At 48.7% G+C, this 42,231-nt stretch carries 42 protein-coding genes and 1 pseudogene; 14 read left to right on the top strand and 29 right to left on the bottom strand.

All coding sequences use genetic code 11. The annotated features are described in order from the left end of the window. The 3 genes from J4G07_17375 to waaF form a co-directional block, all read right to left on the bottom strand. Window positions 1-1,206, bottom strand: a 1,206-nt coding sequence (locus J4G07_17375; protein ID MCE2415758.1) for a DUF4159 domain-containing protein, incomplete at its 3' end; no start/stop codon positions are given. A 213-nt stretch (window positions 1,207-1,419) separates the two neighbouring features. Next, window positions 1,420-2,091, bottom strand: coding sequence for a hypothetical protein (locus J4G07_17380; protein ID MCE2415759.1), 672 nt, complete (start codon window positions 2,089-2,091; stop codon window positions 1,420-1,422). A gap of 195 nt (window positions 2,092-2,286) precedes the next feature. Then, entirely contained in the window at window positions 2,287-3,453 is a 1,167-nt protein-coding gene (gene waaF, locus J4G07_17385) for a lipopolysaccharide heptosyltransferase II (GenBank protein MCE2415760.1), read from the bottom strand. A gap of 483 nt (window positions 3,454-3,936) precedes the next feature. On the opposite strand from waaF, the gene J4G07_17390 reads away from it, so the two are divergent. From J4G07_17390 to J4G07_17415, 6 genes are all read left to right on the top strand, one after another. Further along, window positions 3,937-5,370 carry a hypothetical protein gene (locus tag J4G07_17390; protein MCE2415761.1) on the top strand — a complete coding sequence of 478 codons (1,434 nt, stop codon included), beginning with the start codon at window positions 3,937-3,939 and terminating at the stop codon, window positions 5,368-5,370. Between the two features lie 185 nt (window positions 5,371-5,555). Beyond that, window positions 5,556-8,114: a hypothetical protein gene (locus J4G07_17395; GenBank protein ID MCE2415762.1), complete on the top strand. Its 2,559-nt coding sequence runs from the start codon at window positions 5,556-5,558 to the stop codon at window positions 8,112-8,114. A gap of 26 nt (window positions 8,115-8,140) precedes the next feature. Continuing rightward, on the top strand, window positions 8,141-9,223 hold the full coding sequence (locus J4G07_17400) for a VWA domain-containing protein (GenBank protein ID MCE2415763.1): 1,083 nt from the start codon (window positions 8,141-8,143) through the stop codon (window positions 9,221-9,223). A gap of 158 nt (window positions 9,224-9,381) precedes the next feature. Continuing rightward, window positions 9,382-10,146 (top strand): sugar phosphate isomerase/epimerase, encoded by a 765-nt coding sequence (locus J4G07_17405; GenBank protein MCE2415764.1) that lies wholly within the window; start codon window positions 9,382-9,384, stop codon window positions 10,144-10,146. A gap of 2 nt (window positions 10,147-10,148) precedes the next feature. Next, entirely contained in the window at window positions 10,149-11,510 is a 1,362-nt protein-coding gene (locus J4G07_17410; protein MCE2415765.1) for a hypothetical protein, read from the top strand. Window positions 11,511-11,513: 3 nt separating this feature from the next. After that, window positions 11,514-12,791, top strand: coding sequence for a sulfatase-like hydrolase/transferase (locus tag J4G07_17415; protein ID MCE2415766.1), 1,278 nt, complete (start codon window positions 11,514-11,516; stop codon window positions 12,789-12,791). Window positions 12,792-12,810: 19 nt separating this feature from the next. Here J4G07_17415 and J4G07_17420 read toward each other — a convergent pair whose 3' ends face one another. The 16 genes from J4G07_17420 to J4G07_17495 all read right to left on the bottom strand — a co-directional run bounded on the left by J4G07_17420 (window position 12,811) and on the right by J4G07_17495 (window position 26,733). Beyond that, a complete protein-coding gene (locus J4G07_17420) occupies window positions 12,811-13,140 on the bottom strand; it encodes a hypothetical protein (GenBank protein MCE2415767.1) in 330 nt (109 codons plus the stop codon). Window positions 13,141-13,156: 16 nt separating this feature from the next. Beyond that, window positions 13,157-13,603: a metallophosphoesterase gene (locus J4G07_17425; GenBank protein ID MCE2415768.1), complete on the bottom strand. Its 447-nt coding sequence runs from the start codon at window positions 13,601-13,603 to the stop codon at window positions 13,157-13,159. 177 nt (window positions 13,604-13,780) lie between these two features. Beyond that, entirely contained in the window at window positions 13,781-14,026 is a 246-nt protein-coding gene (locus J4G07_17430; protein ID MCE2415769.1) for a hypothetical protein, read from the bottom strand. Then, entirely contained in the window at window positions 13,911-15,035 is a 1,125-nt protein-coding gene (locus tag J4G07_17435) for a molybdopterin-dependent oxidoreductase (GenBank protein ID MCE2415770.1), read from the bottom strand. The genes J4G07_17430 and J4G07_17435 overlap by 116 nt, the downstream gene beginning before the upstream one ends. Window positions 15,036-15,094: 59 nt before the next feature. Further along, a complete protein-coding gene (locus J4G07_17440; GenBank protein MCE2415771.1) occupies window positions 15,095-15,937 on the bottom strand; it encodes a PmoA family protein in 843 nt (280 codons plus the stop codon). A gap of 161 nt (window positions 15,938-16,098) precedes the next feature. Then, the gene (locus J4G07_17445; GenBank protein ID MCE2415772.1) at window positions 16,099-16,923 is read right to left on the bottom strand and encodes a sugar phosphate isomerase/epimerase; all 825 of its coding nucleotides are present in this window, start codon (window positions 16,921-16,923) and stop codon (window positions 16,099-16,101) included. Between the two features lie 65 nt (window positions 16,924-16,988). Further along, the gene (locus tag J4G07_17450) at window positions 16,989-17,729 is read right to left on the bottom strand and encodes a R.Pab1 family restriction endonuclease (protein MCE2415773.1); all 741 of its coding nucleotides are present in this window, start codon (window positions 17,727-17,729) and stop codon (window positions 16,989-16,991) included. Next, complete coding sequence (locus J4G07_17455) at window positions 17,722-18,900, bottom strand: N-6 DNA methylase (protein ID MCE2415774.1); 1,179 nt, start codon at window positions 18,898-18,900, stop codon at window positions 17,722-17,724. The genes J4G07_17450 and J4G07_17455 overlap by 8 nt, the downstream gene beginning before the upstream one ends. Before the next feature lie 83 nt (window positions 18,901-18,983). Next, a complete protein-coding gene (locus J4G07_17460; GenBank protein MCE2415775.1) occupies window positions 18,984-19,700 on the bottom strand; it encodes an alpha/beta fold hydrolase in 717 nt (238 codons plus the stop codon). 56 nt (window positions 19,701-19,756) lie between these two features. Continuing rightward, entirely contained in the window at window positions 19,757-20,086 is a 330-nt protein-coding gene (locus J4G07_17465) for a type II toxin-antitoxin system HicB family antitoxin (protein MCE2415776.1), read from the bottom strand. Window positions 20,087-20,202: 116 nt separating this feature from the next. Beyond that, complete coding sequence (locus J4G07_17470; GenBank protein ID MCE2415777.1) at window positions 20,203-22,500, bottom strand: xanthine dehydrogenase family protein molybdopterin-binding subunit; 2,298 nt, start codon at window positions 22,498-22,500, stop codon at window positions 20,203-20,205. Window positions 22,501-22,528: 28 nt separating this feature from the next. Next, entirely contained in the window at window positions 22,529-22,759 is a 231-nt protein-coding gene (locus J4G07_17475) for a hypothetical protein (protein ID MCE2415778.1), read from the bottom strand. 69 nt (window positions 22,760-22,828) lie between these two features. Continuing rightward, on the bottom strand, window positions 22,829-23,353 hold the full coding sequence (locus J4G07_17480) for a (2Fe-2S)-binding protein (GenBank protein ID MCE2415779.1): 525 nt from the start codon (window positions 23,351-23,353) through the stop codon (window positions 22,829-22,831). A gap of 313 nt (window positions 23,354-23,666) precedes the next feature. Continuing rightward, window positions 23,667-24,515 carry a xanthine dehydrogenase family protein subunit M gene (locus tag J4G07_17485; protein ID MCE2415780.1) on the bottom strand — a complete coding sequence of 283 codons (849 nt, stop codon included), beginning with the start codon at window positions 24,513-24,515 and terminating at the stop codon, window positions 23,667-23,669. Window positions 24,516-24,791: 276 nt separating this feature from the next. Continuing rightward, complete coding sequence (locus tag J4G07_17490) at window positions 24,792-26,036, bottom strand: Gfo/Idh/MocA family oxidoreductase (protein ID MCE2415781.1); 1,245 nt, start codon at window positions 26,034-26,036, stop codon at window positions 24,792-24,794. 112 nt (window positions 26,037-26,148) lie between these two features. Continuing rightward, entirely contained in the window at window positions 26,149-26,733 is a 585-nt protein-coding gene (locus J4G07_17495; GenBank protein MCE2415782.1) for a hypothetical protein, read from the bottom strand. Between the two features lie 327 nt (window positions 26,734-27,060). Here J4G07_17495 and J4G07_17500 point away from each other — a divergent pair, with 327 nt between their 5' ends. Genes J4G07_17500 through J4G07_17510 form a run of 3 tightly spaced genes read left to right on the top strand, consistent with a single transcriptional unit; the run spans window position 27,061 to window position 29,690 of the window. Continuing rightward, window positions 27,061-28,128, top strand: coding sequence for a PD40 domain-containing protein (locus J4G07_17500; GenBank protein MCE2415783.1), 1,068 nt, complete (start codon window positions 27,061-27,063; stop codon window positions 28,126-28,128). Between the two features lie 19 nt (window positions 28,129-28,147). Continuing rightward, complete coding sequence (locus tag J4G07_17505; GenBank protein MCE2415784.1) at window positions 28,148-28,891, top strand: phytanoyl-CoA dioxygenase family protein; 744 nt, start codon at window positions 28,148-28,150, stop codon at window positions 28,889-28,891. A gap of 37 nt (window positions 28,892-28,928) precedes the next feature. Beyond that, the gene (locus tag J4G07_17510; GenBank protein MCE2415785.1) at window positions 28,929-29,690 is read left to right on the top strand and encodes an SDR family oxidoreductase; all 762 of its coding nucleotides are present in this window, start codon (window positions 28,929-28,931) and stop codon (window positions 29,688-29,690) included. Between the two features lie 24 nt (window positions 29,691-29,714). On the opposite strand, the gene J4G07_17515 is transcribed toward J4G07_17510, so the two are convergent. The 4 genes from J4G07_17515 to J4G07_17530 are packed head-to-tail and all read right to left on the bottom strand — an operon-like array spanning window position 29,715 to window position 31,542. After that, a complete protein-coding gene (locus J4G07_17515; protein MCE2415786.1) occupies window positions 29,715-30,434 on the bottom strand; it encodes a DUF3179 domain-containing protein in 720 nt (239 codons plus the stop codon). Window positions 30,435-30,455: 21 nt separating this feature from the next. Beyond that, window positions 30,456-30,743: a DUF3179 domain-containing protein gene (locus J4G07_17520; GenBank protein ID MCE2415787.1), complete on the bottom strand. Its 288-nt coding sequence runs from the start codon at window positions 30,741-30,743 to the stop codon at window positions 30,456-30,458. 57 nt (window positions 30,744-30,800) lie between these two features. Continuing rightward, complete coding sequence (locus tag J4G07_17525; protein MCE2415788.1) at window positions 30,801-31,226, bottom strand: HNH endonuclease; 426 nt, start codon at window positions 31,224-31,226, stop codon at window positions 30,801-30,803. Next, on the bottom strand, window positions 31,216-31,542 hold the full coding sequence (locus J4G07_17530; protein ID MCE2415789.1) for a hypothetical protein: 327 nt from the start codon (window positions 31,540-31,542) through the stop codon (window positions 31,216-31,218). Before J4G07_17530 ends, J4G07_17525 begins: the two co-directional genes overlap by 11 nt. A 318-nt stretch (window positions 31,543-31,860) precedes the next feature. On the opposite strand from J4G07_17530, the gene J4G07_17535 reads away from it, so the two are divergent. The 5 genes from J4G07_17535 (at window position 31,861) to J4G07_17555 (ending at window position 36,847) form a co-directional block, all read left to right on the top strand. After that, the gene (locus tag J4G07_17535; protein MCE2415790.1) at window positions 31,861-32,931 is read left to right on the top strand and encodes a M42 family metallopeptidase; all 1,071 of its coding nucleotides are present in this window, start codon (window positions 31,861-31,863) and stop codon (window positions 32,929-32,931) included. Between the two features lie 65 nt (window positions 32,932-32,996). Next, window positions 32,997-33,836, top strand: coding sequence for a hypothetical protein (locus tag J4G07_17540; GenBank protein MCE2415791.1), 840 nt, complete (start codon window positions 32,997-32,999; stop codon window positions 33,834-33,836). Window positions 33,837-33,987: 151 nt separating this feature from the next. After that, window positions 33,988-34,971 (top strand): aldo/keto reductase, encoded by a 984-nt coding sequence (locus J4G07_17545; protein MCE2415792.1) that lies wholly within the window; start codon window positions 33,988-33,990, stop codon window positions 34,969-34,971. Window positions 34,972-35,027: 56 nt separating this feature from the next. Continuing rightward, window positions 35,028-35,915 (top strand): phytanoyl-CoA dioxygenase family protein, encoded by an 888-nt coding sequence (locus J4G07_17550; protein MCE2415793.1) that lies wholly within the window; start codon window positions 35,028-35,030, stop codon window positions 35,913-35,915. Between the two features lie 107 nt (window positions 35,916-36,022). Then, window positions 36,023-36,847, top strand: coding sequence for a phytanoyl-CoA dioxygenase family protein (locus J4G07_17555; GenBank protein ID MCE2415794.1), 825 nt, complete (start codon window positions 36,023-36,025; stop codon window positions 36,845-36,847). A 48-nt stretch (window positions 36,848-36,895) separates the two neighbouring features. On the opposite strand, the gene J4G07_17560 is transcribed toward J4G07_17555, so the two are convergent. The 6 genes and pseudogenes from J4G07_17560 to J4G07_17585 form a co-directional block, all read right to left on the bottom strand. Then, window positions 36,896-37,306, bottom strand: coding sequence for a F0F1 ATP synthase subunit epsilon (locus J4G07_17560; GenBank protein ID MCE2415795.1), 411 nt, complete (start codon window positions 37,304-37,306; stop codon window positions 36,896-36,898). A gap of 51 nt (window positions 37,307-37,357) precedes the next feature. Beyond that, a pseudogene (atpD, locus tag J4G07_17565) lies at window positions 37,358-38,744 on the bottom strand (F0F1 ATP synthase subunit beta). Between the two features lie 198 nt (window positions 38,745-38,942). Next, window positions 38,943-40,055, bottom strand: a complete 1,113-nt coding sequence (locus tag J4G07_17570; protein ID MCE2415796.1) for a transposase — start codon at window positions 40,053-40,055, stop codon at window positions 38,943-38,945. A 243-nt stretch (window positions 40,056-40,298) separates the two neighbouring features. Further along, complete coding sequence (locus J4G07_17575; GenBank protein ID MCE2415797.1) at window positions 40,299-40,742, bottom strand: DUF1992 domain-containing protein; 444 nt, start codon at window positions 40,740-40,742, stop codon at window positions 40,299-40,301. Between the two features lie 78 nt (window positions 40,743-40,820). Then, window positions 40,821-41,699, bottom strand: coding sequence for an ATP synthase F1 subunit gamma (gene atpG, locus J4G07_17580; GenBank protein ID MCE2415798.1), 879 nt, complete (start codon window positions 41,697-41,699; stop codon window positions 40,821-40,823). A 181-nt stretch (window positions 41,700-41,880) separates the two neighbouring features. Further along, window positions 41,881-42,231 (bottom strand): F0F1 ATP synthase subunit alpha (locus tag J4G07_17585; GenBank protein ID MCE2415799.1); only part of this gene is annotated, 351 nt, incomplete at its 5' end.

The following is a 42,231-nucleotide window of genomic DNA, read 5'->3' on the forward strand; positions in this document are numbered from 1 at the left end:
TTTCGGCGGACGTGTGCCCCACCAGAAGATGTCGTATCCGACAGGGGGACCACCCATTTCATAGAAGTTATCGTAAATCTCGTGCTCGTTCGCAATACGTTCAATCTGATACTCAGGCATGACGTAACGCATCTGTGCGAGGAAGAGACGAATCATCGCTTGCGCAGGTGCGTTCACACCGCAGTCGTCAAAGACGAGGAATCCACCTTTTTCAACGAGATAGCGACGCATACCAGCGGCTTCAGTCTCAGTGAGACGGCTATCCATTTTACCACCACCATACTGCCGTCCGAGCAAGTTACGAGAACGGGTGAGTGACGGATCGTGTCCTGTCATAAAGACGAAGGGTGTTTTGAAGAGGTTAGCATCGGTAAGTTTCAATGCGCCACCTTCAACGTTCATGTCGGTTTTAATCTTCGTACGCTCGTTGAGCCATTTCGTCAATGCGTTGAGGGAAGAAGCATCAGCCCACCAGTCAGAGAGACTGTGACGGATCCGTGTGAAACGGAAGACGCCTCGGATGTCCTTACCTTTACCGATAACGCGTCCACCGGGTTCGCCTCTGGGCAGGGGTGGTACTTCAACGTTACCGAGTGTGATGTTTTCAACGACATCGCCGAGCGCATCGCGTGCGGCACCGACGTTTTCAACCATTGCGAGTCCGGGTGGACGTTCAAAAGCGACCTTCACCTGCACAACGCTGCCTGCGACACCACGACCGATGTTAGCCGGTCCAGCGGAGGGGGCAGTTGCGACAGGGGCAGAGAACGCCAAGGCACCAGGGGCATCCGAAACAGGTAGGTCAGCGTGTGTTACAACTGTCGGCACGGGTGCGTTCGGCGTAACCACTCTTGGTACATTCGGATTAATCGGTGCGTCCACTCTGACGGTTTGGTTTGAAAATTCGAGCACTGTCTGCGGTTGGAAATTCGACTTCGCAACAAACGCAGTCGTTACACGAGGCTGTACTTGAACCTGTTCGACGACGACGGTGTTTTGTGTTGGAACCGTCGGCTTAATAATAGGTTTTACAACAGGTTTGCGGACCTTAGGCTTCGGTGGCTCCTTGGGTTGGAGCACTTCAGCACCCACGAGATCTTTGAACTGTTCAGTTTGCGTGACGAGATAAATGCCAGCAATGAACGCTATGACCGCGTGAAGTACCAATGAAGTCATCAAGGCACCTGAGGTTCGTTTTGCACTCATTCGTTATTACCTCCAAGGGAAATTTGCGTATCCTACAGAAAATAAAAAGTTGTTGATGCAGGGATATATGCAATTTCCGTGCCAATGTGATAAACACTGAATTGGCGATGAATCCCTGCATCAAACGGGTTAAGCTGCACGAAAAGGGGCAATCTCTTTTTAAGCTGCACAAAAAGGGGCAGTCTTTAGCAACCGTGTGCACCAAAATCGGACTTATTCGACTTTGTCGGCAGCTGTTGTAAAGAAGCGGCCTGCCTCCTTAAGCCGGGGTTTACCTTTGTGAAAGCCAAAGATGCCAAGGTTATTTTCGGTACTGCTATCCAACTCGTGGATCTTCCACCCATCCTTTTCCTCTTTCACCAGATAGAGATGCGTTTCGCCAGGAAACGCGCCTTTGTAACAATTGTAGCCTATGGCACTCGCTTCAATTTTGCTGCCTTTATAGCGAATCCAAAAATCTGTCAATTGGTCGTTCTGACCCCATTTGGATCCCTTTGTCCCGATGCCGATCCACAGACCTTCGATAGCGATTTCAACATTCCTCCAGCCGAAGGCGATTGGCACCGGTTCATTTCCGGCAAAGATTGTTCCGAAGGCAACCTTGCCGTCATTCGTCCGGAAAGTCTCCCCAATGGCTTTGAGATCGTTGTCGTTAAAGGCTTTGTAGAAGGCAGCATAGACCTCTTGAATTGCGGCTTTTTCTGCTGCGAAGTCGATAGGCGGTTTCGCAGCAACTGCTGGCGTATCAGAACTCGTAGATGAGGCACTTTCTGTCGGCTTTTCAGCGGATTCCTCTTCGGTGTCGCCACCACATCCTACAATGCCGACGCTCATGATGCCTACTGCGAAAAGGACAAGCACGAGCCACGTTAATCTCGATTGCATTTTTCTAAATTCCTCCTTTAGATTCATTACATTGCTTGCAAGCGAGCGTTGCAAGCCGGTCGCATCCAAAAAAAAAATCGCGCTTTCCAGTTTCCCAAATGCGTATCAGGCAAAGATTCGCCGCTTAATGGCTAAGATACACTTTCCATGGATGCTGTTTAAGACATTATAACGTCTTTACAAAAATATGTCAAGTTAATTTGTCACCGCTGATGCCTGTTGCTGTTTAGGGTCCAATTTCTCAATTTTCGTCAAATAAGCAGCCGCTTCAAGAGTCTGAATTACATGAGAAACCTGAATTTCGGACATACACCCCGCTTTTCCAAATCGACAGGTCGTACCTAAACAGGGACAGTCAGACTTCCGCTGAATCGTTTGACACTTTTCACCCGCTGGACCGAAACGGGTCGGATCTCCGGGTCCATACAATCCAATTGTCTGTGTGCCAACGGCAGCAGCGAGATGCATCGGGCCGCTATCGTTCCCGATAAACACATTGCATGTGGGCAAGATTGATGCCAACTGTGTCAGCGTCGTTTTGCCAGCGATATTGATTGATTCACCTCGCATCAGTGCTTGGATTTCGGTGATGATCGGTATTTCATCTTCCACACCGACAAACAGAATGTGTGCACGTTTTTGGGCAATCAGCCAATCCGCTAATTCGGCATACCGCTCAGGCAGCCACCGTTTCAGTACAATCGGGGACCCAGGATGGATAGCAACCAACGGGTGTTGCCTCTCAATCTGATATGTGGCAAGGAAATCGGATGCCCATTTTTTATCTTCTGCTGTTACTGCGAAGATTGCGGTTTGGACAGGCGTTGGGATGCCGACTTGCCTTAAGACATCGAGATTACGCGTCGTTTCGTGAGTCCCACTGAATTGTGCCAAACCTAATTTGTTTGCAACTTGTAGGGCTCCACGACTGAGTCGTTTCGGCGTGAGTCGTCCGAATGCAAACCAGACAGTCCGCCAATCGCTGCGGAGTTCCACCATCAGATCGTATTTTTGACAGCGTAACTCTCGGTAGAGCTTAAACGTTTCTCTGAGCGATGTCGGCTGCCCTGTGCGGCAAAAAGCGGGTGAATTGTATTCTATCACGTGATTGACATCAGGATGCTTCTCTAAAACGACGCGACTCCACGCACCGGTGAGTGCGTGCAGTTCAGCGTTTGGATACGCTCGACGGAGATTCGAAAACACCGGTGTTGCTAACAGGACATCTCCGAGATGGTCGAGTTTGATAACAAGGATTCGTTCCGGCGCGAAAGATTTCGGAAACCAACGTTTCCGATAAAAAAGCCACTGCACGACAGCGGAAGCGATTAGCGTGAGAATTTCGGGCGCGTTCTGAAACATCTTTTTGCAGTTTACTGAATTTGTGGGGATTTGTCAAAAGGAATTCCGTCCAGTGAATCCGTAGTGGTCCGCCAGCCGCCGCGAACGTGTATCGCTAATCCACCGCTCACACGCAATATCTCCCGAAAGAATCTTCTAACATCTCTCTATCCCACCCGACTGTCGACTCACAAATTTTGTTATACTGTTCATTATTTGAACAAATTTGTCCATTTTCTTTTACAAAAATCAGATAAAATAGCAAAATAAGGTAGGTTTTGCTATTTTTCGGACTGGCACCGTCCTTGCTAAACATTATATTGGAGTTCCTTACGAGATATATAGAGTTACTCGGATACTCAAAACAAAAAGGCAGTGGATGTGGAATCGTCCCCAAAATTATTCAAATAATTTCTAAGAGGTATTGGAGGCATCTATTATGTTTGTAAGAATCAATAAAGTCTTGACACGACAGACTTATCGAACGATGAAGGACAATTACTCATGAAGACGAACACACGCATACACTTCTTATTCACTCTTGGCTTACTATTTCTTGCCCTCAGTTGTGGGCCTGATGGGAGTGACATCCTACGCCCCTCTGACATATTCGATGTCACACAAACATTGCTCGCGGAAACGAAGGAGTCCCCTAACACTCAGGCTCCGCTTGACTCTCAGGACACCTATAACACAGTGCTTGCACCTATCCTCACAGAACGTTGCGCTATTAGAGGTTGTCACGTTACTGGTGGTCCAAAGAACCTTGATTTTACTACATATAGCAGCTTCACGAAAGGTGGCGATGATGGCGCAATATTTATCCCGGGCAATGCTAAAGATAGTACTGTTATTAAGGAGATCGTTTCAGGCAGAATGCCGCCTTACGGGGATCCGTTGACTCCTGCCCAAATTCAGGCATTTCGGGATTGGATTAATCAAAGTGCAGCCGATGACAGTTCAGGTGCCGATAAACCTGACAGCCAGGCCTCCGTTTTGCTGGATACACCCGATGCAGTTGAAATAACCCATTACAGCAATTGGCAACTCACAGAACGCACACCGCCTATGGTTCGTGATGGTATAACGATATTTACAAAGGTCGTGTTTGCTAAAAATGCGCCTTATAGAGTTGCCAATGATTCCTCGGCGCGTCCGGATATAAGATATATATTATCGAGATCTGACGGGAGCAAAGTGGAGAGGCGTTATAGTATTGTACCGCGCGACTCTACTGGTAGCGACTTTGTAAGTGCTGACTGCAAGCCTATAGAGGGCACAAAAGTATTTGTCTGTAAGTACACGCTTCCTGTTTCTGACTTCACGGAATTTTCTGTAAATATCCTCGGTATTGTACTTGATGGCACTTCGTTGAAGATCGACTCAAAACGGGTACCGGAACAACAAGAAGTACTTCAACAACAACCAGTGCAACAACCCCCTACGCCTCAGGTTGTCTCCTTTGAACGCGATCTTTTGCCTATTCTGAGAGGACGGTGTGCGTTTGCTGGCTGTCATGTTGCTGGAGGTCCCGAAGGCATTGATCTCAGCACGTATGAAGCTTTTGCGAGGGGTGGAAACGATGGTCCCATCTTCATCCCTGGGAATCCCGCGAGCAGCGATATTATCGAAGAAATCGTTTCAGGAAGGATGCCACCCGGTGGACCCCGCCTGACAGATTCCCAGATCCAACTTTTCATTGACTGGATTAATCAACAAAAACCAACAGTTCTCAACCGAGACAATAATGTTGCTACTCGAACAACTTTCCCTCCAAGCACTGCAACGAGTAACGATGACGACGATGATGATCACGACGATGATGACCACGACGACGATCACGATGACGATGATGATGACGACGATCACGATGACGATGATGATCACGACGATGACCACGACGACGATGATGATGACGATGACCACCATGATGATTAGCAGGGATTCCAATATTGCTGCTACTTCACCGCTCCGTAGAGGCTGGTTTCAGACCAGCCTCTATATTTAAGCCCACCTCCTTCACTATTCAACAAAAAGCAAACCCAAACCCATTTGCATTCGTCAGATAGATTCTGATATACTATTTTCACTTGCTTTTACCCCTCACAGACGAATTTAAGCACATGCAATTTATCAAATACTTTTCAGAGATCGACGATGCCGACTTGCCGCGAGTCGGCGGAAAAGGGTTGAACCTCGGAAAACTGACGAGGACCGGGTTTCCAGTACCGAACGGTTTTTGTGTCACCACGGATGCCTATCGCTTGTCTGTTGAAGGTCTATTGGAACAGAATCAGAGTAACGTTAAAGACATCGAATTATCACCAGAACTCGTTGCAGAAATCCATGCGGCGCGAGAAACATTGCAGACAGCTGCGGTCGCAGTGCGTTCCAGTGCCACAGCAGAGGACCTGGCAGAAGCGAGTTTTGCGGGGCAGCAGGATACCTTTTTGAATGTAACACCCGATAAACTTTTAGACGCGCTGAAAGCCTGCTGGGCATCACTCTGGTCGGAACGAGCCATTGCCTATCGGCAGACGCAGAAGATCCCTGATGAAGGATTAGCAATGGCAATCGTTATTCAAGAAATGTGTGAATCAGATGTTTCTGGCGTGCTTTTTACTGTTGCTCCGTTTAATGAGAACGCCGCTATTATTGAATCGAATTGGGGATTAGGTGAGTCGGTTGTATCTGGTGCGATCACGCCTGATAGTTTTTACGTATCGCGGGATACAGGTGAGGTACTGGAAAGAAGTATCGCTACGAAATGCGAAATGGTAACTGCTGCTGGTGTCAGTGCGGTCCCCTCTGCACAGCAGGATACCCCAAGTTTAACGGACGCGCAACTGAAGGAGCTCACACAACTCGGCAGGCAGGTTGAAACCTACTATGGACAACCGATGGATATTGAATGGGCACTTGCAGACGGACAGTTTGTCCTGCTGCAGTCCCGTTACATTACTACATCCGCCGAACCTGTCACACATCTTAGTCAAACACATTCCATCTCCGAAGCAGATAAAGAAAGCATTGAGAAAATCCGTCAAGAGGAAATCCAGATATTGGAAGCACGTGCCGATGAACAGGGGACCGTTTGGTGTCATCATAATCTTGCGGAGGTGCTACCGGCTCCACTCCCGATGACGTGGGAGATTCTGAAGAAATTTATGTCGGGTGCGGGTGGGTTAGGTAAAGCGTATCAAGGCTTGGGGTTTTATCCAAGTGAGCGCGTCAATCATGAAGGGATTCTTGACCTGATATGTGGGCGGGTCTATGTTAATTTGAACCGTGAGGCGGAGCTCCATTTCGACGGTTTCCCATTTGCACACGATTTTAACGCCTTGAAGCAAAACCCACAAGCAGCGATGTATGCGCAGGCACAAACCGATATTACGCGGAGTAACGCCTCATTTTGGTTGAAACTACCGCTCCATATCATCCGTATGAGCAGAGCGGAGATGCGGCTGCGGCAGTGCCGCTCTGATTTCGGCCGATCGCTAACTGAAGAAGCATTTCCGGCGTTTCAAGCGGAAGTAGAAGCAGAGCGAAACATTTCATACTCAGACCTAACGGATATCGAATTAGTGACGAAGTTTGAAGAATGGTGTGCTAAAACACTGGACGACTTTGCACCGAAAGCCCTGACCGCTACACTCCTCGCCGGGTTTTCACTTCAACGATTGGAGGCGGCTCTTCAGAAGTGCTTGAATGAAACAGAAGTAAAAACTTCCGCGAGCAGGCTTATCAGTGGAATTTCTGGTAATCTCACCGTTGAAACCAACGAGAAATTGTGGGAAGTGGCAACAGGAAACTTGACCCTTACCGATTTCCTAAAAGATTACGGACATCGAGGCGTTGATGAGTTTGAATTAGCACAACCCCGTTGGCGCGAAGATACCACTTATCTTGAACAGATCGTCGCCTCTTTCCAACAAGAGAATGCTGAATCCTCTTTTTCTAAGGATGATGGGGCGAAGCAACAGATAGAACAACGTGAGTCGGCGGAAAAGGAACTCGCCGCACACCTGAAAAATAAAACGGGTTTAAGAAAGCAGATTGAGAGCGAACTGGACTTCACAAGACGCTACATGCCCTTCAGAGAGACAGCGAAATTTTACCTTATGCTCGGTTATGAACAGATTCGACGTGCCCTGCTTGAATTGGATCGCCGTTATCGACTCGATGGCGGTGTCTTCTATCTCGTGGCTGATGAATTACGACGACTCACAAACGGTGAGGTATTCAGTGATCTTATCACTGCCCGTAAGACGAAGCGCGAATTGATGTTACAAATTGAGGTGCCGGACGTTATCTTCAGTGATACATTGGATCAGATCGGTATCTCGATACCCCTCGAAGCGGTTGATACACTCACTGGAGTGGGCGTTTCGGCAGGTGTTGCAACAGGACACGCGCGCGTGCTTCTGACACCGACAGATGTGCGACCATCCGACAGGAATTATATTCTGGTATGCCCGTCAACCGATCCGGCATGGACCCCGCTTTTTCTGCCTGCAGCGGGACTGGTGATGGAGCGAGGGGGGATACTTTCACACGGTGCGGTCGTTGCCAGAGAATATGGCGTGCCTGCTGTGGCGAACATCCCGAACGCAACTCGCCGTATTGCTGACGGGCAGATGCTCCAAGTTGATGGGAATCATGGAACGATCTCAATTTTTTAGGCAGCCTCGTAGTGGGGAAACGGAATATGCTGCTACTCGACACCTATTCAGATAAACTTCAGCAGAAGCGTAGAAAAACTCGTCGAGCGTTTCTGGTTTCGCTGGTTCTACATGCCATTGCGACAATAATTATCGGTCTCGGTTATATTCAGTGGTATCGACCGATGCAACCTTCGGAGCCGCTTACTTCAGAAGCCATTGCGGTGACATCCCTCCAACGTTTTCATGTGAATAGTACCCGCAAACGTTCTATGCCGGCTACGCGGCGGTCAACGCCGACGCGTTCCAAAACCTCGCCCGCTCTTAAGCAAAACGTTGCGAAACTGGTGCATTCAGCACCGCCAACCGCTTCGAGTGCCGCTATTCCCGTGCTGAGGACAGACGCTCGGTTACCAATGGCTGAGACATCCCTGCGCGAGCAGACCACAGAAACGCTTGCGTGGAAAACGATTGCGACCACGCAGACCCAAACACCTACCATCGCACCCAAGCCAAAAACTGGTCAAGGCGAGACTGCGATGAACACAGCAGATACTAACAGTCCTGCTCAACCGATTGACAGAGACGCACGGATGGGAGAGGCATTAGAAGGTATCGCGGAGAGCGTCGCTGACGGTAACACCGAAACCGCTGTTGACCTCGTTTTTCTGCTTGACATTAGCGGAAGCATGATAGATAATATCCGTGCAGTCGGTAGACAGCTGAATCGGATGGTAACGGTGTTTGAAAAGGATGGTATTGATTTCACACTCGGAATCGTTATCTTCAGGTATCTTGAAGGCGATACAATTATCCATCCACAAACGCGAGACAGCGAGAAATACAAACGCCTGTTAACTTCGCACGTTGTCGCCGCTGCCGGAGATGAACGGGCACACAATGCGATCATAAAAACAATTCGACGCGTCAACTTCCGCGAAGGGGTAAACCGCCGATTCATTCTTGTCACCGATGAAGCGAGCAAAGGGTCTTATACGCTACCAGAAGTGTTAGCACAATGCTTCCAAAACAACATCATTGTAGATGTTATCGGTATTAATCATACCACACATAGGGCGTTAACGACGAAAACTGGGGGACTCTGGTATCCCATTCCGATACAGGAGTAGCAGTCAGCAATCAGCAAACAGCGGTCAGAGGAATAATTTTCAACGCAGAGATTTAGTTTTAACGAAAACTTAGCCCGTAACGAAGTGGAGGGCGGATCTACGGAAAGGCACTTCAAATACTAATTTCACGTCAGTTAACCGCAAGGAAAATTAAAAAGATGAAATGGTCATTGAATACTTATCAAACCTGCCAAGAGTGGGAACTCGAACGTATACTTGACACCGCTGCCGCGACCGGCTATCATGGTGTCGAATTATTAATGGACTACAAGCAGAAACACGGATTTGAGTGGGATACGCCAAGAGAGGCTTGGGACGGACTCAAGGCACAGGTCGATGCGAGTGCCGTTGTTATCTCCTCACTCACGAGTTGCCAAAATTTTCACTCCGAAAACGCTGCCGATCGTAAAGAAACCGTTCGACGCGTTACACGCGTAATCGACATGGCGGAATTTATGGACTGTGATCATGTTCGAGTGCTCGGCGACCGATATACTGATGAGAATCGCGACGCTATTGTTGGTTACGTCACGGATGGGCTGAAGGCTCTCGGTGCTTACGCCGCTGAAAAAGATATTACTGTCTCTATTGAGATGCACGGTTCCTTCACAGATCCGGATTCGGCAATGGAAGTCATCGAAGGTGTGAATCTCCCGAACGTCGGCTTCGTCTTCAATTCGCAATTCATTGGTTGCGATGCTGGGAGTATTGATCCCCTCTTTTCGCGTGTAGGTTCACACATTACTGCGGTGCATACACACCGTGTGGAAGAACCTGAGACGTTTGACCTCTACCGGCAGATGTTCCAATGGCTCAATCGCATCGGTTTCTCAGGCTACATCTCCAACGAATGTGCTTATACGGGTTCCGACCCGGAGAAGGTGCTTGCCCTGTACGTAGGAATTTTCAAGGCGTTTGTTTAAAAATGGACACCCCACAATCAGCACACCTTTATAAACGGGTCGCAATTCCAGACGCGTTTCTGAATGAAACATCGGAAAACGCGTGGGGTGGCGATATCCGCATCGGTGATCTGACGGGCGACGGAACGGTTGACTTACTCGTGTACAAATCGCTCGGTGGTATTCACCCCTGTTTCCTCGGCGCGTTCACGTTGGAAGGTGAACCCCTCTGGTCCATCGGGGATAAGAACCTCGAAATTAGAGATGCGGATGCAAAGGACACCACGCTAACGACCCTCTCGCCCGACCGCCCCGGTCCTGTCGCTATTTACGATATAGATGCCGATGGACAGGCAGAGGTCATCTGTTTCTGGGTAGACGTGGATGCTCCAGAAGTGAGTAAATGGGATCTGTCCGCAATCCGCCTAATGATTTTAGACGGTGCCACAGGTGCCGTCAAACATACCTCTGCGCCGGACGCGTTGTGCCAGTGTAATGCGTCCGCTGAAGGCGAAATCCATATCTCCAACTACGTCCATCAACGATTGATGATTGCCAATCTCTGCGGAAATGCCCAACCACAAGATTTTGTCGTGAAGGTAGGTGTGAATCTGCTCGCTTTTAACCATAAATTGGAACTGCTCTGGCAGTATACCGACGCGTGGTTCCGTTATCCGAAGCACTCTGCATACATTCCAGCAGTCGGCGACTTTAATGGTGACGGACGCGATGAAGTTAACGGTGGCAATTTCGGTCTTGCTGCGGATGGCACAGTCCTTTGGAATCATTTTTTTGGCGATAATATGGACTCGGTTTTAGTTTCCGAATGGAATGGCAGGAACCGAGCGATCCTCTCCGGTGGCGGACAGGTGGTGGATGCCGAAGGCAATCCGATTCTCTCACTCGGTTTCGACGTTGTGCCACATGGACAAGAGATTCGGTGTGGCAGATTACTACCAGACGCGCCTGAAAACGCTTTGGTTATCCGATATAACGGACACCACACCGACCTGATGATCGTAGACAACAACGGGCAGATTAAAAATAGGTTTAACGTCGATGAAACGCCGAACAATACAGGCTTGGAAATTATCCGCTGGAATGGGGACGATACTTGCGAATTGATTTATAGTCCTGCTGCGCTCTACGATAGTAGCGGAAACAAGGTGGTGATGTTCCCTGAACTGCCGCCACCCAGAGGTGGGAAAATGGGCTGGTATCACTGCTTTCCTGCGGATGTTTGCGGCGATACACGCGAAGAGGTTATCCTCTACGATCCGTATAGCGACGCTGTTTATATCTACACACCCACGCCTTTCCAACCCGACCTGTTCGTTGGATACCAACATACCGAGCGGCAATATAACACCCGTTTAATGGATTGAAATATGCAGAACAAGGTTGTCAATAAATTTCTACTCATCTCGATCGATTGTTGGCGGTTCGATGCCCTCAGTCGGACGAATCCGTTTTTTAACACGCCAAAGTTCGACCTGTTGACGCAGGATTTCTCGCTCGCTGAAAAGTTTTTCGTGCCAGCACCGGCGACGCGTCCCTCGCATACCTCCTATTTTACGGGACTTTATCCGTTTGAACACGGGGTCTACGGACAAACCTATCTCAAGATGTTTGAAGGCATCCCAAACCTGTTCCAGATATTTGATGACGCAGGCTATCATATCACGGGACGTTCCGAACGTCCGGAAGTGTTCCGTTTCCTTGATTTTGAGCCGTTCATCACGTCGGTTGACCCAAACGCGAATGCACAACATCTCGGTTCGCTTGAAGACCTTGTCCAGCAAATCAATCAACCTTCTGACGTGCCGCAATTCTGTTTTCTGCATTTCTGGTATACACACGGCGGTTACGGCATGAGCGGGATCCCGGGAGCACCGAGCCTCAAATCACTTGTGGATAACGGTAGGATAGATGAGGCATTGCGGTTCTATTACGCCGCTGCGACGCACATACTCGAATTCAAGTTAGTTGAAATTCTGAAGCAACTTCAACTCTCGGACTGGGCAGTCTTCATCTTTGGAGATCACGGCGAAGGTATCTGCGAGGAAATTACCGATCACGGCGGCACACTCAATCAGAATGTGTTACACGTGCCACTGTTGGCACATATCCCTGGTGTATCAAATCTCGCCCTCTCATTTGAAAGTCCAAACCCACCGATTTCAGCGATCGACCTGTTCCCGACGATTACAAATCTGGCGGGTATTGATGTAGACTATCACGGATATGGACGAGACCTATTGTCTCCATCGAAAATTGACGAAAACCGTTTAGTATTGTCGGAGTTGGATAGTCTCTACGGGGTCGGGTTCCTCAGTCGGGACAACTTAGAGATGCCACACCATCGCGTGACCTCTCGGACGACGGTCGATAATGAGGAAATCCGTAAGTATTCGGAAGGCGTTCGGCTCTGGTCGTTGACGGATGGTGAGTATCTCTATCGAGAAGATGAGCAGACGGGTGAGTTTGTGTATCGACATGTGCTGAGCGGCGAGGATCTCACCTGTGAGGACCCAGACCGTTTTCGCGACGCTTACGACGAAATTTTGATGAATTCTAATTATCAGCACCTGCTGACCCAAGAATCCACAGATGAGGAGACGGAGATTCTGGAAGGCAAATTGCGGGATCTGGGGTATGTTGAGTGATGTTGCATGCCTGTCTTCCCTATTTGTTCACAGGAAAGACGCTTTCGCTGTCCGGCTTGAAAGGATTTTTGTTGACCAAGGGGATATTCCCTTTTTTTCGCTCAACGAGTTCCCAATCGCCGGTTTTCCAATGTTTTTCATAAGCATAAATAACGGCGTGTGCACACCAGTCTGGATCCTCAAATTCCAACCAGACACGTTTTGCTTGCGGATGAATCTCATCGTCTATGGAGGCGACGGCGTGTTCATGATTCTCGGACCAGATAAGGCACTGTTGCTTGGGTTCTGATGGATGTAAGCTTTCCAGTGCTTCTCTGCTCGTTAGCGTAAACAGATCCCTGTATCTCATCTTTTCCGCACCGTCTCTACAGTTCGTGAATTGTTGCCTCAAGCGTCTCAAGACCAACAACGGCAACTGTTGCCTTCCCCGTCGTCCAACCACCGGTTTCACCAGGATTGAGTAGGAGCGATTCTCCCTTCTGGATGTCTATCTGGTGGGTGTGTCCGTAGACGACGATGTCGTAATCGCCACTTTTGGCAATAGGGATGGCGAGTTCGGGGTAGTGCATCACAGCGATGTTTCTGTCGCCGAGCGATACACTTGCAAGATTGGGATGCACCTCACCGATTGCTTCAAACCGTTGTGCAACGACGACACGCTCGCCGTCATTGTTTCCAAAAACGCCGACAACGCGGCAGTTTAGATCGGCTAACGGGTCAATCGCAAACGGCGCGATAAAATCACCAGCATGGACGACGTGCGACAGCGCGTTCGACGTTCGGGATGTTGTCGTGACTGTCAGACATGACACCAAGTTTCATATTTTTAACTTTCCTTGCGGTTAAATAAGGTGCATCTGAATTAGCGAGTACGTTTCTTAAACCCGCGCCCCACTTCGTTACGCGCTAATGTTTTTGAATCTTAATCGTGTAGATTCCCAAAAACCTCCGCGTAAGCGGAGCGAAAACCCAACAATTAAAAAATCTGTTTAGGCGACTACCGAGACAGGCACTCTGTGGATAACATTTCCGAGGTAGCCTTTCGGGTTCCACGTTTGGTTGAAAGGCTGCGCGGCACCCGTTTCGTCGAACGCGCGTGCCCATATTTCATAATAACCGCTATTGGCAAAGGTAAGTTCGGCTTCCCAATGATACCAAGCGTATCTGTTTGATGGCGGAATCAACCGGGTTTCCTGCCACTGAAGACCGAAATCTGTAGAGACCTGCCCACGCATGACCTCTCGCCTCTATCGGGACTCCTGCTGCAAATTCCAGATGTGGTTCGGGACGGGTTATGAGCGACTTAACCTGCCATGCAGTCGCGATACGCATATCTTCAATCGGAGGCTTATCTCCCGGTGCTATTGGGTCAGCTGGAATACGATAGGAATATCCGCTCATCTTTTCCGAGTCGTGGACCTGATCCCGCACCCAGATACGGTTGAGCCACTTTTGCATGGTGCTGCCGATCCATCCGGGAACAATCAATCTCGCGGGGAATCCGTGGGCTGCTGGCAACACTTCTCCATTCATCTTAAGAGCGATAAGTGTGTGTTCATCCATCGCTTTCTCAATTGGAATTCCACGTGAGAAGGGTTCACTTCCGTCATTGGGTACATCTTCGCCGTAATTTCCGGTATAGACAGCACTCGACTTCAAACCTGCGGCTCGTAAAACATGGCGCAAACGGACACCTGTCCATTCGCTACAGGCGACTGCGCCGCGCTGCCATGGGGTTCCACTCACCTTCGGTTCAAAGAGGTTTCTTCCGTTCCCCGCACATTCCAATACGACTTCCATGGTAACCTGTGGAAAACGCGAAAGGTCATCCATTGACAGTGCCAGTTCTTTATGAACTTCTCCATCTATGACCAATTTCCATCCACGGAGATCCTTTCCTACCGCTCGCTCTGGAATGCCACTGTTATTACGGACGAAATGTCGCGCGGTTGGGGTAACGTCGTCGTTGAGGAAGTGTGGAGCGAACTCACCGTTAAAAGGATTCTGCGAATGGACGATCATGTCCGACTTCGGAAGTCCCGCCGCTTGTGCGTCAACTAAGACAATAGGCGCGAGTCCCCTACCGAACAAACCTCGGTCAACGGCTTCACATCCTGCTCCAAACATCCCTAAACTCGCGAGCAGTGCCCCCTTGCCGATTTTGGCAAGAAAGTCTCGTCTCGTTGCGTCAGGAACAGTTTCAAGTCCATGCGTAAAATTGGATTTGCGACCTGATTTTTGCATAGTTGTAGTTCGTTCTTTTGGGCGTTTACAAGGTGCAGTCATCAAAGAAATCAGAGCGTCTACTCAAAAAACGCTGCGTTGGGTTCACCGCGATAGAGGACCACGCGATATTGCAACTTCAAAGCTTCATCGGATGCGAGATGCAGGGGTTCATAGTAAACGAGCGAGGGATGGATCAAACAGTAATTTTCTCGGTTGCGTACCCACCACGTCGTCGGATAACGAGGGTTATCAGGATGATCGACGATAGCAACACCATAGGTTTTGTTGTCCGTAGGGTGTTGCGAAGTGAAGCTGCACCAACGGCTCTGTTTGCCGAAGATGTCCATCGGTTCGGTGCGTCCATCGGCATCTAACAAGCTCCCCGGTGTGATGATATTGTCGAATCGGATCGCCATGCCGCTGTAGAACCTGCCGTCTGCCCCGGGTTCACCGCGCCGTAGATCCAAAACGACCTCACGCTCGTTCGGTTGTAACGTCAACGACACGAAAATCTGCATCGTATCCGTTGTGGGCGGATGGACGACTATCTCTCGCTGCTCGGTGAGATGCGTCAAGCCCTGCCAATCTATCCACGCGTTCTCAGCCGTTAAACTTGCGCTGTCGGCATCTGCACTTTGCGCGACAATCCGCTGATGGACGATTTTGCCGAAACCTGTCGGGTCGCTGCCGGGTGTCGGTTGTTCCCAGAAATTGACTTCGTTGACCTTTTTCCACGCCACCCATAGACCTTGGTGATGCACATGATCGCCAGGCTCATTCATCGTGAGTGGCGGGGCACCGGGTAGATTCAATGGATGACAAAAGGGACGGTTGCCGTCTTCAGGAAAATGGTACCCCAAGATCTGCTGCCTGTCCCAAGCAATCGTTAAACTGTGTTGTGTCTGTGAAAGTGAAAACATTTTTTAATTTTACCTTACGGAGAAATCAAGTGGGTTAGAACTATCAAGCTCATCTCTGAAATCTGAAGAAACACCCAAGCAAAAACACGCAAGCGGACAGAAGAGAAAGTGCCTAATAAACAAACCCCTTGATCCAACGCCTTGTGAATCATCAAAAATCCCTAATTGAGGTAAGGGTTCACGACTTCGCGTTCAATAGATAAGCCTTCCCATTCATCATCACCGGGTCCGTCGTAGATGAGGGTATGGGGTCCGGCGAAACCCGCCTTTTGGGTGAGATCAAGGCATTGCACGTAATCTTCCGTGTCCATTTCACGCGGTGCTGCGAAATGTGCTTTGGTATGACACGATTCCGCCCACGAGGCAATCGCGGCGAGATCTTCATACTTGGTATCGCCACGCCAGTTCCCAAAGTCGAGACAGAGTCCCACTTTTCCGTCTAATCCGTCTAAAATGGTATTGACATTTTCAGGTGTAGAGAAGATGGAGAACCAGTTTTCGCTCATTACGCGGATGCCTGCGGTGTCAGCGCGTTCGGTAAGCTGCGCGAGGACATCGCGGCTCTGCGCCACCGTTTCCGCGGACGGATCGGCTTTACCACCAATGACACGTGCACACGTCGCACCGAGTTCACCAGCGATATCGATCCACTTTTCAATCCATGCAATGTCGCGTGCTGCGTCAGAGGGATGGGTGATGTCGCCGTCGTCAATCAGTAGAGAGAAAAGCTCAACGTCCGCAGCGGAGAGTGCAGCACGGAGTTCAGCGAGATAGGTTTTCTCGACAGAAGGCAGATGGAAATGACAAATCTCTAAGGTGTTAATGCCGAATTCGGCGACACGTGCGGGTAATTCTAAGAGGGGAATAGGTCCCTTGTTATGGGTTTCGGTTGGGATTTGCATGTCGTGCGCGGGTCCCGTGAATCCCGGTTTTCCAAGTTGTCGATGCAAACTCCATGTTGAGACTGAGAGTCGAGGTATTGACATAGTTTTACTTCTCCAAAGTAGCAGGTCCACTTCGTTGTGCCGTTACATAGATTCCTAAAATAGACTTATGTGAGTATAGACTTTAGTATCTCAAGAATATCTTCATGGTGTGAAGGGCTAAGCATTCCGAACACTTTCACCATCTCAATAACTATGCTGTAGTTGCTCTTATCTATCACAAATTGCGCTATTTCTTTTTTCTCTGCAATACGACCAATTAGGCTTTCGCTCACCTGAAGTTCTGTAATAGAAAAACATAAATAAAGCATTGGTTGGATACCAATTGCGTTTTGCTTTTCCCGTATGGTAATCTCTGCAATGATTTCATATTTTCCAAATTTATATACAAGTTGTGGATAATTCAGGGTCATTCCAAAGAACGTAGTGTCATTAATTTGTTTCTCAACAGGATGTGTTCTGGTTATCTGGCAATCCGGGTGATTAGAGATCAAGTTCTTTTCATCCAGATGAGATAAAAATTCAACAGTCCCCTTTAATTCTGAAGAAGTAATCATATCCCAAGAATAGAAGTAATATAGATATTCGGACAACTCGTACAAAACCTTCTTCTTGCCATTGGCTCCAATGAACGATATTTGAGGCAAGGAGGAATTACTCCTTTTCGCGTATTCTAAATCGTAACCTATTTGCCACTCAACATAATTGTTTTGGGTGAGAGGCACACTTCTGGTAGCATGTGGGTTGCCATACTCATAAAACATGCTCCTTGATTTAATTCTTATTTTCCGCTTATGTTCTGCAAGCGGAATATCTACAAGGATTCTCTTGTTCTCTTCATCAAACATGATGCTCACCCAACAATAATTTGAAATACATATCTAATTCAGATGCGGTCTGTTGCTCCTCCATCGGATTAATCTGAAAATGTTTTTTTAGGAAAGGATGATGTCTAACAGTATCATTGATAAAACAGGATTTATATTGTCTGAAAAGCTCATCATCTATAAGTACATCACAATTTCCAAAATAGAAAGGAAGTCTATGCAGGTTTCTTTTGAACACATCTACATAGGCATAATAATCAAGTTTTCGTTTGTCAATTACAATTGTATTCGCGCTATAACTTTCAACGAAAGTGCGATTTCTTTTTAATGCGTTGATGTCTCGCATCGTCCAAAAAAACAGAGAATCCTCATTTTCGGAGTGATGGATATTTCCCTCTATCGATGAAAATAAGGGATAATCAGATGTTGGTCGCTTCTTCTTCGGATATTTATCAATGTAACCCGTAATATAATCAAAATCATCAAGACAAAAATCGCTTTTATCTGCTACACGGAAACGGAAAGAGCGGACAAAATTGCAGGTCATTCCTTGCGTATTTCTCTGGTAAAGCGCAAGGATAATTGGGAAAGGTGTGTGTTTCGCGGATTCAGGAAATTCCCAACTGCTGATTAATAGACCATCTAACAATCTATAGTTCGCAGTGAACTCCTTTAATCGTCTAAAATTCGTAGGTTTTATTAAATAGGATAACGGATGCAAAACACAAATGAGGTCCGCCTCGAGTTTATTATAGGAACGAAGAAATGATATGCCTAAGTCTCGACACGCTATATCTTCATCAATGTCAAAATCGACATTTTTGATACTTTGACGAATAAGTGATGTTCTATCGTTATAGGGAGGGTTTCCAACCACTATCAAATTGGACTGCTGAGGAATAGCGAATTTTGCCCTTGATACATTGCATAACGCATTCGTCCGAAAGAACCAAACTTTATCGTTGTTCTTTTTCGCCACATCGATTGCAGTTTCATCAATATCACATCCAATTGTGATAGACCGTTTGCTATTTCTCAGAAAATCCCCGTATCCACACGCGCTATCAATGATAATGGTCTGTGAAGACACATAAGGCGCAATCATCTCCCAAGCGATATTCACAATCTCGGGTGGCGTATAATAACTCCCTAAATTCACTCTGTTCTCATACGCTAAGTGTGCTTGACTCATTTTTTTAGGAAGATTTTCTCCTCACAAGAAACATCGTTCCTTGAGGGTTGAAACAATATGTTATGATGGTAAACCCCAAACCGCTACAGATTTTGATTAATCCACGCGACGACTTTTTCGACCATGACGAGAGTGCCATCACCAGAAAAGACGTGATCCACACCCGGCAGTTCGAGAAGCTCCGTATCTTCGTTTGCGTGCTGTAGGATGTCGTGGCTATCCTCAATAGGAACGATATCGTCCTCAGTGCCGTGCACCAAAAGCCATGGAACCGCAAACTGACTCGCGTTTTTTGCGACACTGTCTATTGTCGCCATATCATCTACATAAGTTTGTGAGAGTGGGCAATCAGGCTCATCCCACATAAAGCCTTCATCGGGTGTGGCATCACCGAATTCACGTTCTGCAAACGCTTTTGTGTGCACCATTCCCGCGAGCGAGACGAGTGCTTGTATGCGTTCATCGGCAGCAGCACGCAGTACGCCAACCGCACCGCCCATGCTATGTCCTACGTAGCAGACGTTGTATCCATCAAGCGCGTCAATGACATTTCCGAGGTCTGCCACCTCTTTTGTGATAGTGGAATCTGTAAATGCCCCCTCCGAATCACCGTTGCCGGAGAAGGAGAAGCGCAGCGCAGAAATGCCAGCCTCAGCAAGCCCCTCTGCCAAAGCGACGAGTGCAGGTCTGTCCTTGTTGCCGGTAACGCCGTGTCCGATCACCACAATTCTGTCGCCCTCGCCTCTGTGAACGGAGTAATCAAGGCGTTCACCGTGTTCGTTTCTAATTTCGCCCAACATAAAAGCCACCTTTGCTACATTTTGCAGTTCCTGCCGTATTTTCTACAGATATTGTACTAATCTGCCGAAACAATCTTCTCTAGGACCTCTTGAAGATAGACATCTATTTCTAATTGACGACGTGCTGCGTTCAATGCAATCCGACTGTACAATTCAGGGGTTGTTTCGATCGTGAGTGTCCCTGAGAAAGGTTTATCTGGTATTTTTCCTTGTTCTTCGCAGACTTCAAAGTAAACCTCAAGTGACTTCTGCATCTCTGTTCGAAGTTCGGTTACGGATGCTCCATAAAATGTAATTACATCTTGTGTATTGATCACAGTTCCATGAAAGAGGTCTATTTCCGGATCAAAATCAACGACTCCGATATAACCTTTATACTCAATCATAGTGTAATCCCGCTGTTCATCCGTTATGTATCATGACATTATTTCAAACACATTAGCAGCAGCGCGAGAAGCTGCGCTACTGCTAATTTTCGTCACCTTACAAAACAGATATCGAATTAGTGTCCATTGCTTTTCAACGCTTGGACAACCTTCTCCGGTTTGATCGGCAATTCGGTAATCCGCACACCGATAGCATCTTTGACAGCGTTCGCCATCGTTGCCAATGTTGGCGTAATCGGTGGTTCACCAACACCTTTGGCACCATAGGGACCGTTGGGGGCAGGCACTTCAACAATGACAGATTCGACCGTTGGAAGATCTGCCGAGGTTGGGACGCGGTAATCGACAAAGCCGGGATTAACGTTACCGTTCTCGCCGTACTGCATCTCTTCCATCATTGCCCAAGCATACCCTTGGACTGTGCCACCTTCGATTTGTCCTTCAACAGCCATCGGGTTGATAGCGTAGCCGACATCTTGCGAAGCGACGAGTTTGAGGACTCTCGTTCTGCCGGTGTCTGGATCTACTTCAACTTTTGCAATCTGCGCGGCGAGTGCCGGTGTGCTGGGTTGTCGAGCGAAGGAACCTTTTCCAACGATAGGACCCCCGGTTGTGGACAGGCTATACGCCGCAAGTTCACCCAACGAAATGGATTTCGGCGGATCTGCGGTAACAACATGGACCTCTCCATCTTTGAGTTCGAGATTGTCCACGTTCATATTGAGTCTCTCAGAGGCGAGTTCAAGAATTCGTTGGTGAGCGTCTTCCGCTGCCAATTTTGCGGTGTTGCCCATTGTGAAGGTAACAACACTGCCACCCGAACCGGTAGAATAGGGTGCGGAATCTGTATCGCCGCGTCGAATCGTGACGCTTTCATACGGCACTGTCAGGATTTCGGCGATAATCTGTGAAATCGCGGTATCCGTTCCGGTGATGTCCATAGACCCATGGAAGATACGGGCACTCCCGTCTTCATGGACAGAAACATAAACACCACCGGGTCCACAGCCGTTTGTCCAATCGCCAACAGCGACACCCCATCCTTGGTTCTCACCGGCTTCCCGATCCCACCATCCAGCGGCATCAGCGACGGCTTCCAAAGTCTCTTTGTAACCCACTTTCGGTTCCTCTGCGCCTGCGGGGACGGGGTCACCTTCTTCGCGCATGTTTATCAGACGGAACTTAACGGGATCCATGCCGATACGTTCAGCGATCTCGTCGAGTTGGGATTCACCTGCGAAAATCGCTTGTGGGGCACCGGGCGCTCTGTAAGCAGCAGTACCAGATTTGTTGGTGTGAACACCATAAGCGTCTACCTTGAGATTCGGAATTTTATAGACCCCGCGTACTCGAATCGTGCTACCGATGGATGCGCCGGAGACGGAACCGGAATCCCAAAAAGCGAGTGCTTCCCGCGCAAGGATGCGTCCGTCGTTCGTGGCACCTGTTTTGATTTTAATAACACAACCGGGTGCCGGTCTACCATCAATGAATTCCTCTTCACGCGTCATCTGGACACGGACGGGACGCCCTGTTTTCTGCGAAAGCAGCACCGCAGGAACGTGCGTAATAATCACACCGAAACGTCCACCAAAACCGCCGCCCATTGTTGTGCCGATGACATTAATTTGCGTCAACGGAATACCAAGGGTTCCAGCAATACCTGAACGGATCGCGAACGGGCCTTGTGTGGATGCCCAGACCGTGATTTTACCGGATGAATCTGCGCTGGCGACAGAGACGTGCGGCTCCATGTAAGTTTGGTGGACCCGTGGAATTACATAGGTATCTTCAACAACGACATCCGATTCAGCAAATCCTTTCTCAACATCACCCGCTTCGGAGTGGCTTTCGGCGGAGATGTTATAGTAAACTTCATCAGGATATTCCTCTAATGCTGCCTCAAGTCTGCTGATTTCGTCGCTGTGATCGTTTTCCTTATCGCGAGAGAGTCTCCGGATCTGTGTACTGATTCCCCTTCGATTGGGACCATCCTTTGTTGCATCACCGTGCAGGCGAGGTGCTGATGGCTGAATCGCTTCCATAACGTCTTGCACAACCGGTAGGACTTCGTATTCAATTTTAACGAGTTCAGCGGCTTCCTCGGCAACATCGGGATCGGTCGCTGCAACGGCAGCAAGCGGTTCACCCAAGTAAAGGACTTTATCAGTCGCGAAGACTCTTCTACCGCTCGGTACATCGTCTTGCGTAATAATCGCCCTGACACCGGGAAGTTTTTCGGCTTCGCTGGTGTCAATGCTGAGTATGTTGGCGTGTGCATGTTTACTGCGGACGATTTTACCATAGAGCATACCGGGTGGATGAACATCTGCCCCGTATTGAGCGGCACCGGTTACCTTTTCAACAGCATCAACACGTGCGACCGTTTGTCCGACAACAGTATATTCTGACATCTCATTCTCCTTTTTCATGTGATAACTATTATGCACTTGCAACGAGTTGGTGGAGTTTACCGCGTCCGATAGCAGTATTGCATTTTTTACAGACTTTGACGGTATTCTCTCCGACTTCTCGTTCGTAAAGGACCTTCACACCGGTGCGCTCACAAACTGGACAGGTTCCTCGACCGTTGTTATATTCACCGTTGTGGACTACCCCGTTCGGATCTATGTAAAGGTGTCTTATGCCTTTTCCTCGATGAGTCTTTGCCATGCTTTCTCCTAATATTGGCTATCAGCAATCGGCTTTCGGCTATCAGTGAAGAGGTTTTCTGATTCAGGTTCAGGTGCGCCCTCTTGACGCAAGCCGCGTGTGGACTTGCGTGACAATGCCGATGACCGATGGCTGATGGTTATTTTGCAGATGTTTGGCAAGAATCTTTGTGTATCCGGTGCAACGGCAGATATTCCCGCCGAGTGCATGCCTGAATTCTTCTTCGGTCCTTTCCGGATTTTCGTCTAAAAGTGCCTTTGCTGCCATGATGAAACCGGGGGTACAGAAACCACACTGATAACCGCCTGTGTTAATAAACGCCTGTTGGACAGGATGAAGTTCACCGTCACTGGCTAACCCTTCAATGGTGGTAATCTCTTTTTCAGAAGCCGTGACACCGAGCACCATACAGGATGTAACGGCTTTACCATCAACAATAACAGTGCAGGCACCGCAGTCGCCTGTACTACACCCTTCTTTGGTACCCGTTAAACCGATCGTATCGCGGAGCACAGCCAACAGGGTTTTGCGTGGTTCAATGAGTAAATCGTATTCGTCCCCGTTAACCTTTAGACTGACAGGGTGTTTTGCCATATTTTTTCTCCTTTTTTAATCTTACCTTGCGGATTTTTAACTATTCCTTGCGGAGGAATAACGTGCGTTCCAACTCTAACGTGCGTCCCTCAAACCCGCCCTCCGCTACGCTTACGGGCTACGGGTTTGGAACTAACGAAAACCTCTGAACCGACTGCTAATTGCTATTTTACCTTGCGGTTAAACAATTCTTAATTTTACCTTGCGGAAGCACAACGGACGTTTCAACTTTGACGTGCGTTGCTCATATCCGCCTGCGCCGATGTTGCTGGCTTCTGTTCCGATTGTAGGAGGGCGATAACAACAATTGGACTTATGCCCTCGCGACTGCCTCTTGTAAGGTTCGCCTTGTAAGAACATCAACCATTTCTCTGCGATGTTCCGCGGAGCAACGTAAATCGGATATTGGGCTGGAGGCTGCTGCAGCGGCTTCGCCGGCTTGTTGCAGAAGTTCCGCTGTCAACTCGTTTCCTCTTAAAAGATTCTCTGCCTCCGTCGCACGAATCGGTGTAGGCGCGACAGCTGCGAGTCCGATTCGGGCATCTGTTATCGTCCCGTTGTCCAGATTGACAGCAGCAGCAACACCGATGAACGCCAGATCCATCACTTCACGGATTTTATGCTTGATGTAGTGGGAACCAGACGCGGGATTCGGCAAACGAAAGCGTGTGATAATCTCACCGGGTACTAAGACGGTCTGCCCGGGTCCTGTGAAAAGCTCGTCAATTGACACACTCCGCTCGCCATCAGCACTTGCGATGTCAACCTGTGCGTCAGCGACCAGCAAACCGGCAACTGTATCTGCAGCAGGAGAAGCGTGCGCAATGTTGCCACCGACAGTTGCGAGATTACGGATCTGGATAGAGCCGATTTCTGAGGCACCTTCTGCTAATGCAGTATGGTGATCCTGAATATCTGCCGATAATTCAACCTCTCGCACCTTCGTCATCGCACCGACGCTAATACTGCCATCAGCTTCTGTGGTAACACCCGCTAATCCCGGAATTTTCTGCAAACTAATTACGGACTGCGGCGTTTCGGTGAGTGCCTTCATACCAATAACGAGGTCCGTTCCGCCAGCAAGGAGCTGCGCATGCTCCTGAGCGAACAGCCGCGATGCTTCCGCGAGGGTGGTAGGTTCAAAAAACTCAAAACCTTTCAAATTTAATCCTCCATTTTTAATTATTCCTTGCGGTTCGATCAAGTGGGTTTGTCGATGAACGTCCCTCTCCGTATATCCGCCCTCCTATCGCAGGTCTCCTATAAAGGCTTGCGGAACAATGTTACGGGCTACGTTTGCGAGGCTATTTATCATAACCCAGTACCGCTTCTCTTTAATTAATCAAGGCGTGTATATGTTTCCACAGACCCAACGACACCCTTTAAAGGATACCCGATTGAAGGGAACTTGTCAACTTTAAATTCGCTGAATGCGCTCCTATGGAATGTGCCAACCCGGTATCGGTTCCGCGCGGAGTCCTTCCAACTCATAAAGTTCCTCTACGCTGATTTCGCGACCGAGTTTCGCTGACAAGAGCGCACCACTCATAATCTCCGTAACCTTCAGACCAACATCCCCATTACTCACGGGTTGGGCATCACTGTTGCAGGCATCAAGGAAATCACGGAACTTATCGGGGAAGGACACATCTGGGAACTCCAATGGTGTCTCGACAAGATTGCCCTGATAACGTCTACGATTGCCCTGATCATCGGTATCCCATTCCCCTTTTTCAAGGAAGAGCTTATCGTTGCTAAACGAACCTTCAGAGCCGAAAATGAAGATACCTTGCGGTTGACCTGCCATATTGCTGGACCAACCGTTCTCATACGTAAAGGACATCCCGTTCGTAAATCGGACGAACACAGATACGTGTTCCTCAACATCATTGACCTCTTCACCTGTGTATTCAGGGAGCATCCCACGATAGGCGATACCACTAATTGTGGCGGGCTGTGGTGAACCAAGGAGATAGATAGAACGATTGATGAGGTAGACACCTGTGTCATATATGGTGCCGCCACCACTGTAAACAGAATGGAGGAACCATCTGCCGTAGCCAAACATATCCACATTCGGTCTGCCGCGGACACGGTAACTGGTGAGTCTACCGTAATAAACATCACCAATTTTCCCAGAGGTAACATAGTCCCGAATGGCGTAGCTTGTCGGATCAAGGCATGTGCCGCCGCTCTGGTATGCGAGTTTAACGCCAGCGGCATCACACGCATCCCGCATATTTCGCGCCTCTGTTGCCGTGCGCGCCATCGGTTTTTCGCAGAAGACGTGCATTCCAGCTTGTGCGGCTGCGACTGTAGCGGGTTCGTGGACAAATGGCGGTAGGGCAAGGCTGACAGCGTCTAAATCGCACTCCGTTATCATTTCGTTGTAGTCGCTAAAGATTTTGACTCCGTTGTCAGCATATTCCGCCAAGAGTGCAGCATCTGCTTTCAATTGCTCTCGCGCTTCCGCTGTATCCGCCTTTTCTGCTGCCTCGGCTGCAGTTTCCGCGCGCGATGCTGCACCGGAAAGGACTTCCGCATGTCGCCGCTTCACATTCGCTTCCACTGTATCGCAAACAGCAACGATTTCGGCGTGCTGCGGATGTGCAAGATACCCGTTGACATGTGAACCGGCTATCATACCGCATCCAATAATCCCGATTTTAATCCGTTTTGACATTATAAACTCCTTGATAGCATTCTCTCAACAGCAAGCCCTTATTTGCGCGTCTCAGTATACGAAACCTGCCACTTTCCAACGTAAGGGATTAACAACGATTGCGAAATTGTGCCTACAGTGCACCTGCTGGCGAACTCCCAGCACCTACCTTGACGTGTGTATCCGCCAACTGCGTTTCCACGTGCGCAATACACTCCTGAAGGTTCTGAAATGGGGAACTCGGATATGACTCTATACTAAAATTCAGGTCGTTCTCACCGAAGGTTACCATATCCACACCGGGTTTCGCGAATTTACGGACGTTAATGACGGCATCCACAGATTCGATCTGTAAGATGAGAATGCCGGTATTGTTCCACCACTCGGCGTATTCAAGGCGGTCCAAGCCCTGTTTTATGCCGTAAGCACCGCTGGGACCCCAACTCCGTTTTCCCATCGGCAGATAGTAGAAGAAATCAATTGCTTCGTCCACCGTTTCAACGCTCTCGACCTGTGGTACAACAATAGCAAGGGGACCCAAATCCAACAGATTCCCTATGAGATACGCGTTGCGCGTATGTTTGATACGAAGTTGGACACCGACATCGAATTCGCTCGCCATTGCACAATATTCGACGAGTTGGTCTTCATTTGCGGGTCCATGTTGATGGTCAACACTAACTAAATCGTAGGCACCTTGACCGAGAACGGCTTCCATTTCGTCGCGGGTGCAACCGAACGGGACACCAGATGCAATGTTAATCGCTTCCTTATTATGAATGCGTTGTTTTAAAGACACGGGGATGCCCTCCTTGGGACTCAACCAAATTGTGATGTCTATTATAGGGGTTTTGAGATTTTTGTCAAGTCTTTTGAAATCACAAACTCCTCTAACTTTCCTCAAAGAGACATGAAATTTAGAGAAGACCGACAGTTCAATGGTGCTGTGAAACGCGAAATCAACCGAAACCTTGAAAATTTTACGAAATTTTGTTAATCTGTATTCTTAACAACAGGAGGAATCTGTGTATTAGGAACGGCGTTGTTGCTAAGTGGAGGTCTGCTATTCACAGTCAACTGGGCAGACGCTGCTAATAGTGAGTGGATCTCTTTCGCATCCAATCGAACAGGAAACTTTGATATCTATGTCGTGGACACCAACGGCGAAAACCTCCGCAACTTGACGAACCACCCGGCACGCGAATTGGAACCGGCGTGGTCTCCTAATGGACGTTTCTTGGCTTATGTCTCTAACCGGGACGGCGGAGATTTCAAAATCTATGTCATGAATACAAGAACAGGAGAACAGCGGCAACTCACAGACCACCATGAGAGCGAATGGGCACCGGCTTGGTCTCCAAATGGAAAATGGATTGCCTTTGTCTCCCGTAGCGATGAAATTGTGCCGCCGGTTAAATTTAAAATAACGAGCCACATCTACAGAATAGATGCCAACGGTGCAAATCTGGTGCAGTTGACAGACCAAGGGAAAAACCTTCGACCTGCGTGGTCTCCCGATAGCAAACAAATCGCGTTCGTGTCCTACCATCGGGGTGAAGAGAGGATAGGTCTCTACATAATGGATGCCGATGGGAGAAAGTTGAGACGCGTCGGTGACCAAAAGGTACAGGCAGTTAATGGAATATTTCAAAGTGAGTGTGCTTGGTCTCCCGATGGCAAACAGATCGCTTTTAGTATTGTAGTCCCAAGGAATGATCGCATGCACTTGTGCGTGATTGACGTAGATGGTAAAAACTTTCGTCAACTCACCCAAGGTGGTCCCATATTAAAACCAGTGATAGCAGAAAAACCAGTAATAGCGGGAAAGCAACCGCCACCCACTTTTCCGTTTCCGGAGATTCGCCAACCTACGTGGTCGCCGGATGGAAAACAGATTGCTTATGTCTATTCGACAAACTTTTTTTCTGCTGACATCTATGTTATAGACGCGATGGGAAACGGACGCGGGATGCCGCTTGTGACGGATGCAGGTGTAAAGGATACAGGACGAAATCTATCTCCTGCGTGGGTGCCGGAGGGGTTTCTCTCTGTATCCCCAACTGGGGAGAAGCAAATAACGCTCTGGGGGAGACTCAAGCATCCTGACAAGTAAAAACTGCGGAGAAGAATTAATGCATACCATCCATTCCACTTTGACGGAAGCGGAGAAGTGGTATTTCGATTTACACGGGTTCCTCGTTTTACGGAACGTTATCCCAAAAGACGAAATTGAAGAGATGCTAAAGGTGATTCAACATTGGTTGACAATTGACGAAGTTGACATTCCACCGCCGCTCGATCGCGGGCTACAGGAGCCTTGTAAGACACACATCGGACATATCCAGTATGGGCATCGTCTTTTTGAAGACCTTGCGATGAATCCTGACATTATGCGGGTTGTGGCGGGATTGACTATGAACGCCCCACGGCTGTTTCACTGCAATTTCACGATGATGACGAAGCACGATGCTCCCCAACATTTTCATCGTGACGACAGCGGGTTCAAATACGATTACCAAGCCGCCGCTGGACATATCTATTGCAGCCACATTGCGACATGGGTCGCACTCGTGGATGTCCCACCCGGAACTGGCTTTTGCCTTGTCCCCGGCAGTCATAAATCTCTGTTTCAGACCCCCGAGAATCTGCCTGTGAAACACGATCCACCGACCTCAATTACACTCCCGATGGAGGCAGGCGACGTAGCGATCTTCTCGACGAATCTGCTCCACGATGCGAGTCCGTGGACAGAGGATTACCCACGGATGAACATCTTCCAACGTTACCAACTGAGTGCTTATTTCAATGAGACTGGAAAAGGTGGATACCCACTTGACGAATATCGCGATAAAATCTCGGATGCCCAATACGAATAACGGCAGTAAAACCCGTTTTACCCAATGGAGGATAAGAATGCGTTTAAAAGGACAAGTCTGTATTATTACGGGTGGTGGAAGTGGTATCGGCCGCGGTGCCGCCCTCGCAATGGCACAAGAGGGTGCGACGGTTGTCATTAACGGTAGAACAGCATCGAAATTAGAATCTGTCAGTGCTGAAATTTCGGACGCGGGCGGGACAGCAGCGAGTTACACACTCGATGTGGCTGACTACGACGCTGTCGAACAGATGACTGCCGATGTGCTCGATAAATTCGGACAGATTGATGTGCTTGTGAACAACGCCGGACACAGTTCACAGCATCGACGACTCCTCAACACGCCCCCAGAGGAGATGCGTTCGGTTATTGATTCCAATCTAATCGGCACATTTTTCTGTACGAAAGCGGTTGTGCCGGCGATGCTGGCAGCGAAATCCGGGACGATTATTAACATCTCGTCGCTTGCGGCGGTCACCCCGGGTCCGTTTAGCGGTTTCGCTTACGGCGCGGCGAAGGCGGCGGTTATTAATTTCACGGAATTCCTCAACGCCGATTTACGGAACACCGGTATCCGAGCGAGCGTCGTTGTTCCGGGTGAAGTGGCAACACCGATTCTCGACAAACGTCCGATTCCACCGGATGCTGCCGCACGCGAGATGATGGTAGATGTCGACGAGACTTCAGCGGCGATTCTGCTAATCGCAACGCTACCGCAGCGGAGTAATATCCCGGAATTAGTCATTCGCCCGACGATGCACCGGAATATGACAGGTGAAATCGTCGAACTGGACGATTAATGTTTTTGGACTTATTGAACTCGATTACCGGTATATCGAGGTTTCAGGATAGTAGCGCGCCCATGCGAACCAATAGATATTGACAGCAGGCAGCCGCTCTAAACGGTTGCCTTTATCTTTACCCGATACTGCTTCGCCGGTAACGAGATTCCAAGGCGTCCCGGTATTGTCCGTTACAAAGTACCTATCTTGGTGACTAAAGGTCCGCGCCTCCCCCGCTACGCTCCGATTAAAGACCGCCGTTGCGAACGACGTTTTATCGTGAAAGATGAGTAGCGGCACCTCACCGAGTGTATCGTTGATAACAGCAGTTTTCGTAAAATGTGTCAATGGATACGCGCGAAATTGCGTGTTACCCTCCTCAGCCTGGATCTGAACGCCGATGACGAGAGACTTGTTAGGTAACCTGTCATCGGTGTACTCCATCCCGCTGACACCTGCGCGCTGGCTGGCGTGATAATCTGCATAGACATCTTGACTCTGGTTCTCACGCATTCCAACTCTGGTAGGTACGGACAAAACCTCTGTTTTTGGATAATTAAGTTGCCATGCCTTCCACGCTATCTGTGGCATAGAGGCGAGTGGCTTCAACTGTTTACCTTTGAGCGGTCCTCGTATCGCTTCCCCAGTGATATGCGACCAGAGGGAACGGGTCTGATGGTCATACATTAACAGGGCATCTCTCCACAATTTACCGCTAACACCAAACGTATAGGTCTTCCCGTCAAGTTCCCGGCTATACACGATAGCCGTTTTGCAGAGCGGTCACCACGTCGTGGCGATTTTCAGTCCACCGACAACGTCGTTGACGATTTCGTGTCCGTTCAGCAGATAGAGTGAATAGGCATGACTTTCGTCGTTGAAGGTTACGCCAATGACAGGGGCATCCGCGTCTAACTTTGCTCCGCTGGCTGGCACAAATTGAGGATCGGTGATAGCCGGGATGGCGTCAAAAGGTAATAGCGTTCGGATTGCGTCGTCTGTATAATCTGCTGCGGTTGCGCAGAGAGTAACAAAGAATAGTAGTATGAGGATGCGTATGTAGTTTTTCATGATCCTTTCCTTGCTGTTCGTGCACAGAATGTATAACAGTATTATTGCTTTTAGCCTCTACGTAGATGGCTGCCCACTCGCGAATTGTAACAATCTTCTTCTGTTAACATGTTCAGGACGATTCATATTCAAAGCATCAATTGTTGCTCTGCCTGACAGTGTGCGTCCGATAATATAGAGAAGATTTTCACTCCACATAAAGTGTCGTTTCCACCGTTTAGTTCTCGGATTAAAAAGTGGACTTTGTTGACCGGTTTGTGGGTCGCGGGCATGTGTTTTAGTGTGCTTATGTGTGTTGCACCATGGACACGCCCATGCCAAATTGGCTAATTCGGTTTTTCCGCCGGCATTTCGTGGGAGGATGTGATCACAGTGAAAGGATGCATTACTGACGCTGTCAGATGATTGGCAGTACTCACAAAGCCCGTTTGCACGCTCTCGTACACGGCGACGCAGGGCAGCAGGAATGGACTCAGAAGGCATTAATTCCCTCTTTTAAGCCTAATTCGGCAGTAACCTCGCCTAATGTTTTTTCTCTCTCCTGAGCCAAAGTGATGAGGGCTTCAATGCGTTTTAAGTTCCTTGCTTCTAATTGACTCAGCAGGGCTTGATACTCTGTCAGTTCATCTTCGCTTAAGGTCTCATTTTCACACTTACGCCACAATTCCTGATACCGCTCTTGCTCCTTTTCAGGCAATTGCGAGTTTTCTTGAATGATTGCTAATAGCAAAGCTTCTTTATCGGCACTGTGTTTTTGCGCCCAGTCGAAGTTAGAATCGTGTTTGTTGGTTTGTGCCATTGGACTTTCTCTCCAAGTCTAAATCTGAACAAATATTGAGACGAAAGTGTTTGTCTAAGAGATTTTTAGTACTTGCAGTGGTTAAATTCAGTATAGCATGCGAAACAAACAGATGTCAAATTAAAAAGGAGAGTCCTATCAACGTTTACATCACTTCGCGTTCGTAAGAAACGGTGTTATTAACGTTTGTGTTGCTTTACGTTAATAAAAAATAGTACAAGCTTCTATTGGATATAAATCCACTTAAAAGTTGGCACAAAATCGTAGGCGTGCTATAATGCTCGCAAATAATAGCACAATCACCAAAGGAATGCATAGATGAACGAAACATCAATTGAACTCCTCAAATCATTGACACAAGCAGATGGAATCCCCGGCTACGAAACAGAGGTACGCGAGATTTTTCGTGATGCTGTCGCTGATGTTGGTCCAATCGGGACAGACAGATTAGGAAGTATCTTTTGCACGCGCGCTGGAAATGCTGAACAACCCCGAATCTTGCTGGATTCACATTTAGACGAGATCGGTTTTGTTGTGCAAAATGTCACGGATAACGGATTCGTCAAGTTTCTACCGCTCGGCGGCTGGTGGGCACACACACTTTTAGCACAACGGGTCACGATTACAACGAAGTTAGGTAAAGTGCCGGGAGTGGTCGGCTCTACACCACCGCATTTGCTCTCAGGATCGCGTGATAAGGTCTTAGACATGAAAGACCTGTTTATCGACATAGGGGCGGAGAGCGAAGAACAGGCAGCTGAGGAGTTTGGCGTATTACCCGGATGCCCAATTGCCCCTTATGGACCCTTTATGCCGTTGAAAAATAGCAAATTGTTCTCTGCCAAAGCGTTCGACAATCGTGTCGGTGTAGCGATTGTAATTGAAGCACTTTTGAGACTTGATGAACATCCGAATACCGTCATCGGAGCAGGGAGCGTGCAAGAAGAGGTAGGACTGCGAGGTGCGAGGACGATGGCGGCAAGTGTGGAACCCGACCTCGCAATTGTGCTTGAGGGACCCCCCGCTGATGATACGCCAGGATTAAGCGTCGGCTCGACACAAGGGAAACTTGGCGGCGGTGTGCAAATTCGGATCATCGATTCTTCAATGATTGTCAATCCGAAGTTGGCAGATTTTGCGATCGAGACAGCAAAGCGACATGAGATACCGTACCAACTTGGTGTGCGTCAATCCGGTGGAACGGATGGCGGTGCCATCCATCAATCCGGTAGAGGTGTGCCGTCCGTTGTGCTCGGCGTGCCATCGCGTTATATCCATAGCCATGTCTCAATCATTAACATTGATGACTACACCGCAGCGTTGGACTTGACGATGCATCTTGCGAGCGAAATTGACGCATCTGCTTTGGAAGGATTTCTGTTCGGTTAGGCATTCAGTTCGTCCCGCTGTCCGTTTGTTTTAGAATCCCTAAATCCACTATTGGAGGATAAGTAATGGAAACCACCTTACCGAAAATCTCGTTTTGTAAGCATCACATCAGTAAGTTGGTGATTGGGGATAATCCAATCTACGGCTATTCTCACTTCAACCAACTCCTTTCGCAGCACCAACAAGAATACCACACACCAGAGCGTGTCGTAGCAACGCTCAAACGGGCAGAAGAGGCTGGACTTAATGCATGGCAGAATAGCTTAACGGAACGCTCACTCTCCGACCTACAGCGGTACCGAGAAGAAGGTGGCACCATGAACTGGTTCTGCCTCAGTCCGGGTGGACTTTGGTATGAGGAACCGGACGCTGTCTTTGAAGCGGCAAAACACAACCCGTTCGGTATGGCACCGCACGGTGGGGGTGTTGGTCACAGGTGTTTGCGCGAAAATAGGCTCGATCACCTACAGGACATCCTCAAACGGGTTCGTGATACGGGTGCTCTCGTTGGATTGTCTGTCCACGATCCGAAACTCCTACATATCGCTGAAGACGAGGATTGGGATATAGACTACTATATGACTGGGCTTTATAATCTACACGGCGGTGCTGACAAGTTCAGGGAGAAATTCGGCTACGCGCCTCTCGGTGAAATCTACGCGCGGGAGGATCGCGATGAAATGTGTAAAGCGATACAGCGTACAGATAAGCCGTGCCTCATTTTCAAAGTACTCGCAGCAGGCAGGACCGTTGGAAGTTCGGATCAGATTCGCGAAGAGGTGAAATTCGCGATAGAAAACACCAAATCGATTGATCCGCTCTTACTCGGTATGTATCAACAATTCGGCGATCAGATCGGCCACAACGCGCAGTTGATTACGGAACTCTGTGCGGAATTAGAATAGATCGAATATTAGCCATCAGCGGAATAGCAATCAGCAGTCGGCAAAGAAGCAGTCAGTAAGAGGATTTTGTTAAACGAAACCCTCTTTACCGATAGTTTCCGATAACCATTTTTACTGACTGCTGACCGCCATACATCATGGAGGCTGAAAAATGGAGATGCGAACGTGTGGAAAATCTGGAATTGAAATCTCAACGATGGGCATTGGATGTTGGTCATACGGTGGTGGCGACTATTGGGGACCGCAGGCACAATCAGATGTTACCGCTGTTGCGAACGCGGCATTAGATGCTGGCATTAACTTTTTCGATACAGCGGAGGGATATAACAACGGACGCAGCGAAGAGGCACTCGCCGTTGCACTGAAGGGCAGGCGAAATGAGGCTGTCATCGGCACGAAGGTAACCAGACCAGATCCCGCTACGATACGTGAACACTGCGAAGCGAGTCTCAACCGGTTGCAAACGGATTATGTTGACATCTATATGATTCACTGGCCCGACGATGAGATTGCTATCGAAGAAAGCATGGCTGAACTCACACGCTTACAGGAGGATGGGCTTATCCGTGCCATCGGCGTAAGCAACTTCGGAGTGGAGCAACTCACGGCGGCTCTTAACACAGGCGCGACTATCGCCGTGAATCAACTCTGCTACAACCTACTTTCACGGGCAATAGAACCGGAATTGCTTCCACTCTGCCGAGAGCGTAACGTCGGTATTTTGGGATATATGCCACTGCTGCAGGGAATTTTGACGGGGCAGTACAAAAGCGCGGAGGAGATACCATCGGTGCATTCTCGGTTCCGCCATTTTCGAGATGACCGAGAACAGGCTTCGCACGGCGAAGAAGGTGCCGAAGAAGAAATGTTTGAGACGCTGGAGGCCATCCGGGAAATAGCAGAAGCGGAACAGATTCCAATGGCTCGGCTTGCTATTGCTTGGGCAATGGCACGCCCCGGTATCACGTGCATGCTCGTCGGCACTCGAAATATCAATGAACTGACGCAAAACTTGCACGTCATCGACTACACGCCGTCTGCTGATGTGATTGAGAGTCTTGACACAATCACCACACCACTTTTAGAAAAAATGGGTGCAAACCCGGACTACTTTACAGGAGCACGTATCCATTAGTTTGGCATAGGCACAGCGCATTCTGTCCCTGAAGATAGTCAGAGAGGAAGAAATTTATGATGGAACAGTTAGGTAAATTTAACAAAGACTTAGGCAGGCCCTTGGCAACAGCACCGGCTGATCTTACGCGAACAAATGCTGATGGTAAAGCGGTTGTTCCTTTAACACAAGAACAGAAATACCTGTTTGACAAAAACGGATGGCTTTTGGTGCCGGGCGTACTAACGGAATCAGAGATCGAAGAGATACGTGATTTCTGTTACCGCCTAAAGCACGACCCTGAAACGATTCCTCAACACCATCGTTCAACCTACGGTGGTCCCTTGGAAAAATTGACAGATCATCCGGTGGTCGTGGCATTCGGAAACGAATTTCTCGCGACCCCCTATCTCGCATCGGACACCTGTTATGGATTCCGCATGGAAATGAGTTTTTTGGCATTGCGCGCTACAACGGATGAGCCACCTTTCACATTCCATGCCCACAACGGCAACGGTTTGTGGAGAATGCCAGGAGATTGCCATCAATATTCTTGTCTTCCGGGTCAGGCGTATAGCGGTTTGACGCGCGTCGTCTGGGAACTCAACCCCGTGGAGAAAGATGACGGCGGGACGATGTTCATTACAGGGAGCCACAAGGCAGCTTATACTGCGCCAGAGGGCGCGCATACACAAGATTGGGAGTTCTGGGATACCTACTCCTGTCCTGCTGGATCTGTCATTATGTTCACAGAAGCAATTACGCATAGTGGGCAGCCGTGGCAAAACCCTGATACCGACCGAGTGGCAGTCTTCAACGCCTATAACTCTGTGGATAAGCGATGGAGCCTCTCGAAGCCGCCACAGGCATTGCTCGATGAAATGCCGCCCAAACGCCAGACCCTCTTCCGAGATGCCTATGTAAAGGGTAACGTTACCGGAACGAAGTTTGATATGGCATTATAAATAAAGCATCAACGAAACCGTAGCCCGAAACGAAGTGGAGGGCGGATCCTGAGCGAAAAGCGTCAAAGCACAAACCACGTCGTTTAACCGCAAGGAAAATTAAAAAGATGACACCGAAACAGCGTTATTTGTTTGATGTAACCGGATACCTTCACTTGGAAAATGTTATCACCGGCGATGCGTTAGCAGAGGCTTCTGAGGCGGTTGATAGATATATCACGACCCCTCCCGATGCATTGCCTCCGGGCTTTGAGATACAAGGACTCCATCAGCACGGGTTCGCCTTCGATAAATCGCTTGAACGTTTAACGGTGCATAAGGCTCTATGGCCGATTATCAAAGAGTTAACGGACAACCAGCCACGGTTTGCCAGGGGTTCCTTGAAGCATGACAGACACGATTTGTGGGAAGCCGGAGAGCGGGCAAAAGTGAATCCGGGCGGACTGCACTGTGCGCGTGATGATTACGGGTGGTATAGCACGCGTTACGAGGCTGGCGACGGGCGTATCTACTGCGATAACTTCGTCTGTTTTCCCTATTTTACGGAGGTCTATCCGGGGGATGGTGGCCTCATCGTAATCCCAGGTTCGCATAAGAGTGAGTTTGATCGACCAAAAGAACTGCTGACACTTAACGAAGAAGATGGCATTGACCCAATTGATGATCCCGTATTCGTCAATATTACACCGAAAGCAGGCGACATTGTGATTATTTCGGAGTTGCTAACGCATGGTGTGTTGCGCTGGAAACCGAAAGATCGAGATCGCCGGTTTCTCGTTTTACGGTATTTCCCACAGTACACCGGTAAGCATAATTTTCCGGAGCCTATTCTGAACAGATTATCCCCAGAGACGTTGGAATTGGTAGAATCCGCGGGATATGGACACATCAAAGAGATTGTGAAGCAGGATGAGGTTACGCTGACAGTGTGAACTGCATGAAATTTCGGATAGATGCACAACTTTCCCCAGCACTTGCATCTACAAATTACTTGCGGCTTTGATCCGGTTTTGTGCTCGGGCGAGTGCTGCCTCTGCTCGCGGGCGGTTCAGGTCGGGTGCGTTCGCGGTGAGTTGGGTTTGGGCACGCTCAAGTGCCTGCTCGGCACGCTCTATGTCGATTTCGGACGCCCATTCCGCTGTTTCAACTAAAACGGTGACACCTGTGCGGAGCACTTCAAAGACCCCACCACTCGTTGCCATTAACTGGGGTGTCTCAGACGATTCACGGATGCGGATCTCACCAACCTCTAAGGCGGTTAGAAACGGAATGTGTCCGGCAAGAATCTGAAAGTTGCCTTCAACTCCCGGCGCGCTCACGCTCGTCACATCCGCTTCATAAACCGACTGTTCCGGTGTCCGAATTTCAAGATGAAAACTTCTACTAAGCATAAAACGAAGTCTCCTTCCGAAAGCCGACTGCTGATAGCCGACTGCCAGTTACTAATCCGCTGCCTCTTCTAAGTCTGCGCTTTTTGCCTGTTCAAACGCTTCGTCAATCGTCCCGATATAGCGCAATGATTGCTCAGGCAGTTCATCGCAATCGCCATTTAGAATCGCTTGGCAACCTTGGACGGTATCCTCAATTTTGACATATTTACCTGGGGTTCCAGTGAACCGTTCTGCCACAAACATCGGCTGTGTCAGGAACATCTCTATTTTTCGTGCTCTGTTGACAACCAACTTCTGTTCATCCGAGAGTTCATCTACCCCGAGAATAGCGATAATGTCTTGCAGGTCGCCATATTCCTGTAGGACCTGCTTGACTCTAAAGGCGGTCTGATAATGTTCATCACCGATAATATCTTCTGATAAGATACGCGAACTGGATGTCAGTGGATCCACTGCCGGGTATCTCCCTTTCTGGACGATCGTCCGTTCCAATCTCGTCACAGCGTCGAGGTGTGCGAAAACAGAGACGACAGCCGGATCGGTATAGTCATCAGCGGGAACGTAAACGGCTTGGAATGAAGTGATAGACCCGTGTTCCGTGGAGGTAATTCGCTCCTGCAATTCACCCATTTCGGTTGCGAGCGTCGGTTGGTAGCCGACAGCGGAGGGCATCCGTCCGAGGAGTGCTGAGACCTCACCCCCTGCGAGTGTGTAGCGGAAGACGTTGTCGATAAAGATGAGAACGTCTTGCCCTTGCTGGTCGCGGAAGTATTCTGCCATAGACAGTCCGGCAAGCCCGACGCGGAGGCGTGCCCCCGGCGGCTCATTCATCTGTCCGAACACCATCGCCGTTTTATCAATTACACCGTATTCGTCAAGTTCAAGCCAGAATTGATTGCCTTCGCGTGTCCGTTCACCAACCGTGTTGTGTCGCGATGTTGTAAATGAGTTCGGCAACCAGTACTGTCTTCCCCACGCCAGCCCCGCCCAAGAATCCGACCTTTCCACCCCGGACGACCGGTTGAATCAGATCGATGACTTTGATGCCGGTTTCTAACATTTCGGTACTTGTGCTAAGTTCTGCCTGCGCGGGTGGTGGTCTGTGAATGGAGTATCGCTCGGACTCACCTGCTTCACCCTTTTCATCAATGGGCTGACCTGTCACATCGAAAACGCGTCCGAGCACAGCATCACCGACAGGAACAGTAATAGGACCGCCAGTGTCGGTTGCAACTGTGCCTCGGACTAACCCGTCCGTTATGTCCATTGCGACTGCACGGACTCGATTTTCGCCTAAGTGCTGTTGAACCTCAAGTACGAGTTCGGTTCCATCGTAACGCTGAGCTGTAACAGCATTCAGGATATCCGGCAATTCGCCTTCCGAGAAATCTATGTCAACTCGCGCACCGACAACTTCTAAAATTTTTCCTTGGTTCATTTTTTTAATTATACCTTGCGGTGGAACGGCGGGATTTGTGCCTCAACATGTCTTTCTCTGTAGCCGCCTGCGCCGTTGTTGCAGGCTGCCTAATTTGAATCATCTTGTCAATGGTACCCACACGCTAAAGCGTGGAGCTTGTGCTTCCTCGCGACTGCGGTTTTCTCTAAGAGTCCACCGTCTGACTGTCGCTCCACTTTAGGCAGCCAAGCCTGCCCGTTTGATATTGATAGCAGCGTTTACGTCTCTGTCGTGGTGTGAACCACATTCGGGACATGTCCACTGTCTATCTGAAAGAGAGAGTTCTTTGTTATGAAAACCACAATCACTACAAGGTTTTGTTGTTGCTGTCCATTGACTGATTTTGACAAAGGTTTTACCGTGTTTAGCACACTTTTGTTCGAATATCTGTAGAAACTGCCCGAAGGCATGGTCAGAGACTTTGCGTCCCCAAAGACGTTTCATGCCGTCAAGGTTCAGCGTTTCAAAACAGAGGGTATCAAACGCTGTGCAAAGTTCGGTAGCAAGTTTCCACTGCCAATCTTCTCTTTGTCGGGCAACTTTTCTGTGCTGCCTTGCCAAAGCACGACACGCACGATACCAATTGTTAGAACCTTTGACTTTACGACTCAGTGCTTTACTTAGAGACTTCAACGTTTGTAGGGATTGTTTGAAAAACTGCGGAGATGCTATCTTCTTGCTTTCGCTATTTGTGAGGAATGTTTTGTTTCCATAATCAAACCCTGCGCTCTTACCCGTCTTGGGTTTCGGTTCGGCATCGTCAACATTCTCGCACGAAAAGCATATCCAATAGTCACCGCAGTTATCACGTTTGAGTGTGATTGCCTTGATGAGACCTTTGATTTCACGGTGTTTGTGGAAGGAAAACCACGTGCCTATGCAATTGATTTTGATACGATTTTCTTCAAATGTGTATCCAGCTTGTGTGAACGTCATGGAGTTGTATTTATGACGGGGTTTGATTTTCGGTCTCCCCACTTTGCGTGTCGTTTTACCTGCTTTTCGGTCTTTGATATTGTCAAAGAAAGCGTCTTGTGCTTTACCATAACGCAGCACAATGTCTTGAACAACTTGACTCGGTAGGTCTGCCCAATGCGGTTTGGTTCGCTTTTTGAGTTTCGTGATATGCTTATTGATACGACTGGCTGAAAGGTTCTTACCGAACATGCGATAATACCGACGTGCCAAGAGCATGATATGAACGTGTATTTGCCACATATCGTCAAGCATATTGCCAAGTTTGAGTGTGTTCGATTGGTGCTGAAGTTTGAATTTGTAAGATTTTCTCATGGATTATCACGTATCACGCTTTTACCCCTTTGTAGTGGGTAGGACCGACACGCTACCAAGCGGCAACGCTACAAATGTCGGTCCAACGTGATACTCTAATTATACTACATTTTTTGCTGAAAGTCAAATGTTTTTTCAATGACAAACCTATACGCCGTCTACATCCCGCAAGCTAAAGCATGGGGATTTGACGGGGAGTGTCAAGCCATAGTTTTCTTGGCCCCTGTGCACTCCTATGCACAGTCAGAGACTCGGACATGCCTTTTGGAAGTGGTCAAGTGCTTCTGCCCGATTGATTAACGCGTATTGCCGATTTCGAGTTGGCATGAGAAGATTCACGCGTTGAATTTTCTGATTCAGGTTTTCGAGTTTTTCACTATATTGCGCAATAACGCGAGCACGTTCCTGTTGCGGATACTGCTCGACGATAGCCGCTAACCGCTCCCGACGACCTTTTAAGTTTATGAGGATTCTTTCAAGTTGCACTTCTTCCCGCTTGATTTCTTTCTCTAACTCAACCCACCGAGGCGCAAACCCGTTCTCTTTCAGAAGTCGGTTTGCCATCCGTGCCTGTGGTGTGAGGAAGGGATTCGTGTCCAACTTGATCGGTTTACCTTCGCCGGGCAAATTTGCGAATTCGCCACGTTCCATTGCCTCTTCAATCTGTTTGTTGACATTGATCGGCATTTTTTAATTTTCCCTTGCGGTTCGGTAAGGTGAATTAATGGAATGGCGGACGATCAGAGGCGCATAGTTTAAAACCCCTTAACCTTCGAGCGCGGCTGCGCCGCTTACAATCTCGGAAATTTCTGTTGTGATCTGCGTTTGACGTGCCCGGTTGCGTTGGAGAATCAGTTCATCAATAAGTTCTTTTGCCTTCTGCGTAGCATTTTCCATCGCTGCCATTCGGGCTGCTTGCTCCGCGGCGTTGGAATCCAGAAGGACTTTCCACATTTGCATGTTCAGATGTTTACCGAGTAGCATTTCAAAGAGTTCCACTTGTCCCGGTTCATAAACATAATCAAGAAAAAGTTCATCCCCCTCTGGTATTTCAGGTTCTAAGGGGAGCAGCTGCTCAATAAGCACCGTCTGAAGAATAGCAGACTTGAAGTTGTTATAGATAACCTCGACTTTATCGATTTTCTTATCTGTATAAAGATGTTCAAATTCGTGAACAACATCAACAGCCGTTTGGAACTCAAGCTGACGGAAAATATTGATGTAGGCATCGGTGATGTCGTAATCGCGCCGAGCGAAATGCTCTTGCGATCGTCTGCCGATACAGATGAGCGTCACATCGGCACCACTCTCTTGATAATGTTCTATGCGTTGTGTCGTTGTCCGAATAACGTTACTGTTGAAACTACCACACAACCCACGGTCGGCGGAGACAGAAACGATGCAGACATGCTTTGTCTCGCGTTGTTCAAGTAGCGGATGCGTTATTGCCTGATTTTCAGTATCCATCTGCGAGATGAGGTGCCCTAAGATCGTGTTGAGTTTATCGGCGTAAGGACGCGTCGCATTAATATTTTCTTGGGCACGGCGGAGCCGCGCAGCAGCTACGACGCGCATTGCATCGGTGACCTGCTCAATATTTTGAATGCTGGCGATACGCCGTCGAATTTCTCGTAAGGTTGCCATTTTTTTTACTTATAGGGTCTTGGAGTTTCCTCCTACATTTGTTGGATTTTACTACGTTCAACCCAACCTACAATATTTCAAAGCATTAAACCGAACAGCAGCTCGTAAGCGTAGCGGAGGGCGGATATACGCATATAATCGTCATTTTATCCAATCTACCTGACCGAACCGCCAAGTTAAATTAAAAGTTTTCTTTGAACGCTTTTACTGCAGTGTGTAAGGTCTCAAGGAGTTCATCGCCTAACAGCCCGGTTTCTGCAACTTCTGTGAGAAGTTCGGCGTGATTCCGGTCAAGGTATTGCAAAAATTCGGATTCAAACCGTGCCACTTCTGACTCCTCAACATCATCCAAGTAACCGTTAGTGCCACAAAAGATAGAGGAGACTTCGCGTTCGACAGGCATCGGTTGATATTGCGGTTGTTTCAGCAATTCAACGAGCCGTGTGCCGCGTAGCAGCAAGGATTGCGTTGTCGCGTCCAAATCCGAACCAAATTGCGCAAAGGCAGCAACTTCTCGGAAACTCGCGAGATC

It is taken from the genome of Candidatus Poribacteria bacterium (assembly GCA_021295715.1).
In the GTDB taxonomy this organism is placed as follows: Bacteria; Poribacteria; WGA-4E; order WGA-4E; family WGA-3G; genus WGA-3G.

What these genes read in the sequence shown, in the direction of transcription:
- J4G07_17540 (MCE2415791.1), top strand. Translation starts at nt 32,997, where the DNA reads ATGGAAACCACCTTACCGAAAATCTCGTTTTGTAAGCATCACATCAGT.
- J4G07_17430 (MCE2415769.1), bottom strand. Translation starts at nt 14,026, where the DNA reads ATGCGTGGGCAGGTCTCTACAGATTTCGGTCTTCAGTGGCAGGAAACC.
- J4G07_17555 (MCE2415794.1), top strand. Translation starts at nt 36,023, where the DNA reads ATGACACCGAAACAGCGTTATTTGTTTGATGTAACCGGATACCTTCAC.
- J4G07_17570 (MCE2415796.1), bottom strand. Translation starts at nt 40,055, where the DNA reads ATGAGAAAATCTTACAAATTCAAACTTCAGCACCAATCGAACACACTC.
- J4G07_17415 (MCE2415766.1), top strand. Translation starts at nt 11,514, where the DNA reads ATGCAGAACAAGGTTGTCAATAAATTTCTACTCATCTCGATCGATTGT.
- J4G07_17450 (MCE2415773.1), bottom strand. Translation starts at nt 17,729, where the DNA reads ATGTTTGATGAAGAGAACAAGAGAATCCTTGTAGATATTCCGCTTGCA.
- J4G07_17455 (MCE2415774.1), bottom strand. Translation starts at nt 18,900, where the DNA reads ATGAGTCAAGCACACTTAGCGTATGAGAACAGAGTGAATTTAGGGAGT.
- J4G07_17575 (MCE2415797.1), bottom strand. Translation starts at nt 40,742, where the DNA reads ATGCCGATCAATGTCAACAAACAGATTGAAGAGGCAATGGAACGTGGC.
- J4G07_17535 (MCE2415790.1), top strand. Translation starts at nt 31,861, where the DNA reads ATGAACGAAACATCAATTGAACTCCTCAAATCATTGACACAAGCAGAT.
- J4G07_17525 (MCE2415788.1), bottom strand. Translation starts at nt 31,226, where the DNA reads ATGCCTTCTGAGTCCATTCCTGCTGCCCTGCGTCGCCGTGTACGAGAG.
- J4G07_17420 (MCE2415767.1), bottom strand. Translation starts at nt 13,140, where the DNA reads ATGAGATACAGGGATCTGTTTACGCTAACGAGCAGAGAAGCACTGGAA.
- J4G07_17390 (MCE2415761.1), top strand. Translation starts at nt 3,937, where the DNA reads ATGAAGACGAACACACGCATACACTTCTTATTCACTCTTGGCTTACTA.
- J4G07_17480 (MCE2415779.1), bottom strand. Translation starts at nt 23,353, where the DNA reads ATGGCAAAACACCCTGTCAGTCTAAAGGTTAACGGGGACGAATACGAT.
- J4G07_17520 (MCE2415787.1), bottom strand. Translation starts at nt 30,743, where the DNA reads ATGAAAAACTACATACGCATCCTCATACTACTATTCTTTGTTACTCTC.
- J4G07_17380 (MCE2415759.1), bottom strand. Translation starts at nt 2,091, where the DNA reads ATGCAATCGAGATTAACGTGGCTCGTGCTTGTCCTTTTCGCAGTAGGC.
- J4G07_17410 (MCE2415765.1), top strand. Translation starts at nt 10,149, where the DNA reads ATGGACACCCCACAATCAGCACACCTTTATAAACGGGTCGCAATTCCA.
- J4G07_17545 (MCE2415792.1), top strand. Translation starts at nt 33,988, where the DNA reads ATGGAGATGCGAACGTGTGGAAAATCTGGAATTGAAATCTCAACGATG.
- J4G07_17510 (MCE2415785.1), top strand. Translation starts at nt 28,929, where the DNA reads ATGCGTTTAAAAGGACAAGTCTGTATTATTACGGGTGGTGGAAGTGGT.
- J4G07_17445 (MCE2415772.1), bottom strand. Translation starts at nt 16,923, where the DNA reads ATGTCAATACCTCGACTCTCAGTCTCAACATGGAGTTTGCATCGACAA.
- J4G07_17405 (MCE2415764.1), top strand. Translation starts at nt 9,382, where the DNA reads ATGAAATGGTCATTGAATACTTATCAAACCTGCCAAGAGTGGGAACTC.
- J4G07_17435 (MCE2415770.1), bottom strand. Translation starts at nt 15,035, where the DNA reads ATGCAAAAATCAGGTCGCAAATCCAATTTTACGCATGGACTTGAAACT.
- J4G07_17550 (MCE2415793.1), top strand. Translation starts at nt 35,028, where the DNA reads ATGATGGAACAGTTAGGTAAATTTAACAAAGACTTAGGCAGGCCCTTG.
- J4G07_17400 (MCE2415763.1), top strand. Translation starts at nt 8,141, where the DNA reads ATGCTGCTACTCGACACCTATTCAGATAAACTTCAGCAGAAGCGTAGA.
- waaF (MCE2415760.1), bottom strand. Translation starts at nt 3,453, where the DNA reads ATGTTTCAGAACGCGCCCGAAATTCTCACGCTAATCGCTTCCGCTGTC.
- J4G07_17395 (MCE2415762.1), top strand. Translation starts at nt 5,556, where the DNA reads ATGCAATTTATCAAATACTTTTCAGAGATCGACGATGCCGACTTGCCG.
- J4G07_17470 (MCE2415777.1), bottom strand. Translation starts at nt 22,500, where the DNA reads ATGTCAGAATATACTGTTGTCGGACAAACGGTCGCACGTGTTGATGCT.
- J4G07_17465 (MCE2415776.1), bottom strand. Translation starts at nt 20,086, where the DNA reads ATGATTGAGTATAAAGGTTATATCGGAGTCGTTGATTTTGATCCGGAA.
- atpG (MCE2415798.1), bottom strand. Translation starts at nt 41,699, where the DNA reads ATGGCAACCTTACGAGAAATTCGACGGCGTATCGCCAGCATTCAAAAT.
- J4G07_17560 (MCE2415795.1), bottom strand. Translation starts at nt 37,306, where the DNA reads ATGCTTAGTAGAAGTTTTCATCTTGAAATTCGGACACCGGAACAGTCG.
- J4G07_17495 (MCE2415782.1), bottom strand. Translation starts at nt 26,733, where the DNA reads ATGGAAGCCGTTCTCGGTCAAGGTGCCTACGATTTAGTTAGTGTTGAC.
- J4G07_17440 (MCE2415771.1), bottom strand. Translation starts at nt 15,937, where the DNA reads ATGTTTTCACTTTCACAGACACAACACAGTTTAACGATTGCTTGGGAC.
- J4G07_17490 (MCE2415781.1), bottom strand. Translation starts at nt 26,036, where the DNA reads ATGTCAAAACGGATTAAAATCGGGATTATTGGATGCGGTATGATAGCC.
- J4G07_17505 (MCE2415784.1), top strand. Translation starts at nt 28,148, where the DNA reads ATGCATACCATCCATTCCACTTTGACGGAAGCGGAGAAGTGGTATTTC.
- J4G07_17475 (MCE2415778.1), bottom strand. Translation starts at nt 22,759, where the DNA reads ATGGCAAAGACTCATCGAGGAAAAGGCATAAGACACCTTTACATAGAT.
- J4G07_17460 (MCE2415775.1), bottom strand. Translation starts at nt 19,700, where the DNA reads ATGTTGGGCGAAATTAGAAACGAACACGGTGAACGCCTTGATTACTCC.
- J4G07_17530 (MCE2415789.1), bottom strand. Translation starts at nt 31,542, where the DNA reads ATGGCACAAACCAACAAACACGATTCTAACTTCGACTGGGCGCAAAAA.